Here is a 57671-nt window from a genome sequence, read left to right on the forward strand (position 1 = left end):
TTCACGTCGGGACCATACCCGCGGGCGCGGGGAGCAGCTGGTGGTGTCCTCGCTGTGGACGCCGTCGGAGGGACCATCCCCGCGGGCGCGGGGAGCAGGGGAGGCTGACCTCCAGCTCGAACCCTGTCCCGGGACCATCCCCGCGGGCGCGGGGAGCAGAGCCACTTCGTCAGGCCACCGTTGGGGAGTTCGGGACCATCCCCGCGGGCGCGGGGAGCAGAAGGCCGGACCGGACTGGGTCGGGACCAAGCAGGGACCATCCCCGCGGGCGCGGGGAGCAGGCATCCTCGCGGTTGGTCAGTGCGGTGATCCGGGGACCATCCCCGCGGGCGCGGGGAGCAGTACCGCGATCACCGGATTCCAGCGCCGGCGTCGGGACCATCCCCGCGGGCGCGGGGAGCAGCACGGCGCGTTGCGATGGACTGGACCTCGATGGGGACCATCCCCGCGGGCGCGGGGAGCAGCCGCCTTGCACAAGGCCGCCGCCCATCAGCTCGGGACCATCCCCGCGGGCGCGGGGAGCAGTCTTCGTCGCCCGGCCGCTGGCCCGGGACCTGGGGACCATCCCCGCGGGCGCGGGGAGCAGCGGTTGACGGCCGCGAGGCCGGCGGCCGACTGGGGACCATCCCCGCGGGCGCGGGGAGCAGGCCCGCCGCGTCCTCCGCCGGCGTGCCGCCCAGGGACCATCCCCGCGGGCGCGGGGAGCAGTGGGCCGGGCGGCAGGGGTCCGGGTTGGTGACGGGACCATCCCCGCGGGCGCGGGGAGCAGGCTGGTGACCGCAGTGACCGACGGCTCGTTGCGGGACCATCCCCGCGGGCGCGGGGAGCAGGAGCCGTCCGCCAAGCTGATGGCCAGCCACCGGGGACCATCCCCGCGGGCGCGGGGAGCAGCATGACCGATCCAACGACTGGGATGTCAAGAAGGGACCATCCCCGCGGGCGCGGGGAGCAGTTCTTCGAGCAGGGGCAGGACCCGAGCACGGGGGGACCATCCCCGCGGGCGCGGGGAGCAGCCAGCGCGGTCCACGACCAGCGGGAGCGGGGCGGGACCATCCCCGCGGGCGCGGGGAGCAGTCCATGAAGATCGGACCGGCCGGGGCCACGTCGGGACCATCCCCGCGGGCGCGGGGAGCAGTCCTTGGTGGTTGGGGTTGCGGTGTGCGGGGGGGGACCATCCCCGCGGGCGCGGGGAGCAGCGGTGGTTCGGGTCGAGGGCGTCACGGCGGATGGGACCATCCCCGCGGGCGCGGGGAGCAGGGCCTTGGCCCGGTCTTCGGGCGTTGGGAGGGAGGACCATCCCCGCGGGCGCGGGGAGCAGACCGCGCCGATTCCGCCGGCGGCGGCTCCCACGGGACCATCCCCGCGGGCGCGGGGAGCAGCTTCAGCCTGAGCCAGCGCAGATCCAGGCGGGGGGACCATCCCCGCGGGCGCGGGGAGCAGTTCAGCCCGGTCACCGAGATCGCCACCATCGTGGGGACCATCCCCGCGGGCGCGGGGAGCAGACTGAATGACCTGCGGTTTTACTGGCGCTGGGGGCGGTTGCCGAGTACTTTCTCCGACTCCGACAAATGAGACAAAAGACTTCCGGTGTGCATCAGCCTCTCCCGAACCGTCGGCGTTTGGCGGCCCTGCTCCAGCCGGATGGCGGGCCGTTTCGGGGAGACGGAGCGGTGGGGGGTGCGTTCGGGTCGGGGCGGCGGATCAGGGTGATGCCTTCGTGGTCGGCCGGATGCCAGGCGTGGTCGTGGGTGCGGAAGGTGAAGCCCTGCTCGTTGTTCGTGGTGTGGGCCAGCAGGGCTCGGCCTTGCCCCGCGTACTGCTGGATCTCGTTCCAGAGCACGTCGCGGATGCGGGCCGAGGGGTTGCCCACGAACACGCCCGCGGAGATCTCCAGCATCCAGCGTGTGAGGAAGCCGCGCAGTCCGGCGGGGCAGTTGGTGAGAACGATGACGGTCACCAGAGTTCGTCCCCGTAGTCGGGCCCGTCGTAGTTGACGCCGGAGGCGACCTGGTGGTTGTGGTCGCTGTGGAGCGTGACGACGTCCCGGTCATCACCGGGATCCGAGGGTGTGGTCGTCTGCGGTAGCAGGAGGCGTTTGATGTCGTCGACGCACCGGCTCAGCAAGGATGTTTCGGTGATGCGGTCCCGCAGTGCGCGGCGGGTGCGGGAGCCGACGTCTTCCTCGCCTTGTGCGGCCACGTCGAAGGCGAGCGGGATGCCGATCTCTGTCTTGTAGAGGTCGGCGATGTCCAGGACGAAGGACAGTTCGTGGCCGGAGTGGATGAAACCGAGGGCCGGGCTGCATCCCAGGGAGGTGACGACGGCATGGGCGATGCCGTACATGCACTGGGCGGCGGCGGTGATGGCCTGGTTGACGGCGTCGCCGCCGGCGAAGTCGCCGGGGGTGTAGCGGCGGCCCCGCCAGGGGACGCCGGTGCGGGCGGCCTGGGCCCGGTAGCAGTCCTTGAGCCGTCGCCCTTCACGTCCGAGGAGTTCGTGCCTGGTGAGGCCGGCCGGGTCCTCGTCCGGGAAACGCAGCCGGTACATCTCGCGGGCCACGGCGAGGCGGCTGCGCGGGTTGGCCCACTGCCGGGCCTGGGCCTCCACGAGGGCGGAGGAGCGGCTGAGGGCGCGGCCGGAGGCGTAGTAGCGCACGCCGTGTTCGCCGACCCAGCAGACTGCCGCGCCTGTCTCGCCCAGCACGCTCATGGCCTGGTGGGTGACGCGTGTGCCGGGGCCGAGGAGGAGGGTGCCGATGGTCGCGGAGGGGATGTGGGTGGTGCCTTCGGCGTCCTGGGCGGTGATGGCGTTGGCGTCGCGGTGGACCGTGCAGCGTTCGAGGTAGACGAAGGAGAGGCGTTCGTCGGTGCGGGTGAGCTGGCGAGGAGTGAGTGCCGGGCGTTGGGCGGGTGTGCTCATGGCGTTTTCGGGGTGAGGGGGGCGAGGGTGAGGAGGCCGCAGCCGTAGGCGCGGGCTCGGCCGATGCCCTGGGTGAGGGTGCGGCGCAGGGCGTCGGGGTCGGTGATCTCCAGGCGTCCTTCGAAGGTGACGGTGACGACGGTGACCGGCTTGTCCCGGCGGCCGCCCGGGCTGCGGGTCTTGTCGAAGGCGAGGGAACGTGTGTCCCGTACGGTCAGTTCGTAGCGGTCGCCGGGGTGGGGGCGTTTTTGGTGGGTGGTGCCCTCGGGCAGGAGCCGGCTCTCGGCGGGTTTCTCGCAGATGCGGAAGCCGAGGCGTTGCTGGCGTTTTTCGTCGAGCAGCCAGCCCATCTGGTGGATGGGTGTGAGGTGGGCGGTGATCTTGCGGGGTTCGCCTTCTGTGCGGCGGATGGTGTGTACGGGGTTCGCGGTCAGGCGGAAGGCCCAGCGGTCACCGGCGGTCAGCCGGTCGAGGAGGGGGGCATAGGGACGGGTCTGCCAGCCGGGGTTGTCGGGGCCGGTGACGGCGGGCCATCCGGCCTGCTCGACCAGGTGGGTCAGGTCGGGGCGCTCGGGGCTGACGATGTACAGCAGTACCTCGGCGCGGGCGTGCTGGTCCAGGCGCCACAGCACGCGCGGTGCGCCGGGCTGCGGGGTGTCGGAGGGCAGGATGTGCGGGAAGGACGACATGACGGCGGCGTGCATGGCCTGGGGTGAGGACAGCAGGCGGCGGGCGCCGGGCCGTGCGGTGTTGACGCGGAAGCGGGTGAGGAACATCAGGCGCTGTCATCCTCCAGGGCAGCGAGGGCGGCGAACGGATCGTGTGTCGCCCGCGGGCCGCCGCCGGCCGGGGCGGGGGTGGGCACGGGGGTGGTGGCGATGGTGCGCAGTGTGTGCCGCCGGTGTGCGGCGTCGAAGCTGACCGGCTGGTCGCGCAGGACGTCCGCCGCTGCGACGGATTCGCCGGGGGCCGTCTCGCGCAGCACGGTCAGGGTGCGCGGGGTGGGGTGGCGCCTTTGGTACCAGGCGGAGGCCTGCCAGGGCACGCGCGTCAGTACGTCCTCCAGGCTGGTGTCCTCGTGCAGTGCGAGGCCGACCGGTTCGGTGGGCGGGCAGGAGCGCCGTCCGAGGTAGGGCGGGTACGCCGGGGTGCGCAGGGCGTCGTGCAGGCCGGTGAGCAGGGTGTGGTCGCCTTCGAGTGCGGCGACGAAGACGGCGTCGGCGAGGTAGAAGCGTTCGGACAGGGGCATGGAGGCGCCGGTGATGCCGTGGTGGGCGGTGTGGAAGTCCCTGATGCGGGTGCCGGGCTGGTCGACGCGGACGCCGAAGCGGAGCGCCGCCAGGGGGGCGAGCCGTGTGTCGTCGCCGCGTTCGATGCCGGCGGCCGCGGCGAGCAGGCCGACGACGCCGCTCTTGGTCGGGGCCGATTCGGTGGTGCGCCGGGTGAAGCGGGAGGCGGCGCCCCAGGACTGCAGGGGGCCCGCCAGGCGGAGGGCGAGGACGCCCGTGCGGCTCATGCGGGCTTCTCCAGGCGTTCGACGACGGCCCGGGCGACGGCGGCGGCGAGTTCGCGCTGCGTGCCGGTCTCGGTGCCGAGCTCGGCGAGCTTGAGCGTGGCGGGGCCGACACGCAGGACCCAGGTAAGGGTGGTCTCCGGGTCGCCGTAGACACGTTCGACGTCGGCGGCGTAGGCGGCGAGCCGGTCGGCGGCCTCGCGCAGGTGGCCGCCGTTGCTGCGGACCGGGTCCTCGAAGGCGGCGACGTAGCTGATCGGCCGGGTGGTGCGCAGCCTGACGACGACGGCGTCGGGCTGGGTGTGGTGCCCGAAGGTGTTGATCTTCCCGGTGGGCAGGGAGGAGACGAAGGCGAGCACGAACGCCTCGACGGCGCGGCGTACCGGCTCGGTACGCGGTTCGTCCTCGCGCAGGCCCTGGCCGAGGTTGGCGGCGAGCTGATGCACACCGAGCGCGGCGTAGCGGTAGAGGGTCGCGGAGTTGAAGTCGACGGTGCCGATCATCCCGGCGCCGGTCTCCTCGTCCGTGTTCTCGTCGTCCACGGCGGTGTAGTAGTCGGACTCGTTGTCCACCCGGTGGACGCTCAGGGCGTGCGCGACCTGCACGGCGGCGTCGACGTTGATGTCGGCGACATCGGCGACCATGCGGCCGAACAGGGCGATGTCCACGGAGTGGCGCATGTCCGCGAGTTCCCTGGCGCGCGCCTTGTTCTCCTTGGACTTCACAAACGCGGTGATGTCGGCTGCGCCTTCGAGGGCGTGGCGGGCCAGGCCGTCGAGTTGCCGGGAGCTGAGGAAGACCAGGTACTTGCTCTCGGGGGCGGGGAGGGGCCCTGCGTCCTTCTTCGCCTGGTCGGCTTTCCGCTTGGGGACTTCGGTCTTGATGCCCGCGGCCCTGATGGTCTCGTCAGCGAGCGTGATGGCCGTCTCTCGTGCGACGGACGGGTCGAAGGCGGTGATCCGGTCGGCCAGGAGTTCCACGACCTTCTTGGTCCGCACCCCCAGCTCGGCGGGGTCGAGGAGGTGCTCGTCCTTGAAGTAGGTGCGGATGGCCCGCTTCCAGGCCTGGCTGGAGACACGGGCGCGGGGGACACCGCCGTAGACGGCCGTCTTGGGCGCGCCCGTGTCGTCCCGGTTGAGGTTGCTGGGCGGGACGGTCTGCAGGGCGTGTACGTCCAGGAAAATGCGGTTCACGAGGCGTCCTTATTCGCTGTCCAAGGTGGTGTTCTCGTCCGAGGCCGGCCGGGTTAGTCGCTGCTCGTGGAAGGAGCGGCCCCACGCGCGGCGGACGGTGGCGGGACCGTCGGGCCACTGCCAGAGGTAGAGCTGGCCGGCCAGGAGGGCGTAGTCGAGCGGGATGTCGTCGCGGCGCAGCAGGGCGACGATGTCGCGCAGCCGCTGGGCGAGCGTGACGAGGTCGGGGGCGGTGCCCGCCCGGACCAGACGCTTACGGGCCGGCTCGTCGGTGCCGTCGGCCGGCATCAGACGCCGGACCGCCGCGCCCAGGCCGCCGGGCCGTTCCCGGGTGTGCCGGCGGTGCATGGGCGCGGTGCGGGACTGCTGGTGGAACGCCCACAGGGTGCAGGCGGCGTGCAGTGCGTTCTCGGCGCGCACCAGCTCCACCTCGCTCAACGGCCGCGTGTTCTCGGGCCGGGTGTGCAGGGGATCGTTGTCGATCATGCCCCACAGGTCGGGCGTCTCGCCCGCCTCACGGCCCGCACCGCGGCGCAGGCGGGCCAGGGCGGCCACGGCCTGGGGTCTGTCCTGGAGGTATCCCTGCTGCCAGGAGCCGATGTGTGTGGCGGCGAGGTCTGCGACCCGCCGGTGAACCGGGACCACGGTGGGCGCAGCCGCCGGGGACACGGGCGTTGCGGGGGTCATGCGTGCTCCTCCGGGTCGGTCGCGGCGTGATCGGTCTCCGGCAGCGGGTCTGCGGGCCCGGGCCGGGGCAAACCGTCGTCGTCCGGGACGGCGGTACTTCCGCCGGTCCCCGTGGAGTTGGGAGCGTCGGGGTTTCCGAGTGCTCGGGCCAGGCGTCCGCGGAACCACACGTCGGCCAGGCCCGCGTTCAGCCAGTAGGTGCCGCCTTTGTCGCCGGTGTGGATGCGGCCCTGCCAGGCCGCGTCGCCCGCGCCGGCGATGAGGCGGTCCCCGAGACGGCCCACCGTCTGCCGTACCAGGCGCTGCCAGGTCGCGCGGTGCTCGAACGGGTCGTCAACTGTCGCCAGGTCGGACAGCCAGCCGCGGTACGGGTGGTCCAGCGCGTCGAACCCTTCGGCACGGGCCGCGGCCTTCGGTCCGTCCTGCTCGGCTCCGGTGGCGCGGGCCAGGTCGGCCGCGAGGTCCCCCAGGGCCCGTACCGCCCGCTCGGCGTCCTCGGCCGCGGCGATGGCCTGCCGGGCGTAGGCGGGGTCCTGTTGGTGGAGGAGGACGACCGGCATGACCAAGCGGTCGTCGACGACCTCGTCGATCACGGACTGCTGGGTCCCGTACCTGACCCCGGCCACCCGGGCCCGGATCAGGAAACGGCGGGGCAGGTGGCCTTCGGTCACCACACGGGCGACCCAGTCCAGGATCCGCGGCCGCAGACGCGACGGCCCGCCGGCACCGCCACTCTCCTCCAGCCGGTCGGCCAGGAGCGCGGCGATCCCCCGCCACGCCGAGCGGGCCGGATCGTGCTCCAGGGGCAGGTACACGGGAGACCGCCCCAGCTTCTTCTCCTGCACGGGGCTGCGCCGCCACGCGGTCATCGGCTCACAGCGGTGCATGTTCCGCCAGGCCAGCGGGTCACCGTAGCCCAGGACGACACCGTGGACGCCGTCCGCGTCATGATGCAGCCGCACCCGCCGCGACTGCCACGTGTACAGGTCGCGAAGCCCGCTCGCGGCGCGGCCGCCGGATCCCGGCCCGCACGGCTCCCGGCGCCAGGCCGGCCGGTCCCCGACAGAGAAGTCGAGGGCTTCGGTGTCCGCCGCCACCAGATTGAGCAGCAGCGTCTGGCGCAGCGTCGCACCCTCCACGAAGACGCCGCCGAGCCCGCCCGCCCAGCCGGTACCCAGCGGATACACCTTGCCGCCCCTGACCCGCTCGTCACCCACCATGCCGGTCTTGATGCCGGAGGTGTCATAAGCGTGGACGTGCACGAGCCAGCGCGCGGCCTCGGCGAAGGACAGCCGCTCCACGTCCGGTATCCGCGCGGTGAAGAACGGCTCCCCGGCGGGCACGTCGGCCACGATCCGGTTCAGGGAGAACACCTCGTCCTTCCCGGTACGCAGCCCGGCACTCTGCAGAAACGGCGTACGCGGGTGCAACAGGTCGAACCGCTCACAGTGCTCCTCCAGATACGCCTGGACGGGGGCGAAGCAGTCAGGGTCCTCCCACAGCTTTGCCCACTCCTCGACGTCGGCCGGACCGTCCAGGGCATCGTGCGCGATAGCCAGCAGGAGGCGGATCAGGGCGAATTCCTGCGTGGCCAGGTCGCCCACGACACGTCGCAGATCACCGGCCTGGTCGAAGACCTGACGCAGCGACAACTCGTCCTGGGAACCGTTGCTGTGCAGCACCGGGATCCACGGCCGGCGGGTCAGGTCGAAGGACAGCGCCTCACCCGCACCACCGGCACCGGCACCGGCACCGGCACCGGCACCGGGTAATTCAGTCGTCTGCATCCTGGGTCACCTTCAGACCATCGGCTTGGCTGTACTGGAGCGAGAATCCTGCCAGCCGGGTCTGACAATCCTCGTCGAGCGCGAGAATCAGCTGGTCGGAGAGCCAAGGGCTGTCCTTGCCCTGCCACGTGGGCATGTACAGCTGCTCCAGTTCCTGGATGGCCCGGTCCATGGTCTGGCCGGAGAACTGCATGGGGAGCCGCAGGGCGCAGCTCGCGGCCGTGCGGGCCGCGAACCGTGTCGGTGTGGCGTCCTGCGGCAGGGCGAGGCCGGCGCGTTGCCGGTTCTTGCTGTCCGGCTTGAGCCACGGCAGGGTGACGAGAGTGCCGTCGCCGCGGCGCTGGACGACGACGACTTCCAGGCTGTCGCGGCTGTCGCGGACCTGGGCGCGCCCGGTGGGGGTGTCGTCCGTGTCCCCCACCCCGGCGGCGACCCAGCCGAACAGCGGACGCCCCGGTTTGCCGACGTCCCCGAGGCGGAACACGGCGGCGCGCGCGGCCTGGTCGTCTCGGTGACGCTCGAACTGTTCGCGTGCCCTCTTCAGCGCGTCCTGCCAGTGGTCCGGGCCGACCGGTGCCTGGCCGTAGGCGCTCTGCACGAGAGGGCTGATGTCCGCCGGGAGCCGCACCGGCCGCCCGGACCCGCCGTCCAGGTGAGGAAGGAGCACTGCGGCCGATCGCAGCAGGGTGTACTGCCCGTACACGGCGACCGAGCCCCGCACCGGGGCGGGCACGTCCGCCGTCCAGTCGGCACCCGTCAGCAGGCAGCGCGCCGTCCGCAGCTGCTTGGGCCGCTCTGCCTGTCCCGGGCCGCGCTGGTGACGGTGCAGGCGCCCCATGCGTTGCAGCAGCAGGTCGACGGGGCACAGGTCGCTGACCAGCAGGTCGAAATCGACATCCAACGACTGTTCGGCGACCTGGCTGGCCACCACGATGTGCCGGCCCGTGGGCCGGTCACCGGTCTTCTCCGGCGGCCCGAACAGGCGCAGCAGTGTGTTGTCCTTGTCGGCCCGGTCGAGGTCGACGAAGCACGAGTGGGCCACGGTCACGTTTTCGGCCCCGAACCTGTCGCGCAGCACGCGGGCTGTCTCGAGTACCCGCCTGACCGTGTTGCGGATCACCAGGGCGCACCCGCCGTCCGTGAGCTCGCTCTCCAGCCGGTCACCGAGGACATCCAGGCCGTCGTCGAGGCGTTCCAAGCAGACGGCCGTCGACCGGGCCGACGCCTGCGGGCGGCGGCACAGTGCGGTGCCGCCCGGAGCGACGGCGGTCAGCAGCGGGTATGCATCCGGTGCGGCCGTCTCCGGCGCGGCATCCGTCCGGCCGGAGTACGCCTCGACGAGTTCGCGTCTGCGGGAGGCCGGCAGGGTCGCGGACAGCACCACCACCGGCACCCGGTAGGCACCCAGCCACGACAGCACCCGGTCCAGGTACACACTCATGTACGTGTCATAGGCGTGCGCCTCGTCGATGACGACGACCTTCCCCGCCACCGCCAGGTGCCGCAGCGCCAGATGCCGGCTCTTCAGCCCGGCGAACAGCAACTGGTCGATCGTGCCCGCCACGAACGAGGCCAGCATGGCCTTCTTGTGGCCACGCAGCCAGGCATGCGCCACCAGTTCGGCAGCAACCCGGTGCTGCCCGTCGTGCCGCCGGCGGGGTGCGGGCGGCGCTTCGTCCACCCCGACAGCGGTGACCTGCCCGGCACGGGCCATCAGGCCGGCGAAGTCCTCGTTGAGTGCGGCCTTGGAATGCGCCAGATGCACCGAGCGGCGCTCGCCGGCCACCCCCGGCAACCGCTCCAGCCAGGTGAGCAGCCGCGGGAACATGGCGTTGCCGGTGGCCATGGTCGGCAGGGCGAAGAACACCCCTCCCGCACCCGAACGCGCCGCGAAGATCTCGGCCACGGCGAGCGCCGCCTCCGTCTTCCCCTCCCCCATCGGCGCCTCGACGATCATCAACCCGGGCGCCTCCATCTCCCGGGCCAGGTTCACGGCCGCTTCCTGGACCGGGCGTATCCGCGCCTGCGCCGGCAGGTCGAACCGGGAGGCGAACAACTCCTGCGCGTTCAGGCCGGTTTCCTCGGCCTGCCAGGGTTCCGGCAGGTCCAAGCCCTGCCAGGCCGCGGCGAGACGCTCCTGGTCACTGCGGGATGTGCCGTCGGGGAAGTAGGGGAAGAGGTCGGGGTTGCTGGCGATCCAGTCGCAGACGATGACCAGCGCGGCCAGCAGCACCTGCACCGGCTGCGGCAGCTGCACCGTCCGCCATGCCGCCAACCGTTGTCCCACGCCGAAACGCTCGGCGCAGGCGTCGAGCAGCTCGGTCTGCACCTGCCGCCACACGCGGCCGCTCGCCCCCGGGGTACGCAGCAGCTCCTCATGCTCGTACAGGGCGGTGATCTGCGCGTGTTCGGGCGGCACACCGTGATGCCCGCCCACAGCCACCGTGAACTGCCCAATCCGGGCAGGCACCCACCTGTGCCGCTCCTCCAGCCACTGGCCCAGCAGCACCTGCCCGGCCAGGCCGTGCGGCGCGATCCGGCGGTCCGGGCCCATCGCCTTCGCCGAACGCATCTCCAGCCCGTGCCCACGCATCGCCTCAGCGAGCTGATCGACCTGGCAGGCGAACGCCGGCGTGGCCTTGCCGATGTCATGCACACCCGCAAGCCACACAGCCAGGGCACGGGCATCCGCATCACCCCCCGGCAACACCCCGGCCACCAGAGCGCGCACCCCCACCGGCAGCCACCGATCCCACAACAGACCCGCCACCGCAGCGGCATCCTCCATATGCCGCCACAACGGCAACCACCCCTCGGAGTCCCGGTCAAACTTCGCCCACACCGACCGAGCCGGCCCCCCAAGCCGGCCCAACAAGCCGGAACAAGCACTCCCCTCACCACTCATGAGCGATAGATACAGGCAGCAACCACCACCCCACACAAAAACAAGCCAACCGGAGCATCTGCAGGGCAAACAGCCACCCCCGTCACGTAAAATCATCCGCTTGCTCTGATCCAGCGAGAACCACCTGCGAGACCGAATACCCCTAATGCCCCATTGGCCGGAACCCGCAATAGTCACTGAAAACGTCTCCCTGCGGCAATAAACCCACAGGTCAACAAGTCTGCTCCCCGCACCCGCGGGGATGGTCCATCTGGTCGAGCAGCTTTCCGCGCACGGCGAGGCTGCTCCCCGCACCCGCGGGGATGGTCCCGGGTTGGGTGTCGGCGAACGAACTAGGAGCCGCTGCTCCCCGCACCCGCGGGGATGGTCCCCGGGGTGCCGGCACCAGAGGGGCCCCGGCCGGCTGCTCCCCGCACCCGCGGGGATGGTCCCTGCCACGAGACCGCCGAGGAGCTCGCCGCCAACTGCTCCCCGCACCCGCGGGGATGGTCCCCTTCTGTACTCCAAGGGCGTCAACGTGGTGCACTGCTCCCCGCACCCGCGGGGATGGTCCCCAGCCAACCTCCGCTGCACCCACAGCAGCACCCTGCTCCCCGCACCCGCGGGGATGGTCCCTCGGCGAAGCCGGTGCACAGGATCACGGCGACCTGCTCCCCGCACCCACGGGTATGGTCCCCGTCTCGCCCGGCACGTCCTCGGCACGCTCGCCTGCTCCCGGCACCTGCGGGGATCGTCGGGCGGTTCCGAAGCGGACGCCTCTGCTCCCCCGCACCCGCGGGGATGGTCCCCCGTCGGCGACGATGTCGGCGCACGCTTCGGCCTGCTCTCCGCACCCGCAAGGATGGCCCCCTCCACCCCTGGTGGCGCGGGAACCGCGAGATCTGCTCCCGCACCCGCGGGGATGGTCCCGACTACACCGCGCTCTTCGCGAAGGAGTGCACCTGCTCCATGCACCCGCAGGGACAGTCCCGGCAAGAAGGGCGCCCACGGTCGCCGCCGGCGCCTGCTCCCCGCGCCCGCGGGGATGGCCCGGGACGCCCGGCTCGGTCCCGGAGGCGGAGTCCTGCTCCCCTCACCCGCGGGGATGGTCCCCCGCCTATGCCAGGATGTGGACCCATGGATGACTGCTCCCCTCACCCGCGGGGATAGTCCCGGCCGGCTCCGTACGGAAGCCGTGATCGACGCCTGCTCCCCGCACCTGCAGGGATGGCCCCGCTTTCTCGGCTGCCCTGCTCGGCCTCGGCGACTGCTCCCCGCACCCGCAGGGATAGCCCCATCCCGCTCACCGTGTACGGAGAGGTGAGCAACTGCTCCCCGCACCCGCGGGAATGGTCCCGCTGCCATGGAGGTGCCGGCTTCGACGCCAGATGCTCCCCGCACCCGCGGGGATAGTCCCCAGTACCAGACCGCCCTGGCGCACCACGCGCCCTGCTCCCCGCACCCGCGGGGGTGCTCCCTGGGCCAGCACCTCGCACGCGGTGCTCTTGAACTGCTCCCCGCAGCCGCAGGGATGGCCCCGAGTGCGCGTACCCGAGATGCACCCGTCCTCGCTGTTCCCCGCACCCGCAGGGATGATTCCGTCGCCCGGGTGGTCTGGGCGGTGCGCAGAGACTGCTCCCCGCACCTGCGGGGATGGTCCCTCGCAGTTCTGGGTGAAGCGTCCCTTATGGGGCTGCTCCCCGCACCCGCAGGGATGATCCCTCCCGCAGCGCCCTGGTGGGGATGGATGCCAACTGCTCCCCGCACCCGCGGGGATGGTCCCGGGTTCCGGGCGCCGGTCGTGCGGGCCGGCTTCTGCTCCCCGCACCCGCGGAGATGGTCCCTCTGGCCGAGGAGACCGGAAATCCGCTCCTCCCCGCTCCTCGCACCCGCGGGGATGGTCCTGCGGTCACCTCCACCACTCCCCCACGTCCTGTCCATGACGCATGGTGGGTTCAGGCCCGTAAGGTCCACGGCGAGCGGGACAGCACCCGGGCGCTGATCGAGGTGCTGCTGCTGGCCCGGCACATCCTCACAAGTACCTGGTCGCCGGGCTGGCCACCGCCCTGCGGGCCGGGGCCCTGGCCGCGGACGCGGTCGCTTTGGAGGCCCGCAAGGCCGCCCAGGCCGAAGACGACCCGCCTGTCACCACTTTACCCTCAGGCGGCCCCGGGTCGGCGACGGTGACGTTTCTGCACGAGTGGCGTCTTGCCCACCTGCCGCCGGACACCAGGCCGCTGCCCTCGGTGACCCCCTATGACCAGTTGCGCCGCCACCGTCGCGCCAGCGGCGGCGCCCATCCAGAGGGAGAAGCCCAGTGACCCTGCCCCGCCAGCGAGGCTTGACCGAGCAGACCGCCGACGCCGCCATCGACACCGCCTGCCGCATGCTGCGGCTGCGGCTGCGGCTGCGGCTGCGGCTGCGGCTGCGGCTGCCGAGCATTCGCAACGAGTTCGCCGACATTGCCGACAGGGCGGTGAAGGATCAGATGACCTACCGCGGCTTCCTCGCTGAGCTGCTGATGGCCGAGTGCGACGACCGGGCTCGCCGCCGCTCGGAGCGCAGGATCAAGGCGGCTGGCTTCCCGAGGGAGAAGTCGCTGCGGACCTTCGACTTCGGCGCCAACCCGAACCTCGATCCGGCCACCATCCACACCCTCGCCTCCTGCGAGTGGATCAAGAAGGGGCAGCCGCTCTGCCTGATCGGCGACTCCGGCACCGGCAAGTCGCACATGCTCATCGCCCTGGGCGCCGAGGCCGTGATGAAGGGCTACCGAGTCCGCTACACGCTGGCCACGAAGCTGGTGAACGAGCTGGTCGAGGCCGCCGACGAGAAGCAGCTGAACAAGACCATCGCCCGTTACGGTCGCGTCGATCTTTTGTGCATCGACGAGCTTGGATACATGGAACTCGATCGGCACGGCGCCGAACTGCTCTTCCAGGTGCTGACCGAACGCGAGGAGAAGAACAGCGTCGCCATCGCCTCCAACGAGTCCTTCGGCGGCTGGACCAAGACCTTCACCGACCCCCGCCTCTGCGCGGCCATCGTCGACCGCCTGACCTTCAACGGCACCATCACCGAGACCGGCACCGACTCCTACCGCCTCTCCAGCACCCGGGCACGAGCCGAGCAACCCGCCAAGGCCGGCTGACACCTGCCGGTCCTGCCCCGACCGCTGCCCTCACGGCCGACGGTCGAGCCGGACGGTGGAGGAATCACCTACTTGTCGGCGCGGGCCACAAGCAGCGGCTGGAAAAAGCCTGTCTCCTGCGGCATCCGCCACCGGGCGTCGACAAAGCCGGCCTTGGCTGCGAGGCCGGCCAACCGGTCCTGGCTGAGGGCCCAGTAGGTGGTCCGGCGGACCTTGACGCGCCATTCTCCGCCTGCCGGAAGGAGTTGGAAGTGCTCCAAGTCGTAGTGCTCGCCGTCGCCGTGCCAGTGCCAGAGCTGGAAGGTAACGGTCCGTTCTCCGCCGTCGGCGCAGTCGGCGGCCCGGTGGACTTGTGGAGGCGTCGAAACGGGGTGGTCGCGCAGCAGATCGTCGTAGTGGCGTGTGCTGACCAGCAGCAGGCCGTCGGGGCGCAGCACGCGGCGCATCGCAGCCAGGGCGGCGTGCACGTCCTGCTCTGTCAGCAGGTGGGGCAGCGAGTTGTCAGCGCACACGACGACGTCGAACCGGCCATCGGGAAACGGGAGGCGTCTCATGTCGGCGGCTGCCGTACGCAGGCTGAGGCTTCGGCGGGCGGCCTCACGGCCAGCGCGGGCGGCGGCACGAGGGCTGAGATCAGTGCCGGTGACGCGGTGCTCGCGCAGCGCCAAGCCGATGGCCTGCGTGCCGATGCCGCAGGAACAGTCGAGCACCTCGACACGATCCTGACCGATAAGGGCGTCGAGGGCGTCCCCCTGTCGGCGAATGCTGGCGTCCCAGTCTGAATAGATCAGGTGGTAGTCGTCGGCCAGTTCGTCGTAAAAGTGCGCCACCGATGTCTCAGGCATGGCCAGAGGCTACCGTGCCTGATCTTCCCCAGGCGCTAGTCACCTCAGTGGTCCGCGTGACGCCCTCACCGACGACAGCGCCGTCATTTCCCGTGAACATCTCCGAGTGTGTTGATCGCCAACTGCTGTCGAAACTCATCGACAAATGCTGCTGCTGAACGTGAACGAAGCCACGCGTTCGGTGGCGATCTGCTCCCCACACCCGCGAGGATGGCCCCCTGCTTTGTAGGAGGCACCATGCCCCGACCTGCTCCCGCACCCGTGGGGATGCTCCCCCGGGACCCGGGAGCCGGGGACCAAACCCGGGCTGCTCCGCGCACCCGCAGGGATGGTCCCGTGATCGTGCGCGGCAAGCTCCGGGCGCACTGCTCCGGCACCCGCGGGGATGGTCCCAGCTGGTCCCCGGGGAGGATCGGCACGGTGGTCTGCCCCCCCCGCACCCGCAGCGATTGGCTTTAGACGTCGTTTCAGTTGGTGAGTTTGCGGTAGCTGATGAGGGCCGCGGCGATGCCGACGAAGGCCAGGAAGTGCTCGGCCTTTCGCTCGTAACGGCTGTGCAGCCTTCGGCATCCGGCCAGCCAGGAGACCGTTCTCTCGACGACCCAGCGGTGTCGGCCCAGCCGGGTGGAAGACTCGATGCCCTTGCGGGCGATACGGTGGCGGATGCGACGCTCGCGAAGCCATTTCCGCAGGTGGTCGTAGTCGTAGCCCTTGTCGGCATGGAGCTTGGCCGGACGCCGGCGGCGGGGTCCGCGGCGGGAACGGATGGGCGGGATCCCACGCACGAACGGTTCCAGGCCGAGGCTGTCGTGCAGGTTGGCGCCGGAGACCCCCAGCGACAGCGGCACGCCGTTGTGGTCGGTGATGAGGTGGATTTTCGATCCCGGCTTGCCGCGATCGGTCGGATTCGGTCCCGTCAGCGGCCCCCCTTTTTTGCCGCCCGGACGCTGACGGAGTCGATCGCGCACCGCGACCAGTCCAGCTCGCCCCGAGCACCGAGTTCGTCGAGGATGACGCGGTGCAGCCGGGCCCACACCCGCTCCCGGCTCCACTGGGCGAAGCGCCGGTAGACCGTGGGCCAGGCCGGCCCGAAAACCGGCGGCAACTGCCGCCAGGCGCAGCCCGAGGTGGCGACGAAGATGATCGCCGCCAGGCATTCACGGTCCCCGGCACGCCGGCGACCGCCACCCTGCGGGCGTATGACCTCCGTCGGCGGGACCACCCGCCGAAACAGCGTCCACAACTCGCCCGGCACCAACCGCTCCACCAGATCCGTCACGCACGGCTCAACGAGCGAACACACCAACAGAAACGGCGTCTAACGTACAGAACCCTCCATAAGCTGCGCGATCCGCGCGGCCAGCTTGGCGACGGTCAGCGCGTCGAAGAGGTCGGTGATGGACAACTTGACCCCGTACCTCTTGTTGATTTGCCGCACGCTGGTGAACATCATGATCGAGTGAGCCCCGTAGTCGAGCAACGAGCGGCCGGGGTCGACCTGTGCCACGTTCAACAACTGGGCCCACATAGCAGCGAGTTCGGCCTGCAGGTCGCTCGCACACCCGGCAGGTGAGTCCACAACAGACTCATCAAACCGCGCGTCGCGCAGCAGTGCGACGCGGTCGAACTTGCCATTGCCGGTGGTGGGAATCCGGTCCACAAGCAGAAGGTGCGCGGGCACCATGTAGTCCGGCAGCCCGGCGCGTAGAGCGTCCCGCAACTGGTCACCCACGAAGTCTTCGGCTACCGCGAACAGAACGATCGCCTTGCCTCCGTTGACATCGCGGACGGCGGCGACGGCCGCGCGCACACCGGGAACCGCACGGGCGACGCTCTCGACCTCGCCGAGCTCGACCCGGAAACCGCGGATCTTGACTTGGTCGTCGTCGCGGCCGAGGAAGACTAGGGTTCCCGTCTCGTCGCGCAGAACCTGGTCGCCGGTTCGGTACATCGTCCCGCCGTCGCTGCGGAACGGGTCCGGCAGAAACGCCTTGGCGGTCCGCGCCTCGTCGTTGATGTAGCCGAGCGCCGGGCAAGCGCCGCCGAGGCACAGCTCCCCTGCGACGCCGGTGGGCGCGAGGTGGCCGGTGACGTCGACGACATATGCGGCCACGCCGGTGAGCGGATTGCCGATGGGCGCGTGGTCCGGCCATTCCGTGTCGGGTGCGGTGAACCGCGCGGTGGTTACCGCGTGCGTCTCGGTCGGGCCGTAGAGGTTGATGAGTGTGCAGTGCGGGTGCGTACGGAAGAGCTCCCGGATGTCCTGGTCGATGATCAGCTGCTCGCCGGAGACGCACAGGTGGGTCAGGTGTTCCAGCCGGGCTCCTGCATCCGCGACCGCCTGAGCGAGCGGGCGCAATGCGGCCACCGGCAGGTACAGGTGGGTGACGCCCGCATGCTGGACATGGTCGACCAGCGCGGCGAAGTCCTGGCGCCGCACCGATTCCCGCGAGACGACCGTGCCGCCGCCGCACAACGTCGGGACGATCTCCTGGAACGACACGTCGAATCCCAGCGGCGCATACTGCATGAACCGGGTTTCGGATCCCATGTCCAGCGCAGCCAGCTGCCAAGCGGTGAGGTTGCGCAATACGCTCTGCGCCATGTGGATGCCCTTGGGCTTGCCCGTCGATCCGGAGGTGAACATGACGTACGTCGCCTCCGCGTCGGTGGTGACCGCGGCGTCGTGCGAAGACGGCCGCAGGTCCGCCACTGCCAGGGAACGCACGCCGGGCAGCGTGATGTCACCGATCAGCACGCGGCATCCCGCGGTGGTGGCCATGTACTCCAGGCGATCCGCCGGCAGCGCACCGTCCAGCGGCAGGTAGGCGGCTCCGATGCGCATCACGGCGAGCATCGCGGTCGTGGTGTCAGCGAGAGTGTCAAGGTTCAGCCCGACGACGTCCCCCGAGCCCACCCCGAGCTCGCGCAACGCGGTGGCCACACGGCTGACCCTGATATCCAGATCAGCGTAGCTGATCCGCTGACCCGCTTCCTCGATCGCGATCCGCTCCGGCTGCTGTACCGTCACCTCGCGGATCCAGTCAACGAGCGAGTGCATCGCTGGCTCCCGCCAGTACCCGTCCACGGTCACCGACTCCTGCCGGGACGCGTCCTCGAACAGGCCGGCCAGCTCGACGGCCGGGTCGGCGGCCGCTCGGTCGCACGCTGTCTGCAACGATGTCAGCACCGCGTGCCCCGCTCCGGCCCCGACCAGCTCCTGATCATACTCCAGCTCGATCCGCCACCCGTCGGAGAGGGCAGTAACACCTACCCAAAGGTCAAACTTGGCGGTGTGGTTGCCGTGGGAGCGCACCGAGCGCACCTCTTCCGGCCAGACGGGCACGTCGTACAGGGCGAACAGGACGTTGAAGACGGGGTTGCGGTTGCCGACCCGCTCCGGATTGAGGCGCTCGACCACCTGACTGATGGCGACCTTGCCGCGCTCCCTGGTGAACTCCACCTCTTGGCGCACGGCGGACCGGGCAAAGTCTCCGAACCCGGCCGCCCAGTCCAGCCCGACGCGCACCGGCAACGTGTTGACGAAGAAGCCAGCGAGGCCCACCGCGCCGAAGGTGCGACGGTTGTAGAAGACGTTCGCGATGGTCACGTCCTCACTCGAACTGTGCCTGCCCACCGTGGCGCTCAGTACCGCCATGAAGAACTCGTAGGGAGTGATGCCGTATTGCTGGCAGGCAAGGCGAATCGCCTCGCCGCCGACCTCGCAGGTCAGCCGCTCCCCCAGAAACTGGGTCTGGGCCGGTCGCTGCGGATGCGGGTGCAGGGTCACCTGTGCAGCGTGCCGCAGGCGCTCAGCCAGCTCGTCGGCCTGCGCGGCAGTCTCCGGTGAGCTCGCGATGCGCTCGTGCACAGCGAGCTCGGCCGCGTACTGCTCTTCTCGCGTCACCCGAAGCTCCGCGAGCTCTTTCTGCGGCAGGTCGTCGGCGAGGATTCGGTGCAGGTCCTCGAGGACCGGCAGCAGGGAGAAGTGACAGAACACGATGTGGTGAACGCCGAACACGAGCACGGCCCGTTCCGGCGAGTAGAGGTAGACAGCACGGTAGAGCGGTCCCGCATAGGGATCGAAGCGGACAGCACCCACCTCGTCGACCACCGCACGCATCTGATCCGCGACGAACTCACGGCACTCGAACGGGAAGTCGGCATCCCCTGGCGGATCGACCAGCACTGCGTGTGGCGCGGGCACTTCGCGGAAGAGCGTGCGCAGTGCCGGTTGCGTCCACGTGGCCTTGTGCAGCGCCTTCCGCAGCAACTCCGGGGCGAGCGGCCGCGTCAGCTCTATCTCGTAGGTCAAGTTGTACAGGTGCCGTGCGGGTATTTGCTGGTCCAGCACCAGCAAACCCAGCTGCGAGGCGCTGATCGGAAGCGCGCTCACGGGGGCCGTGCTGCCGACGACGGTGGTCACGAGTCGCTCCTCACTGAGCCGGCCGCAATGTCGGCGAGCTGCCTACGGTCGATCTTTCCGTTGCTGTTGCGGGGAAACTCACGCACGGGCAGGTAGTGCCGCGGGTGCAGGTACACCGGCAGCCTGTCCGCGACGAGCGCCGCGAGGTCCGGCTCGGCGACATCACCGGTGAACATCACGACGAGCTCCACCTCGCCGCTCTCGGCCGCCGCGGGCAGCACGACGACCTCGCCGACTCCGGGGTGGCCACGCAGTACGGTCTCCACCTCACCTGGTTCAACCCGGTAGCCGCGGATCTTCACCTGGTTGTCCAGCCGGTCGAGGTGCACGATCAGACCGTCCTCCAACCGAACCCGGTCGCCCGTCCGGTACCAGCGCTGCCCGTCGATGACGACGAAGCGGCCCTCGTCGCGAGAGCTGTCGAGGTAGCCGTTGAACACCTGGGGTCCGCTGACGAGGAGCTCGCCTTCGGTGGCAAGGCAGTTCGCGACGTCGACGATCAGGACGCGCGCGCCCGGGAACACGGAGCCGATTGGCACAGAATGGTTGCTCGTGCCCGGCCAGTCCGCCGGGTTCTTCGGCAGCAGGTATCCGGTGCACGCCACCGTCGCCTCGGTGGGACCGTAGAGGTTGCTGATCCGGCTCGCCGGCGCCGCGACGGACCAAGCGCGAGCCTGCGCGACGGTCAATTGCTCGCCGAGGAACACACTGTGCCGCAACAACGGCAGCACACCAGGGGTGAGCATCCGCAGCCGGTCGGCGACCGAGACGGCGGACGGCACGGAACACCAGTGCGTCAAACGCAGCTCAGCGGCGTACCGCACCGGGTTGAGCAGCTCCATCGGCGAACGCGGCGGCACGAGTGTCGCCCCCGCACCCCAGGTGGCGAACATCTCCAGCACGGAGATGTCGAAGGTGAGGTCGGCGGTGCTGGGCATGCGGCAGCCCGGCCCGAGCTCGATCGCGCCGATCACGTGCCGCAGGAAGGCGGACACGGCGTGGTGCCTGATCGCGACGCCCTTCGGTGCACCGGTGGATCCGGAGGTGAACAGCAGGTAGGCGGGCCGGTCGGCGGGAGGCTGCCGCACATCGGTGGCGGCTTCGGTCGTCACGGTGGACATGTCGAGCGCGTTGGGAAGGTCGTGGCCTTCGGTGAGCACGACCTCCACACCTGCCGCCGCGCACACCTGCAGGTGGCGCGAGGTGGGGTGAGCCGGGTTCAACGGCACGACCGTCGCCCCCAACCGAAGCGCGGCGAGGTAGCCAGCGTATGCGTCGGCGGTGCGCGCGGCCAACAGGCCTACGACGGTGGGAGTGCCGCTTGCTTCCACCAGCCGTGCGGCCAGTGACTCGGCTCGTCGGCTCAGCCGCGCGTAGCTGTAGACGTCGCCCGCCACCTCGAGCGCGGGGGCGTCCGGGTATGCGCGGACCGAACGATCGAACCACGAATACAACGTGTCCGGTGTCATGACGCCTCCTGCAACGGGGTCAACAGCTTGATGACAACGGCGAAACTGTTGTCCACAAGGGACGGACGTGGCCGGCCTCGCTTGAACGACTCGACGGCGAAGCGCAACGACCTGACCAACTGCCACCACGCCTCCGCCGCCGCACCGGCATCGTCGACGGCCGTCTGGCCTGTCGCGGCGAGCCAGCGCAGCCGGTAGTCCTGGTGCCGGGCGGCGGCCCATACGTCTTCATGGTTCGCCGCGGCCTCGGCGGAGCCGATGGTGAACCAGTCCCTGAGATGCGCGAGCGCCGCCGTGCCGGTCACCCACTCCCCCGGCATGGTGGCCTCGCGCGTTCTCTGCCGGGTCAGCCAGCGCAGGTGCGTATGGGGCGGCGTTTCGACGCGGTCACCGAACACGTAGGCGTCGCGCAGCAGTTGCGCCGGAGTCGGATCGGCGGGCGTGCGCATGGCGGTGATCAGAGCGTCGTCGGTGATCCAGCCGGTGAACGGCCGCTTCTCACCGCTTGGCAGCAACGCTGCGAACAGGTCGACGACGTGCCACCGCCCGGTTTCCCGCCCGTCCAGGAGGATCCAGTGCGAGCTGGTACCAACCACCAGCACCCGGCCGTGCCGCCGCAGCTCGGTTTCCACCGCGTCGAGTGCCTCTCGGGAATCGCCGCTGGACCGGTAGCCGAGCGACATGCCGTCGGGCAGGAGGGCCAGCGAACGGCCGTGGTGCGAGAACTCGGGCCGCGCTGTGTCCACCCGCACCGCGAGCTGAACGGACCGGGCGATGTGGGCGCGCACGTCGTGGTGGTCGTCGGCCAGGTAGGCGGCGAGGTTAGCGGTGTAGCAGCTCAGTTCATTCGTCATCAGCATTCCCGCGTTCGTGACCCAGTTCGGTGAAGGCACAGCTGAACGGGACTGCCGAGTGCTCCCGCAACGCCACCCACTCCACCTCGTTCCAGCTGCCACCTGGCTGGCCCGGGGCGACCGGGACCGTCCACGGAAGACCGCCAAGCCCCGCGCCCGTCGCCTTGACGCACGCTTCCTGCGTCGACCAGATCCAGGCGAACTCCAGCGCGCGAACGCTATCGGGCAGCGCCGCGAGCCCGGCGGCATCCGCGGCGGAACAACACCGCGCGATCACCTCAGCCGAGACTTCGACCGGCGTCTGCACGTCCACCCCGACCGCCCGGCCGGGGCTCACCGCGGCAGCCACCCACCCGGCAGAATGCGACAGGCTGATACCGACGCCGGGCAGTCCCGGAATCCACGGCCGACCGCATCCCCGGTTGGCTATCGGACCATCGTGCGGTCGGCCGATTTCCGCAAGCAGGGTCCGCACCAAGGTGCGCGCGGCCAGGTATTCCTCGGCGCGCCACGAGGGCATGCCGGTCACGGCCGCGCGGTCGGAAGCGGCCACCGGCAAGTCGGCAAGAACCCGGTGAGTGCGGCGCGCCGCGCACACCACGTCGGTGGAAACCTCGATAGTGGTCACGGGGCGTCCCGCCGGTGGTGCGGGACGGCCGACTCGGCGCTCAGTCCAGCACGCGAGCCCACCGACCCGAACTCTCCACCAAGCGGCCGAAACCCGGTCATGCAACCACCCGCCCATCGCGCCGCGGTGCCGGCAGCTCGTCAGCGATCAACCCCAGCAACATCTCGGTTGGCCCGCCCGCGATCCCGAACATCCCGGCAGCTGCCCGCAACGCCTGTGGACCGGCCTCGGCGAACCCGTCCGCCCCGTGCAGCTGCCCGCAGCACGCAAGCACCCGGTCGAGAGTTCGCGCGGCTGCCACCTTCAGCACCATCGCACTGGCAGGTGTCAGCTCCTCCGCCGTACGCGTACACAGCGCCTCCAGGGTGAGCTGGTCGACCAGGCACTCCGCTAGCCGCTGCCGGACCGCGTCGCTCTCCCACAGCGGGGTCCTGGACAAACGGGCGGACGCGTCGCCAACAGCCCTGCGGCACAACGCATTCGCCCACGCACCGGAGAGGAAGCGTTCGGTCGTTATGTGCCGGGCGAATCCTGCCATGCCGAATCCGACACGGCCTACGACGTGCGTACGGGGCAGCCGGACGTCGTCGAAGGTGAGGTGGCCGAGTCCGGCTCCCGCGAAGAACGGCGTCTGTACGGACTCAATGGATACGCCTTCAGCGGACGTGGGCACGAGCACCCAGGTGAAGCTCGTGAAGTGCGTGCCTTCGCGGTGCCGAGCCAGGACCAGGGCGTGGTCGGCGAAGCAGGCCGCAGTGATCCAACGCTTGCCGCCGCGCAGGACCACCTCGTCATCCGTGATGCGAGCAGAGGTCGTCATGGCGGTTAGATCGGAGCCGGCGGCGCCAGCATCGGTTGCCGCCAGCGCCACCACCGCGCGGCCGTGCAGGGTGTCCTGCCAGATCGTGCGTACGGACTCACCCGTGGCCAGCACAGGGATCACGACCGCAAGCTGAGGGCACAACGACAGCACCTCGCCAAGCGGGTGGTCGAGCTCCTCGACCAGGGAGCGAAGCCGGCCAGGATCGGGCGCTGCGCCCGGTGCCGGATACAGGCCGGCGATCACGCCGGCGGCGCCCAGCTCACACCAGAGGTCACGCCCAGCCAAGGTGCACCTCGGGGTCCAGCAGAGCCAGCCGACCGTTGGCCAACAGCAAGCGGTCGTTACTGTAGTTCAGCGACGCCGACCTGAGGTCGCGCAGGGTGCGTTCCAGGCGCAGCGGCGAATCGCGCAGGTAGCCGTCACGCAGACCAGTCAGCTCGACGAGGTCGTTCACCGCAGCGAAGCACTGCTCGGCGGCCTCGATCTTCAGCGCGTTCAACCGCAGCTGGGCCGAGGGAACGGACAGGTCGCCGCCTCCGGACACCAGCGCGATGCACTGGTGCAGGCTTGCATCGACCAGTTCCAACCGGTTGCGCACCCGGCCGAGCCGGCTCAACAGCAACTCGGAGCCGAGGTCGGCGGACTTGCGACCGGCTGGGCTGCGCAGCTTGGTCACCACGCGGGACAACGCCCCCTTCGCGGCTCCCAGCCAGCACGCCGACCAGCCGATGTGCGCGAGCGGCGCGAACACCTGAACGGTCAGCGCATGGAAGCCGCCGTGCGCGCCGACGACGTGGTGGCCAGGTACGGTTCCGGTCAGCCGCACCGGCAGGCTGTGGCTCGCACGCATGCCCATAGGGTTCCAGCTGCCGACAGTGGTCACGTCGAGGTCCGCGCGGTCGGCGTACACCAGCGACACCTGCGTCGGCGAAGTCGCGCCGGGTGCGCGCATGGTGATCAGGAACCCGTCCGCATGCTCGCCCCCGGTCACGATGGGGGCGTCCCGATCGATCACCAGCCTGTCGCCAGCGGTGTCTAGGGCCGAGTCCGACGTCAGCAGGTGACCGCCCTTGCCGCGCTCGGTAGTGACCGATGCGAGGTAGACCTCACCGCGGGCGATCCGTGGCAGCAACGACTCACGCAAGGCCGGACCTGCATGACTGACCACGGCGGCGACCTGCTGGCAGTGCATCGCGAAGATCATCGCGGCGGACATGTCCTCGCGGGCGATCCGTTCGCTCACCGCCACCAGATCGCGGAGGTCCCCGTTGCGGCCACCATGCGAGCGCGGCACCAGCAGACCCAGCAAACCGGTGCGGCGCATGGCGCCCAGCGCCGCCACCGGGAACGCGGCGGCGGCGTCGGTGGCCTGCGCATGCTCACGAGTCACTGCGGCGACCTCCTCCACGATCGCGTCGAGCAGGAGCAGCGGCTCAGCGAGCGCGGTCATGACCGCACCCCCGCGGTGAGCTGCGCGACGGCCTCCCAGAGACTGCCTGCGGTCTCGAAGGTGGCGTCGGAGAGCAGCTCGTCGGGCAACGAGACGTCGAAATTGTCCTCGATCGCGAACAGCAGCTGGATGGCCTGCATCGAGTCGAGACCCAGCTCGCGCAGCCGCGACTGCGCGGTGAGCTCGCCGTCACCGGCGAACTTCAGGAACGGGCGGAGAATGTCGGTGAACGCGGTGTCCACTGCGGTGTCCTTCCTTATGCGATAGTCGTCGGCCGACGGTGCAGGGCCAGCCGGGATTCCGAACGGAACTGGCCGTCGTCCAGGACGACCTCGGTGGGCAGGTCGTGACCGAGAAAGGCGACGAGGCTCGCGGTGAGCCCGTACGCCCCGACGTTGGGTACGGTCAGCACGTCACCCGGCGCGACGGGCGGGATCTCCGCACCACGCGCCCACACGTCGAGCGGAGTACACAGTGGGCCGGTCACCAGCGCGGGTGACCCCGGCCCGGCATCGGCGGCGTGCAGCGCGGGGGTGATCACGGGCAGCCGGCGCAAGCCGGACATGCCACCGAGGTGATTGACCCCGGACTCCAGCACCACGACGCGTTGTCCGTGCGATTCCTTGACGTCGAGCACGCGCACGAGCAGCTGTCCGCACGTGGCGGTAAGGTAGCGGCCGGACTCGAAGACGATGCGAGGACCGCCCTCCCGCCAGCCGGGGAACGAGTCGTCCAGCAGCGCGGCAAGCCCCTCGGCCAGACCGGTGAAGCGCGGCAGGTCGCCGTCACGGGCGAACGGTGCGCCGAAGCCACCGCCGAGGTTCAGGACATCGAACTCGGTGCGCAGCACCTTGCGCAGGCGCACTGCGGTATTCAACGCCTGCGCGAACTGGCCGAGCAACGCCTCGGTGTCCCCGATGTTCGTGCCCATGTACAGGTGCAGCCCTGTGACTCTCGCGTGCTCCCTGGACGCGAACAGCTCCGGCTGCGCCTCGATCCAGCCGAGGTCGGCACCGAATTGCGATGTCACCCCAGTCATCACGAGGCCCTGGCCTGGCACCGGCTGGTCGTCGTTGACCCGCAGCAAGCAGCGCGTCCCGGTACCGGTGCGGTCGAGCTGGTCGATCGCCGCCGGCGAGTCCACCGAGAACTCCCGGACTCCTGAGCCGAGCGCTTGCGCGACCTCGGCATCCCGCTTGCCAGGGCCGCCGTAGATGATCTCGTCCGGCGCCCATCCTGTGTCCAGCGCGGCGACGAGCTCACCGGTCGAGCACACCTCGGCCCGCACGCCGAGCCCGCGCAATGCCGTGAGCACGTCGGGATGGGGGTTGGCCTTCAGCGAGTAGTGCACCACCGAGGGCGTGGGCAACGCGGCGGCGAGCAGCGCGTGACTGCGCCTGATCTCGGCGAGGTCGTAGACGTACGCCGGGGTCTGCACCTGATCAGCTCGCACGGTCGCCTCCGCTCGGTGCGGGCACGAGGCGTGCGGCCAGGACCTTGCGGTCCGGCTTTCCGTGCTGGGTCAACGGCAACCGCTCCAGCACGATGCAACGCGCCGGGATCTTGAACTCCTCGATCTGGCCTTTCATCGCGGTGAGCACGGCCGCCGGAGTGAGTTCGGTGACGGCAAAGAGCGCCGCGTGTTCACGTCCGGCGGCTGGCGCCAGCAGCACCGCCTCGTCGACACCGGCCACCCGGCGGGCGGCCGCCTCGACCTCGGTCCCGCTCACCCGGAACCCTCGTTCCTTGTAGATGTCGTCCCGGCGACCGGCGAAGTACAGGTAGCCGTCCTCGTCCAGCCAGCCGTAGTCACCGGTGTGCAGCTCGGGGAACAGTCCGTCACGACGAGGGAACCGCTGCTCGGTGAGTTCCGGCCGACGCCAGTAGCCGGCCATCACGTGCGGCCCGCGGACGACGAACTCGCCGACCTCGCCGGGCGCCAGCGCGCGGCCCTCGTCGTCCAGCGCGACGACCTCGGTGCCCGGCAATGGACGCCCGCAGCTGCCGGGGCGCAGCAGGTCCCCGTCGGGCGGCATGATGGAGACCCGCTTGCACTCGGTAAGACCGAACATGAGCTGCAGCCGCGCCGACGGGACGGCGGCTCGCAGGTCCGCGATCGTCGCCTCGGACAGCGCAGCACCAGTGTTCGTGATCAGCCGCAACCGCAGCGCCTCACCCGACTTGCGCCGGACCAGCCGGATCAGCGTCTCCGTGACGGACGGCACGCTCGCCAGCACGGTGGCACGGGTGCGCTGCAGGGCTGCGAACAATCCCGCGCTCGCCTCCGCAGCGTGCCCCATGTGTACCTCGGCACCGCTGAGCGCGCCGAGGAAAACCTGGTAGAGGCCGTAGTCGAAGGACAGCGGCAACGGCGTGAATACGCGGTCGTCCGCCTGGTAGGCCAGCTCGGCCTGCACAGCGCGCGCCGCGAAGACCATCTGCTGATGCGTGCAGACCACGGCCTTCGGCATCGACGTGCTGCCGGAGGTGTAGATCAGGCAGCAGGCGTCCATCTCGGTGCCGACCGGGCCGCACACGACATCGCCGCCGGTCGCGCAGGCGTCGAAGTCCACGGCGGCGGCGCCCTCGCTCTCGGCGATCGGTGCCACGTGTGCCAGGTCCGAGGTGATGACCAACTTCGGCATGCAGTCGGTCAACACATGCCGTAGCGCGTGATCGCGCACCTGGCCGTGCACGATCGCCACGACCACGCCGACCCTGGACGCCGCGTACACCAGCGACGGGACGCTCAGGTGGGTGGACGCATGCAGAACCAGCCGATCGCCACGCACCAGCCCGCGCTCCAGCAGCCACCCGGCGAGCCTCCTGCTCTCCGCCGCCACCTGCCGGTGCGTCATGGTGGCGGCGCCGCGCACGATCGCCAGGGCAGAGCCGAACCGCTCGGCGGCGGTGTCCACGAGGTCGTGCAGGAACTGCAGTTCAGGCATGGAACACCTCACGCTCGGTGCACCGGGCGAGCAGCGCGGTGAGTGACTCGACACTGGTCAAGGTTTCGGCGGTCAGCTCAGTGCCAGGTACGACGACACCGGTCGCGCCTTCCAACCTGGCGAGCACGTCGACCAGCCGGAACGAGTTGAACTGGGGCAGGTCAGCGAGCCGGGCCGCGCCCGACACCACCTCGCGCGGCAGGCGCAGCACGTCCGCGATCGTTGCGACGACCTGGTCGCGAACCGCGCTGTCCGCAGTGGATGCGGTGGCGTTCCGCGCGTGTTCGTGGCCCAGCAGGAGTTCCTCAAGGGCGGTGAACAGCTCGACAGGTTCCGCACGCCCTGCCGCAAGCCGCTGGCCGCCGACGAAGGCCTGTTGTGCGAGTCGTCCCCAGGGATCCGCCGCTTCTGGGGCACCCGTCGCGACGGCGTGCAGCAGGTGCTGCCTGGCCAGCAGCCAAGTCTCCAGCGTCAGTCGGTCCCAGGCCTCCACCCGATCGGGCAACTCGCGGTAGGCTGCGACGTACCGGCGCACAATGCCGGGGTCGGCGGGAACGGGTTGCGGCGCGGCACTCCACAGCCGGCCCGCTTGCACCAACAGACTGGTGACTCGCTGGCCGGAGAGGATCGCGCGCAGCTTGTCCTGGCGTAGCGTCAGGATCGTCGGTCGGGCCGCGCCCCACTGGGTGTCGTTGTGGTAGGCGTCGGTCACCACAACCTCGTCAGTGCCAGCGTCCACCAGGAAGCTGTGATCCATGTGACGCTGCTGGAAGTACGGCGTCCACGGCAATGTGTACGCGTCGGCCACCACGTAGTGCGTGCGCCGGTCCGCCAGCAGTCTGTCGGTGTCGTGGTGCCGTTCGGTGACGACCAGTCCCAGCAGGGACTCCGCCTCGTACAACCGTTCGTCCACTGTAGAGGAAACTGTGGGCGGGTCTGTCCACTTCGGACTGAACCGGATCGTGGCACCGAGCCTCAGATGGGTTCCTGGACCGTGCGCCGCATCGGCGAGAACGGCCAGGTTGACCTGCAGGCAGTCCATCGCATCGGCGTAGACGCCGGAGAGAACGTCTTCAGGTATCACAGCTTGCCTCCAACCGGTTGGAGAGCGGCGGTGGCCAGTTTGATCAGATCGTCGTCCGCGTGCTCGTCGCGCAGCAGCCCGGCGAGGTGCTGCTCGTAGGCACCGAGGTCGAGGTAACCATGGCCGCTTACGCAGACCAGAATTCCGTCGCGCGCACTGAGGTGTTCGCCTCGGTCGGTCACCCCGGTCGTGGCGAGCCGGGCGGCGGCGGCCAGAGCGTGCCCGGACTCCGGCGCGGGCAACACGCCTTCGTGCTGGACGAAGGTACGCGCGGCCGTGAACGCCTCCTGCTGGCCCACCGCGGTGGCGGCGATCTGGCCGTGGTGGCGCATGGCGGAGAGCAGCTTGGCTGAGCCGTGGAAGCGCAGTCCCGCCGAGTGCGAGCCGGGAATGGTGAAGTCGCTGCCCACTGTGTACATCGCTTCGCTGGGGCCGAAGCCCGTGGCGTCGGTCCGGTCGTAGGCGTATACGCCCCTGGTGAGCTTCGGCGTGGCCGTGGATTCCGCCGCCAGCAGCAGCGGCTGGGGCCGCGCGGCGTTCGCGGCGGCGGCGAACACGGGCAACGCGACGCCGCCGAAGTTGGAACCCGCGCCGACGCAGCCCACGACCGCGTCGACATCGGCTTCCAGGTCACCAAGCTGATCGATGGCTTCGACGCCGATTACAGACTGGTGCAGGATGCTGTAGGTCTCCCCGCTGCCGATGGCGAACGCCCGGCCGTCAGCGTCCCGCGCGTACTCCACCGCCTCGCCGATGGCGAGCGCGAGGCTGTTGCCGCCACCGGCCGGCCGCGACCCGATGGCCGTCCGGCCGCTCGGGCTCGCGTGCAGCTCGGCGCCGAGCATACGCATGAGGGTGCCACGGTAGGGCTTGCGCGTGAGACTGTCGCCCACCATGAACACTGTGCAGCGCAAGGAGAACACGGCACATGCGGCGGCGAGGGCGGTACCCCACTGCCCCGCGCCGGTGCCGGTCACCAACTCACGCACACCCGCCTGCCGGTAGTAGTGCGCCTGGGCGAGAGCGGTGTTGAGCTTGTGGCTGCCGGAGACATTGCCGCCCTCGTACTTGACGTAGATCGGTACCTTCGCGCCGATCGCCTCGCCGAAGTCCTTGGCGTGCCAAAGTGGCGTGGGCCGATAGCGGCGGTACTGGTCCAGCACGGGTTCGGGGATGTCCCAGAACTCCTGGCGAGACAGGCTCTGCCTGGCCAGGTGCAGCGGCAAGTTCACCGCCACGCCGCCCGCGGTGCGGGTGGTCGGCGGCTGGTCGGCAGGCAGGTCGTAACCCAGGTGCGGCAGGGCGCTGTGCCACTGCTTCACGATCGAGCTCATCGGCAGTCTCGCAGCACCAAGTCCACGATGTCGGACACCACGCGGAACTGCTTGCCGGTGAACAGGTCGTCGGGCAGAGTGACGTCAAGCGCGTCCTCCAGCCGGATCAGCATGCCGAGGAATCCGAGCGAGCTGACCCGCAGCACGTCGCCGTTCAACGGTTCGTCGTCAGACAGCTCATCGGGGCTCATGGTGAGCCTGGACTCGGCGATGAGCATCTTCTTCACCGCGGTCGCGACCGCGGCGTCGTCGATGTCGGTGGCAGGCATTGTTTCAGTTCCTCCCCTGATGGCCGGGCTTCCCGCGCAATGCGCCGTCCGCTTTGATCACCCAGGCGCTGGTGGTGAGCGCGTCGAGTGCGACCGGCCCGCGCACGTGCAGCCGGCCGGTGCTGATGGAGATCTCCGGGCCGAGCCCCATCGTCGGACCGTCATGCAGGCGCAGTGATCCGTTGCAGACGATCGCCGCCGCGTCCACATGCGAACAGAACTGCTCGACCACCTCGCGATCGGTGGCGACCACACCCTCGGTGTGGCCGGAGCCGTTGGCACGCACGAAGTCCACGGCCTCATCAAGACCGGCGACCGGGCGGATCGCGATGGTCCGGTCCAGGAACTCCCGCCCACGGTCGTGCTCGGCGAGCGTGGTCAGGGTGACGAACTCGGTGCCTGGCACCAGGTTCGCGACGGGCAGCTTGAGGGTGCACGACTGCCGCTGGGTCGTCGCCTCTGCGATCACCGATTCGACCACTGTGGACAGCACCCTGTCGTCGCACAGCACCGTCTCCAGCGTGTTGCACGCCGTCGGCTCCGGCAGCTTGCTGTCCAGCACGATTCTGGCGGCCAGCCCGATGTCCGCGCTGGCATGCACGTAGAGGTGGTTGACCCCGCCACCGCTCGCGATGACCGGAATGGTCGAGCCGCGGCGGCAGAAGTCGATGAGGCTCGGGCCTCCGCGCGGCAGCACCACGTCAATGGCGTCCGGCCGCTTGAGCAGGGCGCGCAGCCGGCTGCGATCGTTGTCGTCGAGGATTGTCACCATCGACCCGGGCAGACCGGCCGCGCGCAGCGCGCCTGCAACGACCGACGCCAGCACACGGTTTGACGCACTGATCTCCTTGCCACCGCGCAGGATCACCGCGTTACCCAAAACCACCGGCAGCAGCGCGCCCTCGACGGTCACCGTCGGCCGCGCCTCGTAGATCATGAAGACCACGCCGAGCGGCTTGCGGATCCGGCGGGCTCGCAACGGGCCCACCTCTTCGCCCTCCTGAGGCTCCAGCAGGGCCTGGCGCACGGAGTCGATCAGCGCGAGCACCGCGTCGAACTGGGGATCGGCCAACCGGACCCGCTCGACGAGCACGTCCGACTGGCCCTGGGCGCGCATCGCGTGCAGATCGGCCTCGTTGGCCTCGCGGACGGTCTTCCACTCGCGCCGCAGTGCGGCGGCGAGCTCGTCGCAGTACCGCAGGTAGGCGGCGGATCCGATCGGTGGCGCCGCCCGCAGTGCGGCACGGACCTGTTCGAGCATCTGGTCAGTCAACGGGGCTCCTACCACATGAACTGGCCGCCGTCGACGATCAGACGCTGACCGTTGACGTACGAACCTGCTGAGTTGACTAGGAATTCGAGAGCGGCCGCGATGTCGTCGGTGTGCCCGAGCCTGCGCTGCGGGATCTCCTCGATGACGCGCTCGCGCGCGACCGGGTCGCGCAGGTGGAACCGCGTGACCAATTCCTCAGTCTCGATCATGCCGGGCACCAGGCAGTTGACCCGGATGTCCGGAGCCAGCTCAAGAGCGAGGCACTTGGTCAGCTGCATCAGTCCTGCCTTGCTGGCGCAGTAGTTCGCACCATTGACCCGCGGCCGGATACCCGTCGTGGCACCGATGTTGACGATGACCGGGTCCGACTGTGCGCGCATGTGCGGCACGAGGGCCCTGGTGAGCAGAAACGCGCCGGTCAGGTTGGTGCCGAGCACGGCGTGCCAGTCGTCGTCGGTCAGGTCGAGGAACGGCTTGTCGACGTTGAGGCCCGCGTTGTTCACCAGCACCCGCACCGGCCCGTGGTTCGCGGTCAGCGTCCGCACGGCCGCCGTCACCTCCGCGCTCGCCGACACGTCGCACGCGAGGGCCGTGAAGCCGGGGCCAAGCGCGGACCGCGCGGCCTCGGCTTCCTCCTCGTTCGCGTGGTACAGCGCGACAACGCGGTGACCGAGCTTGAGCAGCCGTTCACTGAGCGCGCGGCCGATCCCACGGGTGCCGCCGCTGACCACCGCCAGCGGGCCGGTCATCGGTACCGATCCGAAATCGGACATGGCACTTTTTGCCTCCTGAGTACGGATGAAGGGCCAGAGGTCACGGCTGCAACGGCGTGCAACCGGTGAACCGGAGAGCCTTGTTCTCGTCCTCGACGTAGTGGCCGATCCGCAGGCTGGCCGACATTGCATGATCGAGAGAAAGACCGACGAAGAAAACGACGACGTGCGACAACGAGACCTCCGCGCCCAGCCACATATGTTCCACGGGTATCGCGGCGCCTGCTGCGGCGTCCATCACGGTCTGCCTCAGGACCTCCAATGACGGCGGTAGACAGCCAAAATCGTGTGCGAAGGTGAGCCGGACTCCGTGCACGATATTTACCCCAAGGCCGAGGGAAACAGATCAACTTACTGCCAGCCGTTGTTATCCAAATAAGCACTGCTCGCCGTTGTTACCGGATGGGCGTCCGCAGCCGGAGTGAGGGTGAACGCACCCGCGATCGCGAACATCGCGACGCAGGCAAAAGCCGAGAACTTCTTGACGACGGCCGAAGTCGTCTTGAGCATGAACGTGCCCTCCAGTTTCGGAAGAATAAGTGCGCGCACCCCGGTTGTCCCGGTGAGGCGTCTTGCTGCGATGACTCGATTCTTTCCGCGTCCAGCCGGGCTTGTCGTCACTTTTCAGCTTCAGGCTGCTGTCATGGCAGGTGTGTGCCACGGGTCCGGAGTGTTGTTGGTCTGCTCCTTCCTGGTCCTTGCATCCTTGCGGGGTAGTGCCCGGCCGGGCAGTGGCAGCCGGGAGGGCGGTGAGTCGCTGCCAACAAGTGGTGAACGCTTGCGCCCAGGGCCAGGTGGCACCGATGCGCAGCCGGAGGCCCCCGTTATGTTCTTCGCGGCTCCGCAATGCGGCCGCTGGCCTCCGGGCCCGGCATGACTGTTGCCCCCTGTCGAAGGCATGACCTGGGGGGTGTCACCCGGTCCGGTGGTGTTCGTCGGAGACGCTGATGAGAGGTCCGGCCACCGTCCGGTCCGGCGCAACGCCGGACGGTTCGCGGGCGGCAGGTCTGCATAACGTGGATGCGCGAGCACGACACCCGAGCCAAGGCCGGCACCTCAACATCCGAAAGGGCACGATGTTCGAGATCCAAGACGTCGGTGTGTTCCTCGGCCTGGACGTCGGCAAGAGCACCCATCACGGCCACGGGCTCACCCCGGCCGGGAAGAAGGTGTTCGACACGCCGCTGCCCAACAGCGAGCCCCGGCTGCGGGCCGTGTTCGACAAGCTGCCGCGAAGTTCGGCACCGTGCTGGTGGTCGTGGACCAGCCCGCCTCCAGCGGCGCCCTCCCGCTGACCGTCGCCCGCGACGCGGGCTGCCAGGTGGCCTACCTGCCCGGCCTGGCCATGCGCCGGCCTCTACCCGGGCGAGGCCAAGACCGACGCGAAGGACGCCGCGGTCATCGCGGACGCCGCCCGCACCATGCCGCACACCCTGCGCTCGCTGGAGCTGACGGACGAGATCACCGCCGAACTCACGGTCCTCGTCGGCTTCGACCAGGACCTCGCCGCCGAGGCCACCCGCACCTCCAACCGGATACGCGGCCTGCTCACCCAGTTCCACCCCAGCCTCGAACGTGTCCTCGGGCCGCGTCTGGACCACCAGGCCGTGACCTGGCTGCTGGAGCGCTACGGCTCTCCGTCCGCCCTGCGCAAGGCCGGCCGCCGCGGACTCGTGGAGCTGATCCGCCCGAAAGCCCCGCGCATGGCCGCCCGGCTGATCGACGATGTCTTCGACGCGCTCGACGAGCAGACCGTCGTCGTCCCCGGCACGGGCACCCTCGACATCGTCGTCCCCTCTCTGGCCGCCTCCCTGGCCGCCGTCCACACCCAGCGCCGGGCGATGGAAGTCCAGATCAACCCCCTGCTGGAGGCCCACCCTCTTTCCCCGGTCCTGACGTCGATGCCCGGCGTCGGCGTCAGGACCGCCGCCGTCCTGCTGGTCACCGTCGGCGACGGCACCAGCTTCCCCACCGCCGCCCACCTCGCCTCCTACGCTGGCCTCGCCCCGACCACGAAGCAGTCGGGGACATCGATCCACGGCGAACACGCACCCCGAGGCGGCAACCGGCAACTCAAACGGGCCATGTTCCTGTCCGCCTTCGCCTGCATGAACGCCGACCCCGCCTCCCGCACCTACTACGACCGCCAACGAGCCCGCGGCGAAACCCACACACAGGCCCTCCTCCGCCTCGCCCGTCAACGCATCAGCGTCCTGTTCGCCATGCTCCGCGACGGCACCTTCTACGAATCCCGTACACCCAAGACGCTCGGGCTCGCCGCATGACCACGACGAGCCCGAACCACCCCAGACCCGACAGTGGTGCTTTGACGAAAGACATAGAGGCACCCCCCGGCGTGGTCGGCGAGGCGGGCGGGTGGTAGAGGCGGAAGCGCATGGTGACCAGTTCGATGTCGGACTGGCCCTTGAGGTGGTGCGGAGTCAGCAGCCGCACCCAGGCGTCGAGATCGCTCGCGAGGTTCGCGGCGAGCACCCGGCCGCGGGAACTGACTGTGGCCGAGCCGGTGATGCCCCACATGTGACGGATATTGGTAGCCGTGCTGCAGTGCCGCCAGCCGGTCTTCTTCTCGAAGGCGGTCAGTTTCTTCAGGTGCCGCCGGGTAGACCCGACGCGGCGCACGATCAGCCGCATGTCCTGCGGCCAGTTCTCACGGGTGTTCGGCCCGGCCAGCTCGGCGACGAAGTGTTCACCGCCTCCAGGTGTTCCAGCAGCCCGCGGGTGGCTCCGGCCCCGTCCGCCCGGACGGGGATCTTCGCGGCCGAGGAGCCGGGGATCTGGGCTAGGGCGTCGGTGAGCAGAGTGATGTGCTCGGCCACCGTGTTTGCTCCGGCACTCCCCGGCAGTAGGCGCATGGCCAGGGACTCGGTGGTGTTGCACTTCATCCGGCCAGGGGAAGCCGCCCGGCCGCAGACGCAGCAGACTCCACACGTGCCTGCGGACAAGGGTGCGTGCCTTCGCGATCTTTGCCAGGACTGTCTCGTCGAGCGCGGCCAGGGTGCGGCGGGCGGTGGAGTCCAAGGCCGGCGGCCCGAACAACGGCCGGTGACGCAGTCGGAGTTGTTCGGCCTCCGTCAGGTTCGCCACCTCGAGCGCGATCGCGAACGTCTGGTGCAGCAGCACGCCCGCTCGTTCCCGCCAGCCGGCCACCGCGCTGGACGGCAGCATCTTCTCCCGCGCCCCGGTGAGCCCCGTGCGGTACGCGCACCGGCGCAGCAGCACCCCACTGGCATGCCAGATCAGTCTCTTCCAGTCGACCACCACGGACAGCCGACGGTTCCACCCCGTCCTCTCACCAGATTGGCGCCTTGGCTCTTGCAACGGATTCAACGTAAAAACTCGCATCCTCGCAGCTCAGCGGCACCATCCTGCCATCGGGCGCCAGATCACCCAATTGCGCTGAATGACCACGGACAAGGAGAAAAAAGATCAAGGGACTGTTCCGTGTCGCGGGGCGCGAGATATCGTCATGGAAGCAAGCAGGTACGCATCATGAGTGATCGAGGGAGAGCTCTTGTGGAAGTGCTGACACTGTTCGGCCTGGGCTCTGATGCGGACGCGGTCTACCGCACCATGCTGCGGAATCCGCAGGCCGGAATACCGCAGGTGGCCGACCAGCTGGGTTGGCACGTCGACCAGGTCCGGCAGGCGTTGGACGAGCTGAGCAGGCTGTCACTCGTCCGCCCGTCGTGGGAGGTACCTGGGAGATATCAGGCGGTGGCGCCCCAGGTGGGGCTGGCCGTGCTGCTTTCGCGCCAGGAGGCCGAGCTGCGCGAGCGCCAGGAGCGGGTCGCCGCCAGCAAGGTCGCGCTTGAACGGGCCATCGAGGAATACGCCGAGATTCAGCGGCACCAGCAGTATGCGGGCGTGGAGCAGCTGCTCGGCATCGACGCGATCAGGGGCAGGATCGAGGCGCTCGCGCACGAGGCCCGCTCGGAAATCATGGGTTTCGCGCCGGAGGGTGCGCAGACCCCTGAGAACATGACGGCCAGCAAGCCGCTGGACGCCGAGATCATGCGTCGCGGTGTGCTGCTGCGCACGATCTACCTGGACAGCATCACCAAGGACAGTTCCTCCATGTCCTACGCCCAGTGGCTGGTCGAGCAGGGCGGTGAGATCCGCTCGATACCGGTGCTGCCGCTGCGGATGATCATCTACGACCGCAAGGTGGTAATGCTGCCGATGGACCCGGAGAACAGCACGGCCGGCGCCGTGCTGCTGCGTGGGGTCGGCGTCGTCACAGCACTGTGCGAGCTGTTCGAGCGGGTGTGGACCTCGGCCACGCCGCTGGGCGCGGCAGCCGGTTCCACCGACGACGGGTTGACCCCGCAGGAACAGGCGGTGCTCAGGCTACTGGCCCAGGGCAACACCGATGAAGCGGTGGCACGCAAGCTCGGCGTGTCGGTGCGCACCGGTCGGCGGATCGTCGCGGGTCTTGCGGCGCGACTGGGGGCGCAGAGCCGGTTCCAGGCAGGGGTCGAGGCGGCGCGGCGCGGCTGGCTCGACGCGGCACAGCAGGCTCCGCGAGCTGACAACGTCGCGCGGGCGAGCTCACACCAGGCGAACTCCCCACGCGACCCGGTCACCACGTGTTAATCAGCCCGCATCCATCAGCGCGCGGCGGTCGACCTTCCCATTGCCGGTCAACGGCAGTGCGTCCAGCACGGCGAACCCCGCGGGCACCATGTACTTCGGCAGCTTCGCCTCCAGGAACTCCCGCAGTTGCCCGACGTCGACCCCGCCGTCTCGCGCGACCAGGTACGCGCGCAGCACCGGGATGTCTTGCCCGGTCCGCGCGGCGACCAACACGGCGGTGTGCACGGCGGGGTGGGCGGTGATCGCGGACTCGATGTCGCCCAGCTCGATGCGCACGCCCTGGATCTTCACCTGGAAGTCCTTGCGCCCCACCAATTCGACGTTGCCGTCCGGCAAGAACCGGCCGAGGTCACCGGTAGCGTAGGCACGCCTGCCGGAGGGCAGCACAACGAACTGCCGCGCCGTGCGTTCGGCGTCGCGCCAGTAGCCTTGTGCGAGCCCGATGTCGCTGACCAGGTACATCTCCCCCGGCACCCAGACCGGGCATGGGCGCAGTTCCTCGTCCAGCACGTGCACTTGCTGGTTGGTGAGCGCGGTTCCGTAGGGGATGCTCGGCCAGCTCGGGTCCACCTCGCCGATCGGGTACAGAGTGGACCACACGCACGCCTCCGCTGGTCCACCGCCGGACACCACCTGGACATCGCCGATGAGCGCGCGCAGGCGGTCCGGCAGCGTGACCGGGATCCAGTCGCCGCCGATCAGCGCGAGCCGCAGCGACTGCAGCCGGTCAGGGCGGCGGGTCACCTCGGTGTAGAGCACCAGCATTTCCAGCAGCGCGGGCACCGAGTGCCAGAACGTCACGCCATGGTCGGAGACAAGCCCGGCCCAGTGCGCGGGGTCCGGCTTGGGTGACGGGTCCGGTACTACAACCGCGCCGCCTACAGAGAGCAGGCCGAATGAGTCGAACACGGAGAGGTCGAATTGCAGCCCGGACATCGCGATCACGCGGTCCTCCGGCCCGATGCCGAAGCGGCGGTTGATGTCGGCGATGGTGTTGAGCGCGCCGCGGTGGTCCACCATCACGCCCTTCGGTACCCCGGTCGAGCCGGACGTGAAGATCACGTAGGCGAGGTCGGTCGGGGCCGCGACCGGCTCCAGCACCCTATCGTCGAGCCCGTCGAAGTCGGTGTCGACTCGCAGCCGGTTCACCTGCTCCGGCCAGTTCAGCCGCTCGTCGACGACCGCTTGGGTGAGCACGTGCGTAACCTCACCGCGTTCCAGCACCACGTGCATGCGTTCAGTGGGCAGCGTCACGTCGACCGGCAGGTAGGCGGCACCCGCAGCGAGCACGCCGTGCACCGCGACGATCTGCTCCCAGCCCTTCTCCATCGCAACGGCCACCAGCTGGTTCGGCCGCACGCCCAGCTCCCGCAGCTTCCTGCCGACCTGGTTGACCCTGCTGGTGAACTCGCGATAGGAGAGCTGCCGGTGCGCGGTGATGACGGCGGGCGCGTCGGGACGCAGCCGCGCGTGCTCGGCGACCGCGGTGTGCAGCAGGCCTCCCGGCGCGGGCGCTGCCGTGTCGTTGACCTGGACCCGCCGGTCGAGCTGCCACTGCGGCAGCAGGTCGAACCGCGTGCGCGTTGCGGCGTCTTCGGGATCGCGCAGCTCGGCGAGCAGCCAGCCGAACGCCTCGAACATATCGTCCACCAGACCGGCCGGAAACGCGGTGTCGCGGAAGTGCCACTCGCAGCGGTCGCGGACGAGCCGCAGCTCCAGGTCGACGCCGTCGGGCACCAAACCGGGCTCGAACGCAACCGCGACCGGGAGATCCCCGCCCGCGGCCGGTCGCTTGCCGAGCTCCAGCTGGGCGTGCACCGAGGCGAGCCGCTCGGCGAAATCACCCTGGTCACTGAAGACGAGCGCGGTGCCGCCTGGCAGCCGGACGGAGAACCGCGGACTCCTGCTCCACGCGTGCAGCACCTCGGCGAAAGCTGCCACGGCCACCGAGTGGCTGGGCACTCCCGGCCATGCCACCGGCGCCGCGCATTCCCGCCGCCGGAGCGGCGCGTGCCGATCACCCGGCGCGAACGGCAGTCCAGGCGCGGAGGGCAGGTCAAGCACCGGTGCCTGCGTCATCAGCTAGCCCTCCCCAGCTGCGCCGACGCACCGGCGATGGCACCGAGCCACCGCTTGAGGTCCGCGACGGTGTGCACGTGCGCCAGGCCCTCGATGTCCAGCTCGACACCGGGGTCCGGGTGCAGTTCGGCGATCATGCGGAATATCGAGAGCGATACCACCCCGGCGTCGACAAGTGTGGTCGAATCCGTGAACGAGCCGGCTGCGTGCGACTCGATCAGCGCGTGAATCTGTGCGGCTGAGCTCATTGCCTGAATTCTCTTTCCAATCGGTGTGCGCTCCATTTCCTGCCGCCGAGCGTAGATCCACGCAACCGCAGCGTACTGGCAGCGGCGGTGGCAGGGAACTGTCATGGCAACAAGCGCCCGGTGCGACTCGATGCGCTGCCATCTAGCGTTGCCGACACGGGTTTCGACGAAGACAGGGGTGTGTCGCAGGTGAGCGGAGAAACCGGGTTCAAAGTGGTGCGCAACGAGTTCGGACACGTCTCCATCTGGCCGGCCGGACGTGCGCAGGCACCGGGATGGCACGACCACGGATTCAGTGGAACTCGCGAGCGCTGCCTCGAACACATCGCGGAACTCGGCGACGTGAGGAACGAGCGATGACGGCAGTTGCGACCGGGCTCGCCCGACCACCCGCGGAATGGTTCGACACGGCGCGGCCCTGGCGCCGGGACGTCGTGGTGCCCGAGCTGCTCGCGGAGGCCGCGCGGCGGCATGGTGCGCGCCCAGCTCTCGTTACGGCGCAAGGCACGGCGTACACGCATGCCGAGCTGTTCACGGCGAGCGGCCGGACGGCCGGCTTGCTGCGTGAACTCGGCGCGGGGCCCGGCAGCTTCATCGGCCTGCTGTCCGATCACCACCCAGAGGCCGTGCGCGGCATCATCGGGGCACTGCGGGCGGGAGCCGCCTACGTGCCGGTCGATCCGCGCTGGCCGACCGACCGGATGGCACGAGTGCTGAACCAGGTCGGGTGCGACCGGCTGCTCGTCGACCGGTCGAACCTAGCCCGTGCTGCGGAACTCGTTTCGCGCATCCCGACAGTGCAGCAGCTGGTGTGCCTGGACGGCCCGTCCACCGATGTGCCGGGTGCACACGTGTGGGGCACCGACGCCGCCGACGCGAGCGAGCCGCTGTCACACGCCGCCGTGGGCTGCGGACCGGAAGACCTCGCGTACGTCATCTTCACCTCCGGCTCCACCGGCCAGCCCAAGGGCGTCATGGTCCGGCACCGCACCATTGTGAACGCCTTCGAGTGGGTCAACCGCGAATTCGCGGTGACTGAGTCGGACCGTCAGCTGCTGGTGACGTCGTGGGCCTTCGACCTGTCCGTGCACGACACCCTGGGGGTGCTGAGCGCCGGTGGGTCGGTACGCATCGTGCCCGACGACGACCTCGTGAACCCCGGTGTGCTGGCCAGGATCCTGGACACCGAGGAGATAACCTGCCTGACCGCGGGCCCGGCGGCGATCTCGCTGATCCTGTCCAGTGCTGGACCCCGGGCCGACGGGCCTGTGCCGTCGCTGCGGCTGGTACTGACCGGCGGCGACTGGATTCCGGTCAGCATGCCCGGCGCGCTCCGCGAGCGCTTCCCTCGTGCTGAGGTGGTCTCCGCCGGCGGGGCAACCGAGGCGACGATCTGGTCGAACTTCTACCGGATCCGCGAGGTGGATCCCAGCTGGCCGAGCATCCCGTACGGCACACCGCTGCAGAACTCCCGCTACTACGTGCTGGACGAGAACTACGACCACCAGCCGATCGGCGAACCGGGAGACCTCTACATCGGCGGGGAGTGCCTGTCCGAGGGCTACTTCGGCGACCGCGCGCTCACTGCGGCCAAGTTCCTGCCGGATCCTCACTCCCCGCTGGCCGGCGGCCGCATGTACCACACCGGGGACCGCGCCCGCTGGCTCACGGACGGCAACCTGGAGTTCCTGGGCAGGCGGGACGACCAGGTCAAGGTGCGCGGCTATCGCATCGAGCTCGGTGACGTGCAGGCCGCGCTGGCCACCCATCCCGCGGTCAGCGCTGCCGCGGTGGTGGCCGTCGACGTGGCCGGTGAACGCGGACTGGTCGGCTACTACGCGTGCCGGGCGGACGCCGTCGTACCGGGCGAACTGCGCGCACACATCGCGAAGCTATTGCCGGAGTACATGATTCCGAGCCCGCTGATCCCTCTTCAGCACATCCCGATGACGGCCAACGGCAAGTTCGACCGCGTCGAGCTGGCCAGGCAGGCGAAGCAGGCGCTGCATGTGCACGGCCCGGAGTGCGGCCGTTTCTGCGTAGGGGAGTGAGAACGATGACCGTAACCGCATTGACCCGCATGGCGGGTACCGACGATCCCGACCTCGATGTGGTGGTGTTCCCCGGCGCCGGCGCCGGGCCCGCGTCCGTCGCGTGCTGGCGGACCCTGCTGCCCCTGCGCTGGCGCCTGCACGCGGTGTGCTTTCCTGGCCGCGGCACCAGGTTCGGCGAGCCGCTCGGCACCGATCCCGCACCATTGATCGACGAAGTGGTCACCGAGATCCAGCGGCGGATCACCGCCCCTATCGTTCTCTTCGGACACAGCTTGGGGGCGCTCTGGGCACTCGAGGCCGCGGCGAAGCTGGACCCCGTCGCGCTGGTCACCGCAGGTGCCTACGCGCCGACGCCCGGCGAGCCGATTCCGCGGATCGTGTCAACCGACGAGGACGACCACGAGTTCGCCAAGGCGCTGATGATCGCCAACGGGATCACCGACCCCGGCATCGCCGAGCAGCTGGCCGCGGCGAGTGTGCCAATCATGCAAGGAGACATCGCGCTGGCCCACGTTTGGACGGCACCGGCCGAGCCGCTCACGTGCCCAATCCTGTCCTACTTCGGCACGGAGGAGCAGCTCCCGGACAACACGTGGGAGCGGCACAGCACCACGTGGACCGAGCAGATCACCATTCCCGGTGACCACTTCTTCTACCAGACCTCCGCCTTTGCTCTCATCGACGACATGGCGTCGCGGCTGGAAGCGGCGAAGGATCCGAGGCAAAGGACGGTCACTCGATGAAACTCGGTTCCGCCGGGCTGGTGCTGCGGTACCCGCAGTTACGGCTCCCCCTGCTCGGTTCGCTGATCGGCCGCGTCCCGCTCGGGGTAGCGACTGTTGCGCTGCTGCTCGGCGTGCAGGCCGCGACCGGGTCGACGGAAGCGTCCGGGATCGTCACGGCGGCGGCGACCATCGGTGTGGCGGTCGGCGCAGTCATCCAAGGCAGAATGCTGGACAGGTTGCCACGCAAGACGGTTCTCGCGTCGTTTGCGTGCGTGCAGATCACGGCGCTGTGCCTGCTCGCCGTCACGACGTCGGCCAAGGCGCCGCTGATGCCGCTGGCCGGGCTGGCCCTGCTGTTCGGGCTCTCGGTGCCCTCGCTGACCGCGACGACCCGGTGGCTGATGCGCTCGATCGTGACGGAGGACGAACTGCCGGCCGCGTTCACTCTGGACACCGTCGTTCTGCAGTTCCTGTTCGTGATCGGCCCATCCGTGGCGGCAGTGGCAACCTCATTGTTCGGCCCCTCGCCCGCACTATTCGGCTGCGCCGCGTGCACGCTGGCCGGTGCCGCGATCTTCCTGCGGACCACGGCCGCGGACCTGCTGGTACCGGCACCGAGACCGGTCAAGTCCACCGTAGACAGTCTGATCAGCCAGGTACGTCCCACGCTGCACATCGCGGTGTTCCTGCTCGCGATGGCGTTCGTCTCGACGTCGTCCGGATTCCTCTCGCTCGGCATCACCGAGCTGGCCACCGTCCGGCAGGGATCGTTGGAACCGGTGGGCATCGCGTTCTCCGCGATGAGCATCGGCAGCCTGGTCGGCGGTCTGGCCTTCGGCACGCTGAAGTGGAAGAGCCCGCTCGCGACGCAGTACCTGTTGCTCGCCGCCGGCAACGCCGCCCTGCTCACGGTGCTCATCACGTTGCCCGCCTTCGGCGTCTTCTACTTCGTGATCGCGGTGGCGGGCCTGTTCCTGTCGCCACTGGCGAGCCTCGCCAGTCAGACGCTCGACCGGCTTGCGCCGCCGTCAGCGTGGATGCAGACCCAGGGCTGGGGCACCGTCGCCAACACCGCCGGTCAGACAGCGGGTCTCGCCGCCGGCGGCATCGTCGCCGGGCTGGCCGGACCGTCACTCGCCTTCGCCTGCTCCGCGGGTGCGGTTGCGCTCGCGGCGGTCGTCGCAATGCCAACCCTCCTGCGCGCGAGCAGGAAAGCAACGAACCGCGCCGAAGAACCGGCGCCGGCTCTAGTTCCCGAGGAGAAGACGTGATCGACACAACGGCGCAGCCGCGCTGGCAGGTGGTAAGCACCCGGTCCGGTCGGTACAGCGTCTGGCCGGCTGCCAGGCAGGTCCCAGACGGCTGGACGGCAGCGGGCTGTGCGGGCGACAAGCCCGAGTGCCTCGCCTGGATCGCCGAACACTGGACCGACGAACGGTCGGCCGGAGTCGGTGCGGCCGGCGCAAGGGCGGAGAGTCGATGAGCACCCGCTGGTTGTTGCGCGCACCCGACCCCGCGGCCGAACGGCTGTTGCTCTGTCTCCCTGTCTCGGGGCTGGGCGCCACGACCTACCGCGACTGGCCGGCGCACATCGGAACCACAGACGTGGTCCCAATTCAGCCTCCCGGCAGAGAGAACCGCACGAGGGAACGCCCGCACACCACCATGGCGGAGTTCGCCGCCGCGGCCGCCGACGATCTGCTGCCCATGCTCGACCGGCCCTACGCGCTGTTCGGCCACTGCCTCGGCGGCAGACTGGGCTATGCGCTGGCCGTCGCCCTGATGGAACGGGGCGCGCCACCGCCGCAGCGGTTGTTCGCGTCGTCCTGCCTGGCGCCGCACCAGGGCGGGCGGTTCGGGCCGTTCCTGCCGGAGATGACCGACGACGAGTACCTCGCGGAGCTGCGCCGCGGCTGCGAGCGCCGGGGCGAGGTCGTGCCGCCGGACGAGCTGCTGGCGCTGGCCGTCCGGGTACTGCGCGTGGACGTCGAACTGTCCTGTGGTTACGCCCCTCCCAAGCCGACTGGATATCCGCTCGCCGTCACCACCATCGGCTGGGCGGACGACGCCGACGTCGATCCCGGTGCCATGACGGAGTGGGAACCCTACGGCGAGATCCGGCACGTGGTGCTGGACGGCGACGAGTTCTCCTTCAGGGCCATGCCGGAGCGGCTGCAACGCCTGCTCGAGGCCGAACTGACACTGGAAGCGAGCGTGCGATGACGATCACCGTTGTTTCCCCTGCCGACGTGCGGGTGCGCACCTTGACCGATCTGGTCGCCCGCTCGGTCACCCAGTTCGGCGACCGGGTCGCGGTCACCGACGAGACCGGGCGGCGGATCACCTACGCGGAGCTGGACGAGGCCGCCACGCGGCTGGCCCTGGTGCTCGCCGCCGCCGGGGTGCGGCGTGAGGACCGCGTCGGCGTCTACCGGCGGCGTGGCGTGGACTTCGTGGTGTCCGTGCTCGCGGTGCTGCGCGCGGGCGCTGCCTACGTCGCCGTCGATGACCGCTACCCCGACGCCCGACGCGACCTGATGCTGACCGCCGCCCGCTGCCAGCTCGCTGTGGTGGACCCCGACTGGACCGACCGCCTCGACGGCGTGTGCGAGACACTCGGGTGGAGTTCGGAAGAGCCCGTCCACCTCGTCGAGGCCGAGCTCCCGGAGCCCTCACCCGAGGACGCGGCTTGCGTTCTGTTCACCTCCGGCTCGACCGGTACGCCCAAGGGAGTGGTGTTGGAGCACCGCAACGTGGCGGCGTTCGCGGTGAACCCCGCATTGCCCCGGCTGCTGCCCACGGACCGGGTTGCGCAGATAGCGAACGTCTCGTTCGACGCCGTGCACTTCGAGATGTGGGGTGCACTGGGCGTCGGCGCCGAGCTCGTCGTCATGCCATCGCTGCCCGATCTGGTGCAGTCCGACCTGCGCAGGGAACTGCGCCGCCGGCGGATCACCGCGATGCTGGCGCCGACGATGGCGTTCAACCACATCCTCAGCGAGGACCCGGACGCCTTCGGCGGCGTGCGCGTGCTGCACACCGGCGGCGACGTGGTGCGCCCGTCCGCGTGCCGCGATCTGCTCGCCGCCGGGTTCGACGGCACGCTGTGCAATCTGTACGGCCCCACCGAGGCGGCCACCGCGGTGACCGTGCAGGAAATCACCGAGGTTGCCAACGAAGCGGTGAGCGTGCCGATCGGCTCGGCCGTCGCAGACGCCTCGCTGTATGTGCTCGACGACCTACTGGAGCCCGTACCGGCCGGACAGCCTGGTGAGTTGTACATCGGCGGAACTGGTGTGGCGCGCGGATATCTGCACGATCCCGCGCGCACGGCGGAACGTTTCCTGCCCGACCCGTTCTCCGGCAGCGGCGCGATCATGTACGCCACCGGCGACCTGGTACGCGACCGCCGCGGTGACGGCGTGCTCGAGTATCTCGGCCGCGCGGACGACCAGGTGAAGATCCGCGGCTACCGGGTGGAGCCGCGCGAGGTGGAGCGCACGCTGATGGGCTGCGCGGGCGTGCTCGAGGTCGCGGTCCTGCCTGTCGGCGACGGGCAGGACCGGAAGCTGGTCGCCTTCGTGGTCGTAGGCCCCGCGACCGGTCCCCACGAGGTGCGCGCCCACGCGGAGCACACGATGCCGGACTACCAGGTGCCCGCCGAGATCGTGGTGGTCCCGGAGATCCCAGCCAGCAGCCACGGCAAACGCGACAATACCCGCCTGCTGGACGTGCTCGCCGACCACGAGCGCAGGCGCGACACGTTCCGTGAACCGGCGACCGACAGCGAGCGGTACCTCACCAAGCTGTGGGAGTCGTTGCTAGGCATGGAGAACATCGGCGCGGACGACGACTTCATCGCCCTGGGCGGGCACTCGATGCTCGCCTTCCGCATGCGCAAGCGGATCCAGCGCGAACTCGGCATCGCTATCAGGCTGGAGGACATACTCGAAGCCACCGTGCTGAGCGAACTCGCGTCCGCAATGGACCGTGCGGGCGCCGAGGTCGTGGAGCCTGTGTCATGACCGCCGCGCTGAGCGTCGACCTGACCGACACCGAGCTCTTCGTCACCGGCGACCCGCACGCGGCCTGGACCCTGCTGCGCCGCGAAGCGCCGGTCTGCTTCAACCCGACCGAGGACGGTGGGTTCTGGTCGCTGACCAAGTACGCCGACGTGATGGCCGCCTACCGCGACCACACCACGTTCAGCTCCGCGCACGGCGCGATCCTGGGCGGTTCCTACCGCAGCGGCGTGGACACCGCCTCCGGGCGCATGCTGGTCGCCGCCGACCCACCGCAGCACCGTCTGCTGCGCAAGCGCATGCAGCGCGTGTTCGCCACCGCGATGGTCGACCGGGTACGCGCTGCGGTGCGGATCCGGATCGACGGCGCACTGTGCGCGCTCGTGGCCGCTGGAGGTGGAGACTTCGCGACGGACGTGGCGCTGGAACTGCCGCGTGGCGCCCTGATGGCGATGTTCGGCATCGACCAGGACGAGGCCATGGAGCTGCTCGGCCTGACCAGGGCGATGATTGGCTACCGCGACCCGGCGCACATCGGCGGCATCGAGAACACAGCCCTACGTCTCGCGGCGGCGCAGGCCGACATCTTCGACTTCTTCACCGACCTCGTGGCCCGCCGTGCAGATGCCCCCGGCGAGGACGCCGTGAGCATCCTGATGTCTCACGAGCCGGGCGAGCGGCAGCTCAGCGAGGAAACGTTGCTCTTCAACCTGATGAACCTCGCAGTGGGCGGCAACGAGACGACCCCGCACAGCGCTAGCGGCGGCGTGCACGCGCTGATGGAGAACCCCGACCAGTGGGATCGTCTGGTGGCGGATCCGGGGGTCGTACCGACCGCGGTCGACGAGGTGCTGCGGTGGACGTCTACCAACGCTTACGTGCAGCGCGTCGTAACGAAGCCGGTCGAGGTGCGCGGTGTGGCACTGGCCGAGGGCGACCTGGTGCTGTTGTGGAACGCCTCCGCGAACCGCGACGAGGAGAAGTTCCCGCAGGCACACCGGTTCGACATCGCACGTAAACCCAACCAGCACATCTCGTTCGGCAGCGGCCTGCACCACTGCATCGGCGCCGGCACCGCGCGACCGGAGCTGACCGAGCTCCTCACCGCATTGCACGCCACCGGCAAACGGCTGGTGCCCGCCGGTCCACCGGAGCGGTTGCGATCCAACTTCATGCTCGGGATCAAGCATCTGCCAGTGGAGGTGACGGGCTGACATGTTGGCCACGGAGAATGTCTACCCGGCTTCCGTCGCCCAGCGGCGGCTGTGGTTCACTCAGCAGCTGCACCCGGAGAGCTGCGCTTATACGCTCGGCCAAGTCTTCCTGCTGACCGGGACGCTCGACCTGCCGGCGCTGGAGAAAGCGGTGATCGCGCTCGCTGACCGGCACCGCAGCCTGCGCACCAGGTTCGCCGAACACGACGGCGTACCGCTCCAGATCGTCGACCCGGTGTGGCGTGGCGAGGTCGTGGTGACCGAGCAGGGAACTGCCAATGAGTTCGTGCACACGGTCTTCACCCGCCCGTTCGACCTTACGGTGGATACGCTGCTGCGGGTGGACGTCCTCCGCGAGTCCGCCAACCGGCACGTACTCGCGATCACCGCGCACCACATCGTCACCGACGGCGTGTCGGCCAACATCGTGCTGCGCGACCTGGCAACGCTGTACAACGGAGGTCGGCTCGACGAAGTCACCTCCCAGTACACGGACCTCCTCGCGGAGGACGGGGATCTCGACTACTGGCTGGAGCACATCGACGGTGCGCCGATGGTGTTGCCCCTACCGACCCGTGACGCCGCGCGCGGTGACGAGTCGTTCCTCGGGCGCTACGTCGACTTCGACGTTCCCGACGACCTGACGCACGAGCTGAAGACCTTCGCGCGAGCAAGCTCAGCCACGCTCTACATGGTGGCATTTGCCGCGTACCAGGTGCTGCTGTCGCGGCTCAGCGGCGAGCAGGACCTGTTGGTGGGCATGCCGATCTCAGGCAGGACGGCAGGCGGCAGCGAGGACGTCGTCGGCTTCTTCGTCAACACCCTCCCGGTCCGCGCCGACCTACGCGCCGACCCCGCGTTCACCGAGCTGGTCACCGCCGTGCGCACCAACGTGCTGGAAGCGTTCATGCACCAGGACGTACCGGTCGACCGCATCGTGGAGGCGGTCAACCCACCGCGTCAGATGGGCATGAACCCGTTGATCCAGGCCACCTTCCAGCTCTTCGAGGAAGCCGTCGGAACGGAACTGTCCCTGTCCGGCCTCGACACCATCGCGCTGCCGGTACCGGTGCGCGACGTGCCGTTCGACCTCTCCATCGACCTGTACCACGTCGACGGTCGGCTGCGGGGCATGCTGTACTACCGCCAGGCGGCGCTCGACGAGCAGATGGCCGACCAGATCATCACCACCTTCCTCACGGTGCTACGCGCGGCGGTGACCTCGCCGGACACCCCCGTGTCCACACTGCCTCTGTCCGGCGCCCAGCAGCCCGCCGCCCTCCCGGTGACCACGGAAGCGGTGCTCGCGCTCGATCGGCTCGCCGAACTGGACGCGGATCACGTCGTGCTGGTGCGCGGCGAGCGCAGGTGGACCGCGGCGCAGCTGCGCCGGGACGTGCGGGCGGTGGCCGGTGCGCTGCCGCAGGACTCGGTGGTCGGTGTGCCCGGCCCGCTGTCCTACCGCGCGCTGGTCAGCGTGTTGGGCACGTGGTCGGCGGGCGCGGTCGTGCTGCCCGCCGACCACGCCGAGGCCGATCTGGTGTTCAGCGGCGAGATCCCCGACCGGGAGGCGCCCGCCGTATCGTCACCGCGCGCCGAAGCACCCGCATTGCTGCTGCCCGGTGACTCGGCAACCGCCGTCGTGACGCACGGCGCGTTCGCCGCGCTGCTGGCGGCACATCGTGAGACGACAGAGGAACAGCGGGTGTTCCTGGCCGAGGACATCTGGGACTTCGCCCCATGGCGGGCGTTGGTGTGGCTGCTGTCCGGTGCCGAGGTGCACCTGCCGGTGGGAAACGAATCATCCGGAATTGACGTTCACACGTCGGCAGACGCTGGTGCGTCGGCCGGCCACCACGCGAGCCGCACGAAACCGTCCGGAGCGGACATCCGCGAGTCCGCCGCCTCCAACCTCCATACCGTCACCGCATCGGCCGAGTTCCCTGCCCGCTACGGCCCCATCGAATGCCTCGGTCACGCCCTCATCCGTCCCGACGGCGATCCACACCACACCGTACCGGCCGCTGGCGTCACCGTCCGCATCCTCGACCCGGCAGGCCGACCGGTCCCGGCCGGCGTGGCCGGTGACCTCTGGGTGGGCGGAAACCACATCGCACTCGGCTACCTCGGCGACACCGCGCTGACCGCCGCCCGCTTCCGCCCGGATCCGTTGTCCGCCGGCCGACTCGTGCACACCGGAGCACGGGCGCGTCTGACTCCGGCCGGCAGAGTACACCTGCTCACCACCACGGACCTGCCCGGTCACTCGAGCGAGACCGAGTTCGCGGCTCCCCGCGGCGGGGCGGAACACCTCGTCGCGGCGGTCATGGCACACGTGTTGGGCCGCGACCAGGTAAGCCGCCACGACCACTTTTTCGAATGCGGCGGCCACTCCGTACTCGCCATGCAGCTGACCGCCCGGCTCCGGTCGATGCTGCAGAGCGACATCTCGGTGCGGGTGGTGTTCGAAAACCCGACCGTCGCCGGCCTCGCCGCTGCACTCGCCGAGACCGCGCACCTGCCCGCTTCGTCGCCCCAGGCCGGCGAGGCACCCGAACGTGCGCCCGTCTCGTTCGCGCAGCAGCGGCTCTGGTTCATCCACCAGCTCGACCCGACGAGCACCGCCTACAACATGTACGAGCCGGTGCGGATAACCGGATCGCTCGACGTCACCGCGCTTGCGATCGCCGTCGAGCAGCTGGTGGCCAGGCACGAGTCGCTACGCACCCGGTTCACCGAGGTCGACGGCGAGCTGCTGCAGGTGGTCGACGACACCTGGGCTGGTGCGCTCGAGATCGAGGACGTCGAGGACTCCGACCACGCGCAGCGGCGGCTGGCCGACCTCGTGGACACCCCGTTCGACCTCGTCCGGGGGCCGCTGTTCCGGGCGAACCTGTTCCGGATCGGGCAGAGCGACCACCTGTTCGCGCCGTCGATGCACCACATCGTGAGCGACGGGCACTCGATCACCGTGCTGATGTCAGACCTCGCGAAGCTCTACGAGGCGGCTCTCACCGGTACCGAGCCCCAGCTGCCCGTGCTCCCAGTCCGCTACGCCGACTACGCGACGTGGCAGCGCGGCATCCTCCGCGACGAGCTGCTGGACGCCCAGTTGTCGTACTGGACCAACCAGATCGGTGACGCACCACACCGGCTGCCGCTGCCTGCCGACCACGCACCCGACGGTCCGCCGAGCATCGAGGGCGGCGTCGCCCGGTTCGAGCTGCCGCCCGAGGTGACAGTGAAGTTGCGCGAGCGGGCCCACGGACAGGGAGCAACCCTGTTCATGCTGACGCTCGCCGCGTTCGAGGTGCTGCTGGCGAGGATCAGCGGGCAGCCGAACTTCCTCGTCGGCGTCCCTGTCGCCGGTCGCACGCAGCCGGAGCTGGAAGATCTGATCGGCTTCTTCGTCAACACGCTCGCGGTGCGCGCGGACCTGCGGGCCGACCCCACCTTCACCGAGTTGGTCAAGGAGACCAGGGACCGGGTGCTCGCCGGCTTCGCCCACCAGGAACTGCCGTTCGAGCGGCTGGTCGAGGCGGTCAACCCCGAGCGCGTGGCTGGCACGAACCCGTTGGTGCAGGTCACCTTCCACCTGTTCGAGGATGACCTCACCGGTGGTCTGCGGCTGCCGGGGACCGAGTGCGGGCCGGTCGAGACGTTCAACCGGACGGCGCGCTTCGACCTGGCGCTGGACCTGTTCCGGACCGGGCAGGGACTCAGCGGAAGCCTGTACTACCGCAGGGACATGTTCACCCACGCTACCGCGCAGCAAATCGCCGACTGCTACCGCGAGCTGCTGATCGCGGTGCTCGCCGGCCCCGACCGCCCGGTCTCGGCGTTCCCGGTCGACTTCGAGCGCGTCGTCACGGCACCCGTGGCCACGGGTACGCGCCGACCGGTGCGCGACGAGTTCGTCGCGCCGCTCGGCCCGGTGGAGCAGGTAGTGGCCGGGATCATGGGCGGGGTGCTCGGAGTCGGCCAGGTAGGCCGGTTCGACGACTTCTTCGTCCTGGGCGGGCATTCGCTGCGCGCGGTGCAGCTGGCCGCCCGCCTGCAGTCCGTTCTGCAGGTGGAGGTGAACGTGGTGACAGTGTTCGAAAACCCCACTGTCGACACTCTCGCTGCGGCAGTGGCAGAAGCCACCCAGCTGACGACACCACCACTGTGCACAGGGCTGGCGCCGGACTCCGCCCCCGTCTCGTTCGCCCAGCAGCGGTTGTGGTTCATGCAGCAGCTGGAGTCCGAGAGCACCGCCTACAACATGTACTCGCCGATCAGGGTGCACGGCCGACTGGACCGGGCAGCGCTGCTGACCGCCGTCGATCGGCTGGCCCGTCGGCACGAGGCGCTGCGCACCCGGTTCACCGATGTGGACGGCGTGCTCTGCCAAGTGGTCGACGACGAGTGGAGCGGCCGCGTGGAGTTCGCCTCCGGTCAAGAGATCCAGCCGTGGCTGGAGGAACTGATCGACCGGCCGTTCGACCTCGAGAACGGTCCGCTGTTCCAGGCCGATGTCCTGCGAATCGCCGACGACGATCACCTGCTGACGCTGTCGATGCACCATATCCTCAGCGACGGCCGATCGATGACGGTGCTGCTGTCCGACCTCTCGGCGTTCTACAACGCGGCACTGACCGGTGCTCGCGTCGAACTGCCCGAGCTGCCGGTGCGCTACGCGGACTTTGCGGTGTGGCAACGGGATGTGCTGCAGGGCGAGCTACTCGACCGCCACCTCGCGTACTGGACCGAGCACGTAGCGGGCGCTCCGCAGGTGCTGCGGCTGCCGTCGGATCAGCCGCCGGTCGAGACACCGAGCTTCGAGGGCGGCGCGGCACGGTTCGACCTCGATGCCGAGCTCGTCGGCCGGCTGCGCGACCTCGCCTCCCGTTGCGACGCCACGTTGTTCATGGTGGTGCTGTCGGCATTCCAGGTCCTGCTGTCGAGGCTGACCGGGGAGCCGGACCTGCTGGTCGGCGTGCCGGTCGGAGGACGCACCCGGCCCGAGGTCGAGGACGTGGTCGGGTTCTTCATCAACACCCTGCCGATCCGCTCGGACCTCCGTGACGACCCCTTGTTCACCGACCTCGTCGACCGGACCCGCGACGGCGTCCTGATGGGCTTCGCGCACCAAGAGCTGCCGTTCGAGCGGCTAGTCGAGGCCGTCAACCCGGAACGCGTACTCGGCAGTAACCCTCTCGTGCAGGCGACCTGCCAGCTGTTCGAGGACGAGCTGATCGTTGGTCTCGACCTGGACGGTACGACGTCGGAGTACTTCCCAGCGTTCAACGACACCGCGCGGTTCGACCTCTCGCTCGACCTGTACCGCGTCGGCGACGGTATGCACTGCTCGCTGTACTTCCGCCGCGACCTGCTCAGCCAACAGGCGGCGGACCGGATAGCGGAGAACTACCAGACACTCCTGGCCGAGGTCGCGGGCAACGCAAGTCGACACGTGTCCGAGCTGCCGCTCGCCACAGAAGACGAGCACGAGTCGTTGCTGCAGCTCGGCGACGGGACCTCGGTGCCCGCCAACGGGATCGAGACGATCCTCGACCTCTTTGCCGAGCAGGTCGCCGCCCGTCCGGACGCGATCGCGGTGTCCGGACGCGACGACCGGCTCACCTTCGTGGAACTGGACGAGATGGCGAGCCTGATCGCCGCGCAGTTGCGGCGCCGGGGCGTGCGGCACGGGGACCACGTGGCACTCGCGGCTGCCCGGACCCCGAAGCTCGTCGCCGGCGTGCTGGGCGTCCTGCGAGCCGGCGCCGTGCTCGTTTCGCTTGACCACGGCCAGCCGGTCGACCGGCTGGCCGCCGTGCTCGCCGCGGCCAAGCCGGTCTGCCTAGTCGTGGACGGTGCGACCGTGGGGCTGGCCGACCAGTTCGGGCTGCCGGCGCTTGACGTGACGGTGTTGCCCGCGGCGTCGTTCGAAGGTGCCGCACCGATCGGTGCCGACCTCGCGTACGTCGTGTTCACCTCGGGCTCCACCGGAACACCCAAGGGTGTGCTCGTCGAGCACCGCGCGCTGGCGAACCTGGTGTGCGGCCACCAGGAAACCCAGTACCCCGTCGCGATCGCGGCAGCGGGAAAGCCGCGGCTCAAGGTGGCGCACACCAGCTCGATAGCGTTCGACGCCGCGTGGGACCAGATCCTGTGGATGATCGCGGGTCACGAGCTGCACGTGGTGGACGACGACGTTCGCAAGGACAGTGCGGCGTTGGTGGCATTGCTTGCGGAGCAACGGGTCGACGTCCTCAACACGACGCCGACGTTCATGGAACAACTCGTCCACGAGGGCTTGCTGGAGCAAAGCGCCAGCAAGCCGTCGTTCCTAGTGCTCGGTGGCGAGGCGGTCCGCCCGTCACTGTGGGCACGGCTGCGAGCCGAACCCGGAATCGAGTCGATCAACTGCTACGGCCCGACCGAGTGCACGGTGGACGCGTTGATCGCACGGCTGCGCGACAGCGAACGGCCGGTGGTGGGCACACCGATCCCGAATACGTCGGTCCGTGTGCTGGACTACGCTATGCGGCCGGTGCCGCCGGGTGTCGTCGGCGAGATCCACCTCGGTGGCCCGCACCTGGCGAGGGGCTACCTGAACGATCCAGACCTGACGGCGCAGCGGTTCGTCCAGGACCCGTCCGGCAGGCACGACCGGCTGTACCGCACCGGCGACCTGGGCCGGTTCACTGCGGACGGTGCCGTCGAGTTCCTCGGCCGCGCCGACCGACAGTTGAAGGTTCGCGGGTACCGGATCGAGCCAGGCGAGATCGAGTCCGTACTGCTGAGCCAGCCGCACGTACGCGATGCCGTGGTGAGCGTGGTGACCGAGCAAGACAGCTCGCGGCTCGTAGCGCACGTGGTCGTGGACGAGGGCTTCGACGACTCCGAGTTGCGCGCGGACCTCGTCGCGTCGTGGCAGACGGTGTTCGAGGACGCCCACGAGGCCATCAACGCCTCCGACAGCACGGACGCCGCGATTTTCGGCTGGACCGACAGCTTCAGCGGCAAGGCGATCCCCGCTCCGCAGATGCGCGAGTGGGTGGACACTACGATCGACCGGATCCTGCGCCTGCAGCCGCGGCGGGTACTGGAGATTGGTGCGGGCACCGGCCTGCTGATGAAACCGTTGCTGGAGCGCACGGACATCGAGCGTTACGTCGCGACGGACTTTTCCGGGCCTGTGCTCGACGTGTTGCGCAAGACACTCGACGAGATCGGCACCAGGTCCGAGGTGCTGGTCGGGCAGGCAGAGGCGGTGCACGCGCCGGGCCTGTTCCCCGGCACACACGACACTGTCGTGATCAACTCCGTGGCGCAGTACTTCCCGTCGATGTCCTACCTCGTACGGACGATCGAGAACGCGCTGGAGGTCGTATCCCCCGGTGGCCACGTCTTCCTGGGCGACCTGCGCAATGCAGCGTTGCTCGAGGCGTTCGTGGCGCTGAAGCACCACCTGCTGCACGCGGGCGCAGACCGGGCCCGGCTGGTCGAGCTGATCACGCGCGAGCTGCGGGCCGACGGCGAGCTGAGCGTCGACCCCATCGCGGTGCATCGGCTGCTCGACCGCTTCCCGGCGGTCACCGCGATCGAGATCAGCCCGCGGCGTGGCGAGTTCGGCAACGAGATGACGCTGTTCCGCTACGACGTGGTGTTGCACGTCGGCTGCCCAGCCGAGGCCGATCCGACGCAGTGGGAGCACGACGACCAGCTCACGCTTGGTGCGGTCGAGCGCCGCCTGGCCGCAGCCGACGCGCCGTTCGGCTATCGCGGGGTGGGCAACGCACGCCTCGCCGAGGCACTGAGTCTGCGCGACGAGTACGGCTGCACGCCGTCGAACGCGACCAGCCGTGCCACCGCGCTGGACCTGGAAGCGTTGTGGCGTCTGGGAACCCGGTACGGCTGGCATACCAGGATCAGCTGGACCGGTGACGACTCGGGCGCGATCGACGTCTCGTTCGCACCGGCGGGCACGCACTACGAGCTGGCCGGGCCGGTCACGGGCGGCACGGCGGGCAAGACGACCGCCGACCCGCTGTTTCCGCCGCTGCTTCAGTCCACTCTTGAGGATCTGCTCGTCGGCAGCGTCCGCAGGGCGCTGCCGGACTACATGGTGCCGGCCGACGTGGTGTTCGTGACCGAGCTGCCCAGGAACGCGGGCGGCAAGGTGGACACGACGCAACTCGCCCGCCCGCGCCGCGTCGGCGCAATCCATCGCCAGCGCACCACCGCGCAGGCGGCCGCGCGAACCCCGCTCGCCGTAGTGATGGAGGTGTTCTCGCGGTCACTGCGCACGACAGTGCTCCCCGAGGACGACTTCTTCGACCTCGGGGGCGACTCCCTCACCGCCGGGCTGTGTGTGCGGGAACTGTCCTCACTCGAACTTGACGTGACGATCAGGGACTTGTTCGAACGCAGAACGCCAGCCAGGATCGCCGAGCTGTTGTGATCAACCGATCCAGTCGAGCACCAGCTCCGCGACCGCTTCAGGTGCCTCCAACTGGGGAAAGTGACCAACGCCCTTGAGCAGCACCGCGTGGGAGCCGTCGGCCAGATGCGGCACGACGGCTCCCACGTTGGGCACCCGCAGGCACCCGTCCTCATCGCCGTGCAGGTAGAGCGTCGGCGTGGACGCCTTGCGCAGCGCAGCCGACTGCGCGGCGGCGTACTGCCGCACGTGCCTGGCCGGGTCGAACAACGCCCGGTAATACCCAAGGGCGGCGCTCAGCCGCTTCGGATCGCCCAGCGCCTCCTTCACCTGCGCAAGATCCTCGTAAGCGTCGTAGCCGGGCGCCCAGTCCCGCCAGAGCGCGTCGAGGAACGCCATCTTGTCCGCTGCGACCACCCGCTCTGCCAACGGCGTCTGGAACAGGTACAGGTAGAACCATCGCTTGTACTGCTCGTAATCGGCGATCTGCACCGTGGCCGGCGGCACCGAGATCGCGACCATCCGCCCCCACCTCTCCGGCGCGAGCGCCGACGCCCCGTAGGCGGCGACCGCTCCCCAGTCGTGCCCGATCAGCACCGCGTCGTCCTGCCCGCCCAACGCCTCATGCAACGCGACCGCGTCCGAGGCCAGCGCTCCAGTCTGATAGCTCCCGTCCGCAGGTACCGCCGTCGGCGCGTACCCGCGCTGAAACGGCGCCACCGCCCGGAAACCACGCTCCGCGAGCACCGGCAGCAGGTGCCGCCAAGTGTGCGCCGTGTCGGGGAAACCGTGCAAACACAGTGCCAACGGGCCCTTACCCGCCTCAATGGTGCCGAACTCTACGCCATTGGCAACTACCGTGCGCGTTTCGAATTTCATACACTAAGAGTAACGTTGCCAATCCCTTGGTTGCATAGGAATCTCTTCTAGTGACCTGAGTCAGAGATTCTCTGGCAGTAGGCGGCGACCTTGTCGCGGATCTCGTCGGCGGTTTTCGTCCAGGCGAAGGGCCGGGGGTTGTCGTTCCAGTCGGCGACCCATGTCCTGATGTCGCGTTCAAGGGCCTGGACGGGTCGGTGGACACCTCGGCGGAGCTTCTTCTGGGTGAGCTCGCCGAACCACCGTTCCACCAGGTTCAGCCACGAGGAGCCGGTGGGCGTGAAGTGCAGGTGGAAGCGAGGATGTGTCAGCAGCCACTTCTTGATGGCAGGTGTCTTGTCAGTGGCGTAGTTGTCCAAGATCAGGTGCACATCGAGGTCTGCGGGGACCTCCTTGTCGAACTTGGCCAGGAACTTTTTGAACTCGGCGGCCCTGTGCCTGCCGTGGATCGACCCGATCACCTTGCCGCTGGCGACTTCCAGGGCTGCGAAGAGGGTGGTCGTGCCGGCGCGGACGTAATCATGGCTGCGGCGTTCAGGAACGCCAGGCATTATCGGCAGTACCGGCTGAGAGCGGTCCAGGGCCTGGATCTGAGACTTCTCGTCCACGCACAGCACCAGGGCCTTCTCCGGCGGGTCGAGGTAGAGGCCGACCACGTCGCGGGACCTTGTCGATGAACAGCGGGTCGGTGGACAGTTTGAATGTCTCGGAACGGTGCGGAGCCAGGGCGAAGGCACGCCAGATCCTTGAGATGGCCGACTGGGACATCCCGGTCGCCGCTGCCATTGAACGGGGCGACCAGTGCGTGGCGTTCGCTGGTCTCTCTTCCAGTTTCTTGATGATGACCCGTTCCACATCCGCGTCGGTGATCTTTCTGGGGACACCCGGCCTGGGCTCGTCGGACAGGCCGTCCAGACCGCGGTCGAGGAAGCGCCTTCGCCAGGTGCGGACCGTGTCCGGAGCGACCTGTAGCCGCCGTGACACCTCCATGATTGAGTGTCCCTGGGCGCACTCGAGCACGATCCGGGAGCGCAGGGCCAGAGCCTGAGCCGTCGAGCGACGACGCACCCATCCCTCAAGCACAGCACGCTGGGC

At 69.5% G+C, this 57671-nt stretch carries 41 protein-coding genes, 2 pseudogenes and 2 CRISPR repeat arrays (2 of these 45 cut by a window edge); of the genes and pseudogenes, 12 read left to right on the forward strand and 31 right to left on the reverse strand.

All coding sequences use genetic code 11. The features are described from left to right. A CRISPR array of direct repeats spans positions 1–1502; the repeat unit is 29 nt; unit sequence GGGACCATCCCCGCGGGCGCGGGGAGCAG (it extends 172 nt beyond the left edge of the window). A gap of 92 nt (positions 1503–1594) precedes the next feature. Genes cas2e through cas3 form a run of 8 tightly spaced genes read right to left on the reverse strand, consistent with a single transcriptional unit; the run spans position 1595 to position 10887 of the window. Continuing rightward, positions 1595–1957 (reverse strand): type I-E CRISPR-associated endoribonuclease Cas2e, encoded by a 363-nt coding sequence (gene cas2e / locus HB370_RS00270; RefSeq protein WP_030793533.1) that lies wholly within the window; start codon positions 1955–1957, stop codon positions 1595–1597. Beyond that, positions 1954–2919 carry a type I-E CRISPR-associated endonuclease Cas1e gene (gene cas1e, locus HB370_RS00275; protein WP_030793535.1) on the reverse strand — a complete coding sequence of 322 codons (966 nt, stop codon included), beginning with the start codon at positions 2917–2919 and terminating at the stop codon, positions 1954–1956. Before cas1e ends, cas2e begins: the two co-directional genes overlap by 4 nt. Further along, complete coding sequence (gene cas6e, locus HB370_RS00280; RefSeq protein WP_030793537.1) at positions 2916–3695, reverse strand: type I-E CRISPR-associated protein Cas6/Cse3/CasE; 780 nt, start codon at positions 3693–3695, stop codon at positions 2916–2918. The genes cas1e and cas6e overlap by 4 nt, the downstream gene beginning before the upstream one ends. Continuing rightward, positions 3695–4435 (reverse strand): type I-E CRISPR-associated protein Cas5/CasD, encoded by a 741-nt coding sequence (gene cas5e / locus HB370_RS00285; protein WP_030793539.1) that lies wholly within the window; start codon positions 4433–4435, stop codon positions 3695–3697. The genes cas6e and cas5e overlap by 1 nt, the downstream gene beginning before the upstream one ends. Next, positions 4432–5625, reverse strand: coding sequence for a type I-E CRISPR-associated protein Cas7/Cse4/CasC (gene cas7e, locus HB370_RS00290; protein ID WP_030793542.1), 1194 nt, complete (start codon positions 5623–5625; stop codon positions 4432–4434). The genes cas5e and cas7e overlap by 4 nt, the downstream gene beginning before the upstream one ends. Positions 5626–5634: 9 nt before the next feature. Continuing rightward, a complete protein-coding gene (gene casB / locus HB370_RS00295) occupies positions 5635–6312 on the reverse strand; it encodes a type I-E CRISPR-associated protein Cse2/CasB (protein ID WP_030793545.1) in 678 nt (225 codons plus the stop codon). Further along, positions 6309–8099: a type I-E CRISPR-associated protein Cse1/CasA gene (casA, locus tag HB370_RS00300; RefSeq protein WP_030793548.1), complete on the reverse strand. Its 1791-nt coding sequence runs from the start codon at positions 8097–8099 to the stop codon at positions 6309–6311. Before casA ends, casB begins: the two co-directional genes overlap by 4 nt. Further along, entirely contained in the window at positions 8086–10887 is a 2802-nt protein-coding gene (gene cas3 / locus HB370_RS00305; RefSeq protein ID WP_244405299.1) for a CRISPR-associated helicase Cas3', read from the reverse strand. Before cas3 ends, casA begins: the two co-directional genes overlap by 14 nt. Before the next feature lie 337 nt (positions 10888–11224). Then, a CRISPR array of direct repeats spans positions 11225–12888; the repeat unit is 28 nt; unit sequence CTGCTCCCCGCACCCGCGGGGATGGTCC. A 412-nt stretch (positions 12889–13300) separates the two neighbouring features. Here cas3 and istB point away from each other — a divergent pair. Next, positions 13301–14134, forward strand: a complete 834-nt coding sequence (istB, locus tag HB370_RS00310) for an IS21-like element helper ATPase IstB (protein ID WP_030793554.1) — start codon at positions 13301–13303, stop codon at positions 14132–14134. 68 nt (positions 14135–14202) lie between these two features. Here the strand turns inward: istB and HB370_RS00315 are convergent, their stop codons facing one another. From HB370_RS00315 to HB370_RS00400, 18 genes are all read right to left on the reverse strand, one after another. After that, positions 14203–14979: a class I SAM-dependent methyltransferase gene (locus HB370_RS00315; protein ID WP_030793556.1), complete on the reverse strand. Its 777-nt coding sequence runs from the start codon at positions 14977–14979 to the stop codon at positions 14203–14205. A gap of 467 nt (positions 14980–15446) precedes the next feature. Further along, positions 15447–16246 (reverse strand): IS5 family transposase gene (locus HB370_RS00320; RefSeq protein WP_167513364.1). Its coding sequence is split into 2 segments (ribosomal slippage): positions 15447–15914 and positions 15917–16246, totalling 798 coding nucleotides; the frame shifts between segments, so codons are not numbered across the junction. Positions 16247–16297: 51 nt separating this feature from the next. After that, a complete protein-coding gene (locus HB370_RS00325; RefSeq protein ID WP_167512924.1) occupies positions 16298–19405 on the reverse strand; it encodes a non-ribosomal peptide synthetase in 3108 nt (1035 codons plus the stop codon). Continuing rightward, positions 19402–20874 (reverse strand): AMP-binding protein, encoded by a 1473-nt coding sequence (locus HB370_RS00330; protein WP_030793569.1) that lies wholly within the window; start codon positions 20872–20874, stop codon positions 19402–19404. The genes HB370_RS00325 and HB370_RS00330 overlap by 4 nt, the downstream gene beginning before the upstream one ends. Next, positions 20871–21728 carry a hypothetical protein gene (locus tag HB370_RS00335; RefSeq protein WP_157855667.1) on the reverse strand — a complete coding sequence of 286 codons (858 nt, stop codon included), beginning with the start codon at positions 21726–21728 and terminating at the stop codon, positions 20871–20873. The genes HB370_RS00330 and HB370_RS00335 overlap by 4 nt, the downstream gene beginning before the upstream one ends. After that, complete coding sequence (locus HB370_RS00340) at positions 21718–22356, reverse strand: 4'-phosphopantetheinyl transferase superfamily protein (RefSeq protein ID WP_244405301.1); 639 nt, start codon at positions 22354–22356, stop codon at positions 21718–21720. The genes HB370_RS00335 and HB370_RS00340 overlap by 11 nt, the downstream gene beginning before the upstream one ends. Positions 22357–22453: 97 nt before the next feature. Continuing rightward, positions 22454–23464: an acyl-CoA dehydrogenase family protein gene (locus tag HB370_RS00345; protein WP_051816183.1), complete on the reverse strand. Its 1011-nt coding sequence runs from the start codon at positions 23462–23464 to the stop codon at positions 22454–22456. Continuing rightward, positions 23451–24629, reverse strand: a complete 1179-nt coding sequence (locus HB370_RS00350) for an acyl-CoA dehydrogenase family protein (protein ID WP_030793580.1) — start codon at positions 24627–24629, stop codon at positions 23451–23453. The genes HB370_RS00345 and HB370_RS00350 overlap by 14 nt, the downstream gene beginning before the upstream one ends. After that, complete coding sequence (locus HB370_RS00355; RefSeq protein ID WP_030793583.1) at positions 24626–24871, reverse strand: phosphopantetheine-binding protein; 246 nt, start codon at positions 24869–24871, stop codon at positions 24626–24628. The genes HB370_RS00350 and HB370_RS00355 overlap by 4 nt, the downstream gene beginning before the upstream one ends. Before the next feature lie 14 nt (positions 24872–24885). Continuing rightward, positions 24886–26082, reverse strand: a complete 1197-nt coding sequence (locus tag HB370_RS00360) for a decarboxylase (RefSeq protein WP_030793586.1) — start codon at positions 26080–26082, stop codon at positions 24886–24888. Continuing rightward, positions 26072–27577, reverse strand: a complete 1506-nt coding sequence (locus HB370_RS00365) for an AMP-binding protein (RefSeq protein WP_167512925.1) — start codon at positions 27575–27577, stop codon at positions 26072–26074. Before HB370_RS00365 ends, HB370_RS00360 begins: the two co-directional genes overlap by 11 nt. Then, entirely contained in the window at positions 27570–28661 is a 1092-nt protein-coding gene (locus HB370_RS00370; RefSeq protein WP_051816184.1) for an acyl carrier protein, read from the reverse strand. The genes HB370_RS00365 and HB370_RS00370 overlap by 8 nt, the downstream gene beginning before the upstream one ends. Further along, positions 28658–29995 carry a TrpB-like pyridoxal phosphate-dependent enzyme gene (locus HB370_RS00375; protein WP_030793595.1) on the reverse strand — a complete coding sequence of 446 codons (1338 nt, stop codon included), beginning with the start codon at positions 29993–29995 and terminating at the stop codon, positions 28658–28660. The genes HB370_RS00370 and HB370_RS00375 overlap by 4 nt, the downstream gene beginning before the upstream one ends. Next, entirely contained in the window at positions 29992–30264 is a 273-nt protein-coding gene (locus HB370_RS00380; protein ID WP_030793599.1) for an acyl carrier protein, read from the reverse strand. The genes HB370_RS00375 and HB370_RS00380 overlap by 4 nt, the downstream gene beginning before the upstream one ends. A gap of 4 nt (positions 30265–30268) precedes the next feature. Further along, positions 30269–31525, reverse strand: a complete 1257-nt coding sequence (locus tag HB370_RS00385) for a glutamate-5-semialdehyde dehydrogenase (protein ID WP_208974363.1) — start codon at positions 31523–31525, stop codon at positions 30269–30271. A 20-nt stretch (positions 31526–31545) separates the two neighbouring features. Further along, positions 31546–32286: an SDR family oxidoreductase gene (locus HB370_RS00390; protein WP_030793605.1), complete on the reverse strand. Its 741-nt coding sequence runs from the start codon at positions 32284–32286 to the stop codon at positions 31546–31548. 64 nt (positions 32287–32350) lie between these two features. Further along, a complete protein-coding gene (locus HB370_RS00395) occupies positions 32351–32548 on the reverse strand; it encodes a hypothetical protein (protein ID WP_157855668.1) in 198 nt (65 codons plus the stop codon). Positions 32549–32661: 113 nt separating this feature from the next. Continuing rightward, on the reverse strand, positions 32662–32820 hold the full coding sequence (locus HB370_RS00400) for a hypothetical protein (RefSeq protein WP_167345773.1): 159 nt from the start codon (positions 32818–32820) through the stop codon (positions 32662–32664). Positions 32821–33386: 566 nt separating this feature from the next. Between HB370_RS00400 and HB370_RS00405 the strand changes: the two are divergent. Further along, a pseudogene (locus tag HB370_RS00405) lies at positions 33387–34595 on the forward strand (IS110 family transposase). On the opposite strand, the gene HB370_RS00410 reads toward HB370_RS00405, so the two are convergent. After that, complete coding sequence (locus tag HB370_RS00410; RefSeq protein WP_244405303.1) at positions 34516–35592, reverse strand: hypothetical protein; 1077 nt, start codon at positions 35590–35592, stop codon at positions 34516–34518. The pseudogene HB370_RS00405 and the gene HB370_RS00410 sit on opposite strands and share 80 nt — an antisense overlap. Positions 35593–35844: 252 nt before the next feature. Between HB370_RS00410 and HB370_RS00415 the strand changes: the two genes are divergently transcribed. Then, positions 35845–36924 (forward strand): LuxR family transcriptional regulator, encoded by a 1080-nt coding sequence (locus HB370_RS00415; protein ID WP_063766468.1) that lies wholly within the window; start codon positions 35845–35847, stop codon positions 36922–36924. On the opposite strand, the gene HB370_RS00420 is transcribed toward HB370_RS00415, so the two are convergent. Together HB370_RS00420 and HB370_RS00425 are read right to left on the reverse strand one after the other, a co-directional pair. Further along, a complete protein-coding gene (locus HB370_RS00420) occupies positions 36925–39003 on the reverse strand; it encodes an amino acid adenylation domain-containing protein (RefSeq protein ID WP_078637809.1) in 2079 nt (692 codons plus the stop codon). Then, entirely contained in the window at positions 39003–39488 is a 486-nt protein-coding gene (locus HB370_RS00425) for an acyl carrier protein (RefSeq protein WP_167345774.1), read from the reverse strand. The genes HB370_RS00420 and HB370_RS00425 overlap by 1 nt, the downstream gene beginning before the upstream one ends. On the opposite strand from HB370_RS00425, the gene HB370_RS00430 reads away from it, so the two are divergent. Genes HB370_RS00430 through HB370_RS00470 form a run of 9 tightly spaced genes read left to right on the forward strand, consistent with a single transcriptional unit; the run spans position 39468 to position 55718 of the window. Further along, positions 39468–39611 (forward strand): MbtH family NRPS accessory protein, encoded by a 144-nt coding sequence (locus HB370_RS00430; protein WP_244405983.1) that lies wholly within the window; start codon positions 39468–39470, stop codon positions 39609–39611. The genes HB370_RS00425 and HB370_RS00430 overlap by 21 nt on opposite strands. Continuing rightward, complete coding sequence (locus HB370_RS00435; RefSeq protein ID WP_030793621.1) at positions 39608–41302, forward strand: amino acid adenylation domain-containing protein; 1695 nt, start codon at positions 39608–39610, stop codon at positions 41300–41302. The genes HB370_RS00430 and HB370_RS00435 overlap by 4 nt, the downstream gene beginning before the upstream one ends. Before the next feature lie 5 nt (positions 41303–41307). Next, positions 41308–42048, forward strand: coding sequence for an alpha/beta fold hydrolase (locus HB370_RS00440; RefSeq protein WP_051816186.1), 741 nt, complete (start codon positions 41308–41310; stop codon positions 42046–42048). Further along, entirely contained in the window at positions 42045–43301 is a 1257-nt protein-coding gene (locus tag HB370_RS00445) for an MFS transporter (RefSeq protein ID WP_030793627.1), read from the forward strand. Before HB370_RS00440 ends, HB370_RS00445 begins: the two co-directional genes overlap by 4 nt. Further along, positions 43298–43513 carry an MbtH family NRPS accessory protein gene (locus HB370_RS00450; RefSeq protein WP_078637811.1) on the forward strand — a complete coding sequence of 72 codons (216 nt, stop codon included), beginning with the start codon at positions 43298–43300 and terminating at the stop codon, positions 43511–43513. Before HB370_RS00445 ends, HB370_RS00450 begins: the two co-directional genes overlap by 4 nt. Continuing rightward, positions 43510–44253: a thioesterase domain-containing protein gene (locus HB370_RS00455; RefSeq protein WP_037703238.1), complete on the forward strand. Its 744-nt coding sequence runs from the start codon at positions 43510–43512 to the stop codon at positions 44251–44253. Before HB370_RS00450 ends, HB370_RS00455 begins: the two co-directional genes overlap by 4 nt. Next, a complete protein-coding gene (locus tag HB370_RS00460; protein WP_037703240.1) occupies positions 44250–46055 on the forward strand; it encodes a non-ribosomal peptide synthetase in 1806 nt (601 codons plus the stop codon). The genes HB370_RS00455 and HB370_RS00460 overlap by 4 nt, the downstream gene beginning before the upstream one ends. After that, positions 46052–47266 (forward strand): cytochrome P450, encoded by a 1215-nt coding sequence (locus tag HB370_RS00465; protein WP_030793636.1) that lies wholly within the window; start codon positions 46052–46054, stop codon positions 47264–47266. The genes HB370_RS00460 and HB370_RS00465 overlap by 4 nt, the downstream gene beginning before the upstream one ends. Position 47267: 1 nt before the next feature. Beyond that, positions 47268–55718 carry a non-ribosomal peptide synthetase gene (locus tag HB370_RS00470; RefSeq protein ID WP_030793638.1) on the forward strand — a complete coding sequence of 2817 codons (8451 nt, stop codon included), beginning with the start codon at positions 47268–47270 and terminating at the stop codon, positions 55716–55718. On the opposite strand, the gene HB370_RS00475 is transcribed toward HB370_RS00470, so the two are convergent. After that, positions 55719–56576, reverse strand: coding sequence for an alpha/beta hydrolase (locus HB370_RS00475; RefSeq protein WP_030793640.1), 858 nt, complete (start codon positions 56574–56576; stop codon positions 55719–55721). A gap of 47 nt (positions 56577–56623) precedes the next feature. After that, positions 56624–57671: pseudogene (locus HB370_RS00480) on the reverse strand (IS630 family transposase); it runs 45 nt beyond the window's last position.

The organism is Streptomyces sp. DSM 40868 (assembly GCF_011820545.1).
Classification (GTDB): domain Bacteria; phylum Actinomycetota; class Actinomycetes; order Streptomycetales; family Streptomycetaceae; genus Streptomyces; species Streptomyces eurythermus.

Excerpts from the sequence above, each read along its gene's own strand:
- cas1e (WP_030793535.1), bottom strand. The coding sequence starts at position 2,919 with ATGAGCACACCCGCCCAACGCCCGGCACTCACTCCTCGCCAGCTCACC.
- cas6e (WP_030793537.1), bottom strand. The coding sequence starts at position 3,695 with ATGTTCCTCACCCGCTTCCGCGTCAACACCGCACGGCCCGGCGCCCGC.
- cas5e (WP_030793539.1), bottom strand. The coding sequence starts at position 4,435 with ATGAGCCGCACGGGCGTCCTCGCCCTCCGCCTGGCGGGCCCCCTGCAG.
- casB (WP_030793545.1), bottom strand. The coding sequence starts at position 6,312 with ATGACCCCCGCAACGCCCGTGTCCCCGGCGGCTGCGCCCACCGTGGTC.
- casA (WP_030793548.1), bottom strand. The coding sequence starts at position 8,099 with ATGCAGACGACTGAATTACCCGGTGCCGGTGCCGGTGCCGGTGCCGGT.
- cas3 (WP_244405299.1), bottom strand. The coding sequence starts at position 10,887 with ATGGAGGATGCCGCTGCGGTGGCGGGTCTGTTGTGGGATCGGTGGCTG.
- HB370_RS00315 (WP_030793556.1), bottom strand. The coding sequence starts at position 14,979 with ATGCCTGAGACATCGGTGGCGCACTTTTACGACGAACTGGCCGACGAC.
- HB370_RS00330 (WP_030793569.1), bottom strand. The coding sequence starts at position 20,874 with ATGACACCGGACACGTTGTATTCGTGGTTCGATCGTTCGGTCCGCGCA.
- HB370_RS00335 (WP_157855667.1), bottom strand. The coding sequence starts at position 21,728 with ATGACGAATGAACTGAGCTGCTACACCGCTAACCTCGCCGCCTACCTG.
- HB370_RS00350 (WP_030793580.1), bottom strand. The coding sequence starts at position 24,629 with ATGACCGCGCTCGCTGAGCCGCTGCTCCTGCTCGACGCGATCGTGGAG.
- HB370_RS00365 (WP_167512925.1), bottom strand. The coding sequence starts at position 27,577 with ATGCCTGAACTGCAGTTCCTGCACGACCTCGTGGACACCGCCGCCGAG.
- HB370_RS00375 (WP_030793595.1), bottom strand. The coding sequence starts at position 29,995 with ATGAGCTCGATCGTGAAGCAGTGGCACAGCGCCCTGCCGCACCTGGGT.
- HB370_RS00380 (WP_030793599.1), bottom strand. The coding sequence starts at position 30,264 with ATGCCTGCCACCGACATCGACGACGCCGCGGTCGCGACCGCGGTGAAG.
- HB370_RS00385 (WP_208974363.1), bottom strand. The coding sequence starts at position 31,525 with ATGCTCGAACAGGTCCGTGCCGCACTGCGGGCGGCGCCACCGATCGGA.
- HB370_RS00390 (WP_030793605.1), bottom strand. The coding sequence starts at position 32,286 with ATGACCGGCCCGCTGGCGGTGGTCAGCGGCGGCACCCGTGGGATCGGC.
- HB370_RS00395 (WP_157855668.1), bottom strand. The coding sequence starts at position 32,548 with ATGGACGCCGCAGCAGGCGCCGCGATACCCGTGGAACATATGTGGCTG.
- HB370_RS00400 (WP_167345773.1), bottom strand. The coding sequence starts at position 32,820 with ATGCTCAAGACGACTTCGGCCGTCGTCAAGAAGTTCTCGGCTTTTGCC.
- HB370_RS00420 (WP_078637809.1), bottom strand. The coding sequence starts at position 39,003 with ATGACGCAGGCACCGGTGCTTGACCTGCCCTCCGCGCCTGGACTGCCG.
- HB370_RS00435 (WP_030793621.1), top strand. The coding sequence starts at position 39,608 with ATGACGGCAGTTGCGACCGGGCTCGCCCGACCACCCGCGGAATGGTTC.
- HB370_RS00440 (WP_051816186.1), top strand. The coding sequence starts at position 41,308 with ATGACCGTAACCGCATTGACCCGCATGGCGGGTACCGACGATCCCGAC.
- HB370_RS00445 (WP_030793627.1), top strand. The coding sequence starts at position 42,045 with ATGAAACTCGGTTCCGCCGGGCTGGTGCTGCGGTACCCGCAGTTACGG.
- HB370_RS00455 (WP_037703238.1), top strand. The coding sequence starts at position 43,510 with ATGAGCACCCGCTGGTTGTTGCGCGCACCCGACCCCGCGGCCGAACGG.
- HB370_RS00460 (WP_037703240.1), top strand. The coding sequence starts at position 44,250 with ATGACGATCACCGTTGTTTCCCCTGCCGACGTGCGGGTGCGCACCTTG.
- HB370_RS00465 (WP_030793636.1), top strand. The coding sequence starts at position 46,052 with ATGACCGCCGCGCTGAGCGTCGACCTGACCGACACCGAGCTCTTCGTC.
- HB370_RS00470 (WP_030793638.1), top strand. The coding sequence starts at position 47,268 with ATGTTGGCCACGGAGAATGTCTACCCGGCTTCCGTCGCCCAGCGGCGG.
- HB370_RS00475 (WP_030793640.1), bottom strand. The coding sequence starts at position 56,576 with ATGAAATTCGAAACGCGCACGGTAGTTGCCAATGGCGTAGAGTTCGGC.